Raw genomic sequence first — 56,431 nt, forward strand, 5'->3', positions numbered from 1 at the left:
ACCTGTCGCTCGGCCTGACGCTGGGCCTCGCGCTCTTCTGCATCGGCGCGGGCGCGGGCCCCAGGGCCCCCACCCCGATGTCCCACCACCCGATGGCCGACCACCGGCACCCCCACCAGGCCCCCCCCCAGGTCAAAGCCAACGTCAAGGCCCACGTAGCCGGCGGGGCGCGCCGGTCCGCGCGCGCGGGGCGAGGGGCGGGGCGGGAGCCGGTGCCGGGGCTGGGCACGTGGCCGGGGCGGGCGCCGTGGGCGGAGCTGGGCGCGTGGCCGGGCGCCGGGTCCGGGAGGGACTGCGCGCGGCCCTGCCAGGCGCCCGAGGAGAACCAGTCGGCGACGTCCTGCGCCGGGGGGCGTTCCTCGGGCTGCTTGGCCAGCATCCCCAGCAGGTAGTTCTCGAACGCGGGCGGCACGTCCACGCCCAGCCGCAGCGGCGGCACCGGCGGGGTGTCGATGTGCTGGTACAGGATCGCCGTCGCGGTGTCGGCGTGGAACGGCGGCCGTCCGGTGAGCAGTTGGTACAGCACGCACCCCAGCGAGTACACGTCCGACGCCGGGCCCGCCGGCTGCCCGAGCGCCCGCTCGGGCGCCAAGTACAGGCTCGTACCGACGATTTGGCCGGCCGTGGTGAGCGCGGCGGCAGGATCGTCGACGAACCGGGCGATCCCGAAGTCCCCGAGCTTGACCGTCCCGTCCACGTCCGACATCAGGTTGCCGGGCTTGATGTCCCGGTGGACGATGCCCTGCCGGTGCGCGGAGGCGAGCCCCGCCGCGGTCTGCGCGGCCACGGCCGCCACCCGCGCCGCCCGCAACGAGCCCTCATCGGCCAGCTCCTGCGCCAGGCTGCGGCCCTCCACCAGCTCCATGACCAGGTAGAAACGGCCCTCCCACGCCCCGAAGTCGAACACCGCCACCACATGCGGATGGCTCAGCCGGGCCGCCGTCTGCCCCTCCAGCCGGAACCGCGCCGCCGTCTGCGCGTCGGAGTCGTCCCCGAGCAGCAGCTTCAGGGCCACCGGCCGGCCCAGCACCTCGTCCGTGGCGCGCCAGACCTCGCCCATCGCGCCGCGGCCGATGGGCGACTCCAACCGGTACCGATCCGCCACCAGCACCCTGTGCACCTGCCTGATTCCGATCGATCCGTCAACCCAACCGACGCCGGCGGAACAACTGCACCGTACGGGTGAGGTGATGGGAGTCCGCGACGGCCTCAGAGTACCTACCGCGAGGCGCGCCGAGTGCGCCACCACCGGGGATGCGGCCCCCGCACGACCTGGCGACCACTCGCCCCACCGCCCCACCGCCCCACCGCCCCGGCGCCGCCTCTGCGGCCCGCCCGCCCGCGCGTTCACGGTGAGGGCGGGCGGGTGACCGTGCGGCCGAGGGCGGTGGCCGTGTCGGTGAAGGCCCTGGCGTCCAGGACGGCCGCGCCGCCCGGGTCGTTGTTGAAGTAGACGTACACATCGGCCTCGTCCGGCCAGGCGGCGGCGATGCGGTGGACCCAGGACGTCAGGGCGCGCCGGCCGTAGCGCGGCGGGGGCTGGGCGGTCCCGGCGTGGAAGCGGACGTAACCCCAGGGCGCCGTGCGCCACAGCGGGGTCACCGGGCGCGAGCCCCGGTCCGCCCAGCACAGGGCGCTGCCGTGCCGTTCCAGCACCGTCCGCAGCTCCGCCTCCGCCTCCCACCACGAGGGGTGGCGCGGCTCGACGGCCACGCGGACCGTGCGCGGGAAGCGGCGCAGGCAGGCGTCCAGCGTGGCGGTGTCCACCCGGAGGGTCGGCGGCAGTTGCAGCAGGACGGGCCCCAGCCGGTCGCCGAGGCCCGTCGTGCGCTCCATCAGCCGGTGCACCGGCTCCTCGGGGTCACGCAGCCGCTTGATGTGGGTCAGAAAGCGGCTGGCCTTGACCGCCATGACGAACCCGTCCGGCGTCCGCTGCCGCCAGGAGGCGAAGACCTCGGTGGTGGGCAGCCGGTAGAAGGCGTTGTTGTTCTCCACGGTCGGGAAGTGGCGGACGTACTCCTCCAGCCACAGCCGCTGCGGCTGCCCGGGCGGATAGAGGACACCGCGCCAGTCCGCGTACTGCCACCCCGAGGTTCCGACGAGCATGGGCACAGAGCCCATGATCCCCGGTGTTCACGGCTTCCACCACGCGGCGGAGGTGTCGCGCAGGGTGTTCGTACCGCAGTGCACCTCCCCCATGCCCAGGTGGTAGGTGTCCCAGTCGTCTATGTACGACACCCTCATCCCCGCCCGGGTGTACGCGGCGGTCACGGCGGCCGTGAAGACGTCCGTGCCGCCGATGACAGGACCCCACTGCCGTGGCGCCAGGTACCGGTCGCGGCCGAGGAGCACGCCGTTGACCGCACCGGGCACGTACGCGCTGGTCATGACCGTGCCGGGGCCGGCGGCGCGGCCGGACCGCTCCCGCAGCCGCTTCTGCTGGCCGTACTCGTCCACCGCGTCCGGCACCGCCCCCGCGCCCAGCCGCGTCAGCCGGGGCACGCGGTCCCCGCGCTCGCCCTGCTCCGTGCCGCGCGTGTAGAGGGCGGGCACCCGCACGATCTCCGCGTCGGTCACACCCGTCTCGCGCCGCAGGACGTCCAGGTTGGCCTGGATGCGCCGCGCGGCCATGGTGTTGTCGGCGACCAGCCACCGCGAGGCGAGCGCCTGGGCGATGGTCTCCTTGGGGGCCGGCGCGTCCTTCCGGTCCGGCACGGAGAACATCCGCGCCCCGCCGTGCCCGGCCCGCTGCGCGTCACGCAGGAGCTTGAGCCCCGCCTCCGGGTCGGCGATCCCGATCTTCCAGCCGCGCGGCGTGTCGGCGGGCAGGAACTGGACGAACTCGTCCACGTGCCCCACGTGCAGCCACGAGGTGTCCAGCAGCAGCGGGTCCTGCATGCCCTGGGACGCCAGCAGCGTCCGCATCGCCCGCGCGGGCTTGGAGCCGTCGTCCTTGCGCTCGCCCATGATGATGCGGCCGGCGGGGAAGGAGCGGCCGCCGTGCGCGTACGGCGGGATGGTCTCCAGGTTCCCCATCGAGTTCAGCGTCCACTCCTCCGAGTCCCGGACCCCGGAGACCTGGACGACGCCCACGCCGTTGCCGCGCAGCTTCTCGAACAGCTCCCGGCCGGCCTCGCGGTCCGGCTGCGCCGAGCGCAGCATCACCCGGATCGCCTGCCGGCGGCCGTCCGGCCCGGTCATGCTCACATAGCCGGGTTCGACGAAGTCCTGCGCCCATATGTCCTGGTACGCATCGAAGGTGATCAGCGGCTTGTCGATCCCGGCCGCCGAGACCTCCTTGGCCAGGCCGCCGACGAACGCCCGCTGCCTGCGCGCGAACTCGTCCGTGCCGGGCACCTTGGTGACCATCACCTGCTGCGCCCGCTGGAGGTGATGGTGCGTCAGCAACGGGGCCACGCGCAGCGTCACGTCGTCGGAGGCGGTCACGCCGCCGGACGTCACGGTCAGCCGGATCACGGCCCGCCCGTCCCAGACCGCCGCGCTGTCGCGTACGACGTCGGTGCTCTCCACCCCGAACTCCACGCCCGCGCGCAGCTCGGCGGCCGTCAGCCGCGTCGTGCCCGTCACGAGCGCCCAGCCGCCCGGGCGCTTGACGAAGACCCGGGTGCGCTTGCCGCCGGCGGGGACGCTCACGGAGCCCCTCGCGGTGGCGGGCAGGCCCGCCATCGGTACGGATCGGACGCGGGCCAGGTCGGCGAGGTCGCCGTTGCCGTTGATGACGGCGTCGGAGGCGTCGTTGCAGGCGGCCAGCGCGGCGTCGGACAGCGGCTTGCCGCCGGGGCCCTTGACCGCGCACCGCTTGGTGTCGTCGTCGATGTTGGGCAGGAACACCGCGCCCCTGGCGGTGCTCCAGCGGTCCTCGCCGGCGGTGTCGGTCGCGCCGGTGACGTCCACCCGCCCGTCCCGGTTCACGTCCGCCCGCAGGTCCACCCTGGGCGGATCGGCCGCCAACGCCGGTGACGCGGGCGCCAGTACGGCGCCGATCACGGTGACGGCCAGGGCCGCTCGTCCCGCACTGCTCGTAACCACCATGCGTCCCCTCGGTTCCCTCTGTGGAAGTGGGTTGCCGAGGGGGAAGACGGCGTGGAGGACAGGTGCGTTGCCTGCGCCGCCGGGTGGAACCGCCGCGGCGTGCTACCTCGGTACGAGAGTGACCTCGGTGGCCTTGACGCCCGCGAAGACGGCCGTGCCGTCGGCCAGCCCGAGTTCGGCGGCGGCGGCCGGGGTGATCTCCGCGACCAGGTCGGGAGCCTGACGGGACGTCAGCAGCACGCGCAGCCGGCTGCCGACCGCCGTGATCTCCCGTACGGTGCCGGGCCATACGTTGCGCGGGCTGCCCGTGGGCCTGTCGCGGTGGAGCGACACCGCCTCGGGGGCGATGACCGCGAGGGCGTCCGTCCCGGCGGGGAGGGGCTCCGCCGCCACGACCGCCGTACCGCCGGGCAGGCGCAGGCCCTCGTCGGTGGCGGTGCCCGGCCAGGCGTTGCGGCCCAGCATGCGGGCCACCCATGGGGAGCGCGGGTGGCGGGTCACCTCGGCGGGGGTGGCGTCCTGGATCGCGCGGCCGTCCTCCAGTACGAGAACCCGGTCGGCGAGCGACACGGCCTCCACCGGGTCGTGCGTGACGAGCAGGCAGACGCCGCCGAAGCCGTCGAGGTGGCGGCGCAGCGTGTGGCGGACGCGGGCGCGGGTGGTCTGGTCGAGCGCGGCCAGCGGTTCGTCCAGGAGCAGCAGCCGGGGGCGGGTCGCCAGCGCCCGCGCGAGGGCCACGCGCTGCGCCTGGCCGCCGGAGAGCTGGGCGGGGCGGCGGTGGGCGAGGTGGCCGACGCCGAGGCGGTCGAGCCACTCGCGGGCGGCGCGGCGCGCCTCGGCACGCGGTACGCCGTGGGCGCGCGGCCCGTACGCGGTGTTGGCGAGCGCCGACAGGTGCGGGAACAGCGCGCCGTCCTGCGGCACCCACGCGACACCGCGCCGGTGCGGCGGGAGGTCGCTGACGTCCCTCTCGCCGAGCCGCACGCGGGCGTGGGCGCGGTCGGTGAGGCCGAGCAGGGCCCGCAGCAGCGTGGTCTTCCCCGCGCCGTTGGGCCCGACGACGGCGACGGTGGTCCCGGGCGCGGCGTCGAGGACCAGCTCGGTGAACCCGCTGACCTCGGCGTGCAGGCCCCAGCGGGAGGCGGCTGCGGACGAGCCGGCCACCCCGCGTGCCCGGCCACCGGCGCCTGGGGTTTCGGGGTGGCCGGGGTGGCTGGGCGCCTGGGGGTCCTGGGGGTGGGCGGGGTGGCTGGGGTGACCGGGCGCCTGGGGGTGGGCGGGCGCCTCGGGGTGGGCGGGGTGATCGGGCGCCAGGGGGTCCTCGGGGTGGGCCGGGTGACCGGGCGCTTGGGGGTCCTCGGGGTGGGCGGGGTGGCTGGGGTGGCCGGGGTCGTCAGGAGGACCGGGGTGGCCGGGCTGACCGGGGCGATCAAGCTGATCGCGTGCCTCGGGGTGGCCGGGGTGATCGGGGTGGTCCGAGTGGTCCGGCGGGGTGGCCGGGGCATGGGGTGCCTTCCGCTTGGCGTCGCTCGGCGCGGCCGTCCAGCGGCCTCGCAGCGCCACCAGGACCGCCATCGCGATGGCGAGCAGCAGCAGTGAGACGGACGTCGCCGCCTCCGGGCGGTCCTGGAGCAGCAGGTAGACCTGGAGCGGCAGGGTCTGCGTCACGCCCGGGAGGTTGCCCGCGAAGGTGATCGTGGCGCCGAATTCGCCCAGCGCCCGCGCCCAGGTCAGCGCCGCGCCGGCGGCGAGGCCGGGGGCGACCATCGGCAGCGTCACGGTGCGGAACACCCGCACGGGCGAGGCGCCCAGGGACGCCGCCGTCTCCTCGTACCGCCTGCTCAACCCGGCGAGCGCGCCCTCCAGGCTGATGACCAGGAACGGCATCGAGACGAACGTGGCGGCGACCACCGCGCCCGAGGTGTGGAACGGCAGCGTGACGCCGAACCAGTCCTCCAGCCACGGCCCGAGCAGCCCGCGCCGCCCGAACCCCAGCAGCAGGGCCACACCGCCCACCGTCGGCGGCAGCACCATCGGCAGCAGGACCAGCGAACGGACCAGCGCCTTGCCGGGGAACTCCGCCCGCGCCAGCAGCCAGGCGAGCGGCACGCCGAGCAGGGTGGACAGCCCCAGCGCCCAGAACGACACGACCAGCGACAGCTTGAGCGCCTGGACCGACTCGGGGCTGCCGAGGTGCGCGCCGAGGTCGCCCCACGAGGTGCGGGTGAGGATGCCGACGAGGGGCAGCAGCAGGAACGCGATGGCGACCAGCGCGGGCACGGCGAGCGCCATCGGGGTGCGCGGGCGGAGGCGTCTCATCGAATTCCTGTCGGCGGGTCGGGCGGGTCGGGCGGGTCGGAAAGTCGGACGGTCGGCGGGTCGGGCGGGTCGGCGGGTCGGTGCGTTCTCGGCGCGCGGTACGGCTCCGGCGGTGCGTTACGGCTGCTGGAAGCCCGCCTCCTTGAGGATCTTCCGGGCCTCGGGACCGCTCAGCCAGGTCACGAACGCCTCGGCGGCCGCGCTGTTCTTCGAGGACGTGAGCGCGGCGGCGGGGTACTCGGCGATGGCGTTCTGGGCGTCGGGGATGTCGACGGTGTCGACCTTCCCGGGCGCGCTGCCGGCGTCCGTCTTGTAGACCAGGCCCGCGTCCGCCTCGCCGAGTTCCACCTTGCTCAGTACGGCGCGGACGCTGGGCTCCTGGGAGACGGGCTTCACCGCGATCCCCTGGGCGTCCAGGATCTTCCTGCTGTACGTGCCGGCCGGCACCTCGGGCGCGGCCAGGACCACCTTGAGCGCCGGGTCGGCCAGGTCCTTCAGCCCGCGCACCTTCTTGGGGTTGCCCTCGCCGGTGGCGATGACCAGGCGGTTCTTGGCGATGACGGTCGGCTCTCCGGTCTCGCCGCGTACGCCGGCCATGCTCCGGGCGTCGGCGGTGACCAGCACGTCCGCGGGCGCGCCCTGCCTGACCTGGGCGACCAGCTCCTGCGACCCGGCGAAGGAGAAGGTGATCTCCGTGCCCGGGTGGGCCTTCTCGTACGCGGCGCCCGCCGCCTTGAACACGTCGGTCAGGGACGCGGCGGCCAGCACGGTCAGGTCGGCCTGTGGCTCGGCGTTACCCGCGCTCCGTACGGGCTCACCGCCGTCACCGCCGCAGGCGGTGAGCGTCAGCAGCAGGGCGGCGCTCAGCGCGGCGGCGGTCGCGGTACGGCGGTGGGTGACGGGCTGCGGCATGGGGTCGGCTCCTCAGAGGCGGTCGATGTGGACGCTGGTGGACTTCACCCGGGCGGTGGCGCGCATGCCCACCTCCAGGCCGAGTTCCTCGACGGCCTCGCGGGTCAGCAGGGAGACCAGCCGGTGAGGCCCGGCCTGGATCTCCACCTGGGCGGCGACATCGCCGAGCTTGATCGCGGTGACGATGCCCGGGAAGGCGTTGCGGGCGGAGGTGTAGGACGGGTCGTCCTCCCCCTGACCGCCCGGCCCGCCCTGGCCGCTCTGCGCGACCTCGACCGAGAACGCGGCCAGGTCCCGGCCGTCGATGAGACGGCGACCGCCCTCGTCGCGATGGGTCGCGATGCGGCCGGCGTCCGCCCAGCGGCGCGCGGTGTCGGGACTTACCCCCAGCAGCCGCGCGGCCTGGCCAATTGTGTAGGACTGCATATGCGAAACGGTAGGCCCCATTGCCTCTCGTTTGCAAAGGTTCAAGCGATCCTCCATGGCAGATGCGACCTTGCCTGGAGGATGCGCCGAAGGTCTACGGTCGGTGGTGCGCGCGGATCGGCTCCGCCGCGCCCCGGCCACTCGACCCGCTCTCCCCGACACGTCAGAGAAGGAACCCCGCCGCCGTGCTCGTCGCCCGTTCCGTCGCCCTGTTCACCGTCGCCGCCCTCTTCGAGATCGGGGGCGCCTGGCTGGTCTGGCAGGGCATCCGGGAGCACAGGGGCTGGATGTGGGTGGGCGCCGGGGCGATCGCCCTGGGTCTGTACGGGGTGGTGGCCACGTTCCAGAGCGACGCCGACTTCGGGCGGGTGCTGGCCGCGTACGGCGGGATCTTCGTCGCCGGGTCCATCGCCTGGGGCATGGTCGCCGATGGCTACCGGCCCGACCGCTTCGACATCATCGGCGCCGTGGTGTGCCTGGCCGGCATGGCCGTCATCATGTACGCCCCGCGCGGCGGCTAGGGCCGCCCGGCGCCGTGTCGGGCGGTGGCCGCCTCTGGCGGAGGCTGCTGACCGGGCCCGCGGCGGCGCCCGCGAGTGCGGTGGCGCCCGAGAGGGCGGGCCCGGCCGCGCCGGCGGTGGCCGCGGCGCCCAGGGGGCGAGGGCCGTCCCGGGTCTGCGGGCAAGGTGACGTGGGGGTGCGCGGGGGCGCGTGGGGGTGCGGGAGATCTCGACATGGTCACAAGTGGCTGGTATCGGTACCGAGCTATTAGGTGTGCCTTACCTAAGTTGTATGGTGGCGCCGTCAGTCCGGCGGCAGGAGGGGTACGTGGTGTCCGAAGGCGATGTCCGTCTGGTGGCGCGAAATCTCGACGTCGGGCACGCGGGTCGCCCGGTGCTGAAGCAGGTGGACCTGTCCCTGACGGCGGGCCGGATCACCGTCCTGGTCGGGCCCAACGGCTGCGGCAAATCGACCCTGTTGCGCACGGTGGCCGGTCTGCTGCCGCCCATGGGCGGCGAGGTGCGCATCGATGACGAGCCGCTCCGCTCGCTCGGGCGCCGCACCCTGTCCCAGCGCCTGGCGTTCCTGCCGCAAACCTCGCAGGCCCCGGCCGGGGTGACGGTGCGTGAGCTGGTACGCCACGGCCGGTACGCCCACCGCGGCGCCCTCGCCCGCCACACCGCCGAGGACACGGAGGCCATCGACTGGGCGCTGGAGGTCACCGACGCGGCCCCCCTGGTGGACCGCCGGCTGGACGAGCTGTCCGGCGGCGAACGCCAGCGCGCCTGGCTGGCCATGGTGCTGGCGCAGCGCGCGGGCGTCCTGCTGCTGGACGAGCCCACCACGTACCTCGACATGCGCCACCAGTTCGAAGTGCTCGACGTCGTACGGCGGCTGGCCCGCGAACATGGCATCGCCTGCGGTGTGGTGCTGCACGACCTGATGCAGGCGGCCGCCTACGCCGACGACGTCGTGGTCGTCGCGGACGGCGGGATCGCGGCCGCCGGCGCCCCCGACGACGTACTGAACCCCGACGTCATCGACCGGGCGTTCGGCCTGCGCGTCAATGTCGTCCGCGATCCGGCGACCGGCTACCTGGCCTGCTTCCCCCAGCGTCCCGAAGCCGCGACCGCCTCCTGAGACGCGCGTACCACCCCAGTACACCCCCCGCACACCCAGCACACCCAGCACAAAGGAGACACTCCATGCAGAGAATGCTGCGCGCCCTCGCGACGGGCGGTACCGCTGTGGCACTCATGCTGACCGCCGCCGGCTGCGGGTCCGGGACGGTCGGTGACACCACGGACGGCAAGACGGGCGGGGACAAGACCGCGAGCGGCAAGATCACCGTCGACACCGCGCAGGGCAAGGTCAGCCTCGACAAGCCCGCCACGAAGGTGGTGGCGCTGGAGTGGACCTACACCGAGGAGCTGGTCGCGCTCGGCGTCACCCCCGCGGGCAACGCCGACAACAAGGGCTACAGCACCTGGATCACCGCCAAGGGCGCCGCCCTGCCGGGCAAGGTCACCGACGTGGGCGACCGCAACGAGCCCAGCCTGGAGAAGATCAGGGCCCTCCAGCCCGACCTCATCGTCATCGACAACGACCGCTCCAAGGCCAACCTCAAGCAGCTCCAGGCCATCGCGCCGGTGCTGTCCTTCACGTACACCACCAAGCCCCAGCTCGCGACGATGAAGAAGAACTTCGGCGAGCTGGCGAAGGCGGTCGGCAAGGAGGACAAGGCCGCCGAGGTGACCAAGCAGATCGACGCCAAGGCCGCCGACCTCAAGGCCCGGCTCGACAAGGCCGGCAAGGGCGGCCTGAAGTACGCGCTCGCGCAGGGCTTCACCGCCAACGGCAGCGCCTCGATCCGGATGCTCACCGACGACGCCATCGCCCCCCAGGTGCTGGGCCTCGCCGGGCTGAAGAACGGCTGGAAGGGCCAGTCCGACGCGTGGGGCATGACCACGGTCGGCGTCGAGGGCCTGACCAAGGTGGAGAAGGACGCGACGTTCCTGTACGTGGCGGCCGACAACGACAACCCGTTCACCGGCGACCTCAAGGACAACCCGGTCTGGAAGGGCCTGGACTTCGTCAAGAAGGACAAGGCGCTGCCGCTCGACCCGGGCACCTGGCTGTTCGGCGGCCCGCTGTCGGCGATGCACCTCCTCGACGAGACCGGCAAGGCTCTGAAGGTCTGATGGTCTCGGAAGGACTGACGGCCACCCCGGCCTGTCCCTCCTGCTGTGCGTGGCCGCCGTGGTCCACTTGGGCCTCGGGGCGTCCGGGGTGGGCATAGGCGACATCGCCGCGCTGCTCGCCGGCCACGGCGACCCCCGCACCGAGGACGTCCTGCTCGGCAGCCGGCTGCCGCGCACCCTGACCGGGCTGGTCGTCGGCATCGCGCTCGGCGTCTCCGGGGTGCTCGTCCAGGGAGCGACCCGTAACCCGCTCGCGGCCCCCGACACGCTGGGCGTGAACGCCGGGGCGTACTTCGCCGTGGTGCTCGTGGCGTTCACGGGCGTGAGCCTGGGTCCGCTGCCCGCCGGAGGGGCGGCGTTCCTCGGCGGGCTCGTCGCGGTCGGCGTGGTGTACCTGCTCACCAGCGGCGGGGTGCTGACCCCCGGCCGGGTGCTGCTCGCCGGGGCGACCGTCGCGCTGGCCGGCACCTCGGCGGCCGAGTTCCTCCAGATGCTCGACGTGCAGGCGACGCGCGGCCTGTTCTTCTGGGGCAACGGCACCCTGATGCAGTCCGGCCTGGAACGGCCGCTGATCCTCGGCGCGGTCGTCCTCGCCGGTGCGTTGATCGCGCCGCTCCTGGCGCGGCCGCTGGACCTGCTGGCGCTCGGCGACGAGACCGCGCAGGCGATGGGCGTACGGGTCGAACGCATCCGGCCCGCCGCGTTCCTGGTCGCCGTGCTGCTGTCCGCCGCGGCCGTCTCGCTGGCCGGACCGATCGGGTTCGTCGGGCTCATCGCGCCCGTGATGGTGCGCCAGTTGGGCCTGCGCAAGCACGCGCTGGCCATCCCCATGGCGGCGCTGCTGGCCTCGGCGCTGGTGCTCGGCGCGGACGCGGCGGCCCAGCTGATCGTGACGCCGTCCGCCACGCAGCCCGCGGAGATCCCCGTCGGTGTGGTCACCGCGCTCATCGGCGGCCCCGTCTTCATGGCCCTCGCCCGGCGGGTGAGCACCGGCGACGCCGACACCGGCGCGGCGGTCGTCGTCTCCGGCCGGCGCCGCGCGCCCACCTACGCCGTCGCGCTCGGCGGCGGACTGGTGGCGCTGGCCGTCGCGATCGTGGTGTCGCTGCGCGTGGGAGACGTCGAGGTCAGCTGGAGCCAGCTGGGCGCGGCGCTGTTCGGGTCGGCCGAGCAGATCACCGAAGCGGTGGTGTCCTACCGGCTGCCGCGCATCCTGGTCGCCGCGCTCGCCGGGGCCTGCCTGGCGGTCGCGGGCGCGGCCGTGCAGGCGGTCGTACGCAACCCCCTGGCCGAGCCGGGACTCGTGGGCGTGACCGGCGGGGCCTCGCTCGGTGCCGTCACGGTCATCCTCGTCGTGCCCTCGGCGCCGCTGGCGGCCCTGCCCGCGGCGGCGGCGATCGGCGGCGTCCTGATGCTCGGCCTGGTGATCCTGGTGGCCCGGGGCACCAGCGGCGGCGGGCGGAACGTGCTGGACCCGACCCGGGTGGTCCTGGTGGGCCTGGGCGCGGCCGCCACCTCGATGGCCCTGGTCAACATCATGGTGGTCGGCGCGCAGATGAACATCGCGGCCGCGCTGAACTGGCTCGCCGGCAGCACGTACGCCCGTGACTTCTCCGCGCTGGGCTGGCTCGCCCTGCCCGCGCTGGTCGCCGTCGTGCTGGTGGCCGCCGCGCGGCCGGTGAACCTGCTCGCCCTGGGCGAGGAGCTGCCGCGCGCGCTCGGCCTCGAACTGGGCCGCGCCCGGCTGCTGGTGCTCGGCGCCGGCGCCGTCCTGGCGGCCGGTACGGCGGCGGCGGTCGGCGCGGTCGGCTTCGTCGGGCTCGTCGCCCCGCACCTGGCCCGGCGCATCGTCGGCAGCGGCACCGCGCGGGTGGTGCCGATGGCGGCGGTCCTGGGCGCGGTGCTGGTGGTCGCCTCCGACGCGCTGGGCCGCTGGCTGCTCGCCCCGACCGAGATCCCGGTCGGCATCGTCACCGCCCTGCTCGGCGCACCGTACCTGGTGTGGCTGCTGCGCCGGACGCAGGACGTGTGACGGCCGGCTCAGGACGTCTGGGGGATACGGGACCGGGGCCGCTTCGCGGTCCCGGTGGCCGCCTCCGGCCCGTCCCTGAGCGTGCGGGCGGCAAGCACGCCGAGCAGGCAGACGAGTGCGGAGGCCAGGCAGACGGTGCTGAACGCGCCGGAGAACGCCGAGCGGGCCAGCGGCTGGAGCGCGGGGTCGACCATCTCCAGCCGCCCGGTCGCGACGGCGTCCCGCAACCCCGCCCCGCCCGGCCCCCCGCCCGCACCCGGGCCCTGCACCAGGCCCAGGCCCTCGTCGAGGCGGGCCGAGAACAGGGCACCGAAGAGCGCGACGCCCGTCGCGGTGCCGAGCGGGTAGCAGGCGTTGGTCAGCCCGGAGGCCATCCCCGCCCGGTCGGCGGGGGCCGCGCCCACCGCCACGCCCATCAGCGGCGGGAAGATGACGGCGCCTCCGACGCCCAGCAGCACCAGGCCGGCGGCCGTCGCCACCCGCCCGCCGGCCGCCCCGCCACCTCCCGGCGCGGCGGCGGCCGCCAGCACCAGCAGGCCGCCCGCCTGGGCCGCGAAGCCCCCGGCGACCAGCGAGGCGGCCGAAAAGGCGCGTTGCAGGCGGGCCATGAACAGCCCGGCCAGCAGCAGACTGCCCGTCAGGGGGACCAGCTGGAGCCCCACTTCCAGGGGCGAGTACGCGTGGGTGCTCTGCAGCCACAGCGTGACGAAGGCGAGCACGCCCAGGCTGGACATCCGCGCCAGGAACCCGAGCACCGCCGCGCCCGAGAACGCGCGGACCCGCAGCAGCGTCAGGTCGATCAGACCGTCCCCGCGCCGCTGGCTGGCCACCAACGCCACGGCGAGTACGACGCCGACAGCCGCCGAGACCGTCACATCGGCCCCCGCCCACCCCGACTCAGGCCCGGCCACCAGCGGATAGTGCAGGGCCAGCAGCGCACCGACGGCGAGCAGCGCGCCCAGGGCGTCGATCCGGCGCCGGGCCCCACGCGGCGCGGCCGACTCCGGCATCCGGGCCAGCGCACCGGCCACCACCAAGGCGCCGATGGGCACATTGACCAGGAAGATCCACCGCCAGCCGAGCGCCTCGACCAGCACCCCGCCGACCAGCGGCCCCAAAGCCCCGGCGGCCGAGGCGATGGCGGCGAACGCGGCTATCGCCCGCTGGCGGCGGGCGCCTTCGTACGCGGCGGCCATGAGGGCGAGCGTGGGGGCGAACACCATGGCGCCGCCCAGTCCTTGGGCGGCCCGCGCGGCGATGAGCGCCGTGGCGTCCGGGGCCAGTCCGCACCCAGCCGAGGCGAGCGTGAACAGCACCATGCCGAGGGTGAACACGGCGCGCCGGCCCATCCGGTCGGAGAGTGCCCCCGCGGTGAGGATCAGCGCCCCGAACGCCAGCGAATACGCCGACACGGTCCACTGCACCCGGTCCAGCCCGGCCCCCAGGTCCCGCGCGATGTCGGACAGCGCGACGTTCACGACGGTCACGTCCAGGGTCATCATCACGCCACCGGCGCTGACCAGGGCGAAGGTCCAACGGGGGGAACGGCGGCCGGAAGCCACGGGATCACCTCCACTTGACGTCGAGCCCGGGGAAAAGGGCAGCCCGACGCCGGTCGGGCGTTGACGGCACGTCACATCCCGAGTCTGGCCGGATGTTGACCTTGCCTATAAGGTAAGCCTAACCTAATCTAAGCCCGCTTGTGCGTCCAGACGTTCGAGCGGAAAGATCCGGACAGACATCGGAGCTGCCTGATGCCCCTCCCCGCCGACCATCCCGTGCCCGCGCTGTCGGACGTGGCTCCTCCAGCCTGGCGGGAAGCCAACCGACGACTTCTCGCCAAAGCGATAGGCGAGTGGTGCTTCGAAGACATGCTCAAGGCGGTCGAAACCAGTGACGGCGCCTACCGCGTCGACCTCGACAGCGGTACGACGTACGCCTTCAACGCCACCGTGGGCGCGTTCGGCTGGCTGCGCGTCGACCCGGCGTCGATCACCCGCACCGCGACCAGCATGCTCGGCAACGCCATCGCCCAACCGGCCTGGGACGCCCAGCAGTTCCTGCTCGAAGCGGCCTCGACGATCGGCAGCGACCCCTCCACGATCGCCACGTACTTCACCGAGCTCTCCGCCACCCTCGCCGTGGACGCCGCACGCATCACCCACGGCGGCGAAACCGTCGCCGAGCTGCGCGCCCTGGGCCACACGGAGCTGGAGTGCCGCATGACCGGGCACAACCTGCTCGTCGCCAACAAGGGCCGGATCGGCTTCTCCGCCACCGACGTACGCCAGTACGCCCCCGAGTCGGCGCAGTCGCTGCAACTCCAGTGGGTCGCCGTCCACCGCGGCCTCGCCGAGTTCCGCGGCACCTCGGAGCTGTCCGAAGAGAACATCCTCGCAAGGGAACTGGACGACGAGACCCGGGCACGCTTCACCGCCGTTCTCCACGAGGCGGGCGTGGACCCGGAGGGCTACGTCTGGATGCCGGTGCACCCCTGGCAGTGGGACCACGCCGTCCAGATCCTGCACGCCGCCGACGTGGCACAGCGCCGCATCATCCCGCTCGGCGAGAGCACCGACTCCTACCTGCCGGGCCAGTCCATCCGTACGATGGCCAACGTCACCGCCCCCGAGCGGTACGACGTCAAACTCCCGCTCAAAATCCTCAACACCCTCGTCTGGCGCGGCATCCCGCCGCACTGCACCATGGGCGCCCCCGTCGTCACCCAGTGGCTGCGCGGACTGGTGGAGCGCGACCCGTTCCTGACGGACGAGTGCCGCACCGTGTTCCTCGGCGAGGTCGCCTCGGTGACCGTGCGCCACCCCTACCTCTCCAAGCTGGAGAACGCCCCCTACCAGCACCTGGAGACCCTGGGCTGCATCTGGCGCGACTCGGTGTCCGCCCGCAAGGACCCCGACGAGCGCGTCCGCACCTTCGCCTCGCTGCTGCACGTCGACAACGCCGGTGACGCGTTCGTCGCCGAGCTCGTCCGCGCCTCGGGCCTCGACCCGCAGGAGTGGCTGCGCCGGCTCTTCGACACGCTGCTCGTGCCGATCATGCACGTCCTGTACCGGTACGGCGTCACGTTCAACCCGCACGGCCAGAACACGCTGATCGGGTACGACGAGAACGACGTACCCGTCCGCCTGTACCTGAAGGACTTCGTGGACGACGTGTGCGTGTCCTTCACGGACGTGCCCGAGCGCGGTCCCGAGCCGGACGGACACGACCACGTGCTCCCCCGCAAGCACCCCTCGATCATCAAGCAGCACGTCGTGGACCAGGTCTTCGTCGGCCACTTCCGCTACCTGGCGCCGCTCTGCGCCGACCAGCTGGGCGTACCGGAGAAAACGTTCTGGCGCCTGGTGCGGCAGACGATCCTCGACTTCCAGAAGCGGTTCCCCGAGCTGGTCGACAGGTTCGCCGAGTACGACCTGCTCACCCCCGAGATCCCCCGGTACGGCCTGAACCGCGACCGGATCGTGGTCACCCGGTACACCGACCGCGCCCTGCGGCACGCGCTGTACCCGAACGGCACGCACCCCAACCCGCTCGCCGAAGGCTGAGGAGACCGGGCGTGACACCGCTGACCCAGGCACGACCTCTGCTGTCCCCCTTCCCGCCGTCCCTGCTGGCCGGTTCCCGAGACGGCCTCGCCGAAGTCCTCGCCACGCTCGCCGAGGCCATCGACACCGCCTCGACCGCGCACCGCCCGGCCGGACCCCTCCCCGCGGGCACCCCCGCCGAGGTCCTCGCCGCGGCCACCGAGGCGCTGGGGGCCGCCGAGCTGCCCGCCGAGGGGCTCGGCGCCAAAGCCGCCCTCCAGCGGCTGGCCACCGTGCTCGTGGAGCACGGCATCGACCTGTCCCACCCCCGCGCCGCCGCCCACCTGCAACCGCCGCCGCTGGCGGTCGCCGTCGCCGCCGACGCCCTGGCGAGCGCCGGGAACGCCTCGCTCGACACCTATGACTCCGGCCCCTCCGCCATCGCCGTCGAACGCTGGCTCATCGGCGTACTGACCCGGCTGGCGGGACTGGGCGAGCGCGCCGACGGCGTCCTCACCCCGGGCGGGTCGCTGTCCAACCTGATGGGCCTGCTGCTCGCCCGGGACGCCGCCTCCTTCCGGCGCGGGATCAACGCGCGCGAGCAGGGCGTGGCCGCCCTGCCCGGCCCGGTGGTGTTCTGCTCCGAGCTCGCCCACTTCTCCACCCACCGGGCGTGCGCCGCCCTGGGCCTGGGGGAGGCCGCCGTGTTCCCGGTGCCGGTGGACGAGCGGCGCCGTATGCGGCCCGACGCCCTGGCCGCCGCCCTGGACGCGCTCGGGCCCGACCGGACCCCCGTCGCGGTGGTCGCGACCGCGGGGACCACCGACTTCGGCTCCATCGACCCGCTGCCCGAGATCGCCGAGATCGCTTCCGGGCACGGCATATGGATGCACGTGGACGCCGCCTACGGCTTCGGCGCGCTGTTCTCCGAGCGGCTGGCCGGCCGGCTCGCGGGCCTGGAGCTGGCCGACTCGGTCACCCTCGACCTGCACAAGCTCGGCTGGCAGCCCGCCGCCACCAGTGTGCTGCTGGTCTCCGACACCACCGCCTTCACCTCCCTGGACCGCGAGGTCGCCTACCTCAACCCGGTCGACGACGCCGAAGCCGGCTACGACGGGCTGCTCGGCCGCAGCCTCCAGACCACCCGCCGCCCCGACGCGGTGAAGGCCGCCGCCACTCTCCTGACGTACGGCCGCACCGGCCTGGGCCGCATGGTCGACACCTGCCACGAGCTCGCCCGCCACGCCGAGCGGCGCATCCTCGCCGAACCCGAGCTGGAGCTGGTCGCACCGGCGGAGCTGACCACCGTGGTGTTCCGCTACCGCGGCAACGCCCGCCCGGCGGTCCTCGGCGAGCTCAACGGCGCCCTGCGCAGGCGGCTGCTGGAGTCCGGCACCGCCCTCATCGGGCGTACGGAGGTCAAGGCCGCCGGACCGGGCTCCCGCACGCGGGTGTGCCTGAAGTTCACCCTGCTCAACCCCACCGCCACCGCCGACGACATCGACGGCCTCGTGGACACCGTCCTCGACGCCGGCCGCACCTGTGAACGACTCATCGAGGAGGGCGCCGCATGAGCATCACCACCACGGCGGCAACCACCGTCCCCGTCACCACCGCCGACCCCCTGCACGAACGGGACGCGCGCGGCGCCGCCGAACACGCCCACATCGAGGCCCTGCTGCGCTGCTGGCTGCTGGAGACGGGCACCCCCGTCGCGCCGGGACCGCTCCGCGTCGAGCTGCCCACCGCCGGGCTCGCCCTCGTCACCGAAGTCACCCACTGCTCGCCCACCGGCTGGCACCGCTTCGGCCCCGCCCGCCTGGAGGGCCCCGGAGGGCCGCTCGGCCCGGCCGCCGACCCGGTGACCGCGATCGCGCTGCTGTCCACCGAGGCGGCGGTACGCGGCGGAAGCCGGCCCGGCGGGGTGCCGGCCGGTGAGGTCGCCGACCTCGTGGAGCGCACCGCCGAATCCGTACGCCGGGTCGCCTCGTTCATCTCCGACCGCCGCGCCCACCCCCAGCCGCCGCCCGGGGTCGACGGCTTCCTGGACGCCGAACAGGCCCTGTTGCTCGGCCACTTGAACCATCCCGCGCCCAAGAGCCGCGACGGCATCTCCGACAACGACGCCGCCGCGTTCTCGCCCGAACTGCGCGGCTCCTTCCGGCTGCACTGGTTCGCCGCCGACGAGTCGGTCGTCTCGCACGACGCGGTCGCCGGAGCCCCGTCCCTGGCCGGCCGGGACACCGTGGCGCTCCTCGCCGACCTGGCCGGACGCCGCCCGGGCGCCGGCCGGGTGCTGGTGCCCGCCCACCCCTGGCAGGCCCGGGACCTGCTGCACCGCCCCCGTATCAAGGCGCTGGTCGCCTCCGGGGCGCTGGAACCGCTCGGTGAGCTGGGCCCGGAGTGGTGGCCCACGTCCAGCGTGCGCACCGTGTACCGGCCGGGCGCCGACGTGATGCTGAAGCTGTCGCTGGGCCTCCGGCTGACCAACTCCCGCCGCGAGTCCACCCGTACCGAGCTGCGCCGCGGCCTGGAGATCAACCGGCTGCTCGACGCCGGGTACGCCGACGGCACCTTCGCGGCCCACCCCGGCTTCGCCATCACCCGCGACCCGGCCTGGCTCGCCGTGGACGAACCCGGACGGCCCGGGGGCCCGGACGTGACCGGCCTCGACGTCGCCGTACGCGAAGTGCCCGACGGCATCGCCGACCTGCGCTGCCTGGTCGGCCTGGTGGCACCGCGCCCGGGCCTCGGCCGCAGCGCGCTGGGCGAACTGGTCGCCGCGCTCGGGCCCGGCGCGGCCGAGCGGTGGACGGCCGACTACACCGACAAGGTGCTGGTGCCGATGCTGCACCTGTACGCGGCGACCGGCATCGGCCTGGAGGCCCACCAGCAGAACACCCTGGTCCGCCTCGACGCCCAGGGCCGGGTCACCGGCTCCACCTTCCGCGACAACCAGGGCTACTACCTGGCCACCTCGTACCTGCCCGGGCTGCTGAAGCGGCTCGGTGCCGACTCCTCCACGCTCGCCGTCGTGGACGACGCCCTCGTGGACGACCGGCTCTCGTACTACCTGCTGCGCAACCAGGCCCTGTCGGTCGTCGGCTGCCTCGCCGTGGACGGCCTCGCCGACGAGCGGGACCTCCTCGCCGTCCTCGCCGACCGGCTGCGCGCCGCGCTGCCCGCGCTCGCCGCGGCCGGCCCGGACGGCGACCGGCTGGCCCGCCGGTGGCTGGAGGCCGACACCCTGCCCTGCAAGGGCAACCTGCTCACCCGGCTGCACGGCATCGACGAGGTCCTCGCCCCGCTCGACGCCCAGTCGGTCTACCTCGACGCCCCCAACCCCCTCCAGGAGGCCGCACGATGACGCCTGCACAGCAGGAGTCGCGCACCGCCGTCCCCGGCCCCCCGCTCCCCGTCCTGACCGGCCGCTGGTCGGCGCGCGTGGCACGGGCCGAGGGCGCCGACCTGGACCTCGTACACGGCTGGATGCAGTCCCCGCACATCGACGCCTTCTGGCACCAGGCGTGGCCGCGCGAGCGCTGGTACGAGGAGATCGCCGGGCACCTCGCCGGGGACGCGATCCTGCCCGTCCTGGTCGACCTGGACGGCCGGCCGCTGGCGTACATCGAGGTGTACCGGGTGATACGCGACCGGCTCGCCGGGCACTACGCGGAGCTCCCCCACGACCTGGGCGTCCACATCGCCATCGGCGAGGAGAGCCGCACCCGGCAGGGCCTGGGCCGGGCCCTGCTGCGCGCCCTCGCCGAGGGGCTCCTCGCCGCCGACCCCGCGTGCACCCGGGTGGTCGCCGAGCCGGACGTGACCAACGGGCCCTCACTGAAAGCCTTCACGGCGGCCGGGTTCCGCCCCGCCGGGGAGGTGGTCTTCCCCGACAAGACCGCCGCACTGCTCATCCACCCCCGCCGGGAGGAGGACATGCCCCGATGACGGAACTCATCAGCGAACACGACGTCGTGGCCATCGGCTGCGGCCCCTTCAACCTGGGCCTGGCCGCCCTCGCGTCGACCGTGGACGGTGTCGACCTGGTCGTCCTGGAGGAGCGCCCCGAGCTGACCTGGCACCGCGGGATGATGTTCGGCGACGCCTCGATGCAGGTGAACTTCCTCGCCGACCTCGTCACCCTGGTCGCCCCCAGCCACCCCCTGTCGTTCCTCGCCTACCTCCACGACATGGACCGGCTCTACACCTTCACGGTGCGCGAGAACTTCTTCCCCTCCCGCCGGGAGTACGAGGACTACCTGCGGTGGGCGGCGGCGAAACTGCCGTCGGTGCGCTTCTCGCACCGCGTCGAGGAGGTCCACTGGGACGCCGCGGCCGAGCGTTTCACCGTGCACGCCGTACGCGGTGACGGCACCCGGCTGCGGATGTTCGCCCGCGACCTCGTCCTGGGCATCGGCACCGCGCCGTACGTCCCGGAGGCGCTGGCGGCCCTGCCCGCCGGCAAACTGCTGCACACCTCCGACTACCTGTACCGGACGGCCGACGTGGCGTCCGCCGGCAAGGTCACCGTCGTCGGCTCCGGCCAGTCGGGCGCCGAGGTGGCGGTGGACCTGCTCGGGCGCAACCTGGAGGGCGGCCCCGCGGTCAGCTGGCTGACCCGTACCGCCTCGTTCGCTCCGCTGGACTACACCAAGATGAACCTGGAGCTGACGACCCCGGCGTACATGCAGTACTTCCACTCGCTGCCGCAGGACGTACGGGACCGGCTCATCGGCGAGCAGTGGCAGTTCTACAAGGGCATCTCCACCGACACCCTCGAAGAGGTCCACGAACTGCTCTACCGGCGCCAGCTGGAGCACGGCCTGGCCGAGGTGGAACTGCGCTTCGGCATCACCGTCGAGTCCGCCGCCGTGGACTCCACCGGCCGGGCGGTCCTGACCTGCCGGCACCGCGACACGGGCCAGGCCTTCGAGCACACCACGGACCTCGTCGTGGCCGCGACCGGCTACCGCAACCGCCCGCCGGCCTTCCTCGGCCCCATCGAGGACCTGCTCCTGCGGGACGGGCGCGGCCGTCACCGCGTACGCGTCGACCACTCGGTCGAGCTCGCGCAAGGCGTCACCGGACGCGTCTTCGTCGCCAACGCCGAGATCCACTCCCACGGGGTGTCCTCGCCGAACCTGGACATCGGCGCCGTACGCAACGCCACGATCCTCAACGCCATCACCGGCCGCGAGACCTACCGCCTGCCCAAGCGCAGCGCGTTCACCACCTTCGAGCCGCCACGGCAGTGAGCCCGCCGCGGCGGCCTTCCCGGCGCGGCGGTAATCCCGCCGCGGCGGTAATCCCGGCGCGGGCTGTGACGGGGCGGGACGGGGCGGTCTTCGGCGGCCGCCCCGTCCCGGCCCCCGGCCCGAGATGCGGCGCGGCCGCGCGGGGTCAGTGGTCGGAGTAGCTGAAGTCCCCGACCGTCCAGGCGCTCACGTCCTTGATGGCGATCCGGTACATCCCACCCGTCTCCGGGATGCCCACCGTGCCCTGAAGGATCCTGGCGACGTGGAAGTGCAGGTGGGAGGGGCGCTCGGCCGGGGCGTCCGTCGCGGCGTCCTGCGTGGCGCCCTGCGCGGGGGTCTGCGCGGGGGCCTCGAAAGCGCCGGCGAACGCGCCCAGTTTGGCCGAATCCCTCAGAACCTCGCCCACCCGCTGCCGCCATACCGCCTCCGGCGCCAGCCGGCCCGTGATGACGGCTCCGGGGAGCACGACGGTCAGGGACATCTGATTGGTTTGCTCCGACTCCACCGTCGCGGCGATGTCAACGAGCAGCTCATCAGGGATCGACATGAGCACGGAGTCTACAAGCCGGGCCTCACCCGGCCGGCCCCGGACGTGGCCCTCAGTCCCCGGTGACCTTTTCGCACAGCGCCGAGTAGGCCAGTTGCAGCGAGTCCGCCACGGCCAGGGCGGTGAGCGCGCCCGTGGCCGTCCGCGTGGCCCGCGGCCACAGCAGCCCGGCTCCGGTCAGCGTCGTCACGGTCCACACGCTCATGCAGAACGGGCACGTCAGCAGCTCGCCCACGGTGTGCCGGGCCCCGCCGCGCGGTTCCTCGTGCAGCTCCGCCGGGCCCTGCGGCCCCCGGTACTCGGTGAAGGGCGCCCGCAGCGGGCTGGTCACCGATCCCTTGCTGAGGAGCCGGCTCAGGCGGAACGTCGCCACCGCCGTCAGCGCCAGGTCCCACGGATGCGGCCGCTCCGGCAACGGCCGGCCCCGGAGCCGTACGGCGCTCGCCCACGCCCCCGCGTACCCGCCGTAGACGACCAGGGCGGCGGCGTGCCCGGCCAGCGGCGGCGGCTCGCCCCCGTCCGCGTAGGCACGGCTCATCCGCCTGGCCATACGTGTGAACAGCTCCACCATCCGCTTCGCCTCCGCTGAGTCCTCCGCCGTGTGCTTCCCGCTGTTCGCCTGCCCTGCCAGCCTAGGGCGCAAGCCCCGCGACGGCTCGTCCACCGACGCCTGCCCAACTACTCGTGGACATGCCATGCCGTGCGGTATGTTCCGTGCGCCTCCCCCCATGGATCGGGCAACGCCCGGTGAACCGGTGGCCCACAGGCGTGCCGCGCGCACCCGGCGGAGCTCCTTTTGACAGGAGTTCGTGTGGTCGCTTCCCCCCGACGATCCCGCAGATTGGTGCGCCTCGCCGCCGCCACCTCACTCGCACTGCTCCTCTCCGCCGCCCCGGTCGCCGTCGCCTCGGACGGCCCGGACGTCACCGTCCATACGGTCGGCGGCCGGCAGGTGGTCGACGGCACGGTCAAACAGCCGGTGACCGGCACCGTCGAGGTGGCCGGTACGGCACGCACCGGCGCCCCCGGTGCCCCCGCCCAGCCCGCCCCGCTGCACGCCGACGCGGGCGACAGCGGCTTCGTCGCCGCGGGCGAGAAGGCCGTCCTGCTCGGCAGCGCCTACGGCGGCACCGCCCCCTACACCTGGGCGTGGACCGCGGGGCACGGCACGCTCACCGACGCCGACGCCTCCAGCGCCGCCTTCGACACGACGGGCCTCGCGCCGGGCACGTACGACGTGCGGCTCACCGTCACCGACGCCGCGGGCCACAGCGCCACCGACACCGTCAAGGTCGTCGTGGCCGAGGAGACGACCACGGAGCTCCTCGACGAGACGAGGACCGACACCACGCCCGGCCTCTTCCCGGCCGGCCAGACCGTGGAGTTCCCCTTCGACGTGCCCTCCGGCGTACGCAACCTGGACGTCACCCTGTCCTGGACGACGGCGCAGCAGGACTACGACCTGCGGGTCACCGACCCGTCCGGCAAGGTCGTCGCGCAGTCGGAATCCTCCGGCCACCCGGAGAGGACGTCCGTCGCCGCCCCGGCCCCCGGCACCTGGAAGGTGGTCGCCGTCAAGTGGGCGACCGTCACCGCCGACGTCAGCGCGCTGGTCGTCGCCCGCACGCGCACCGCCGACCCGCGCCCCGCCGTCACGGCCGGCGGCCCGTACACCTTCGGGACCGGTACCGAGCAGCGGCTCAGCGGCACGGTCACCGGCGGCGCCGCACCCGTCGCCACAACCTGGGACCTGGACGCGGACGGACACTTCGACGACGGTACGGGCACGACCGTCACCGCCGCGCTCCCCGAAGGCCGCCACCTGGTCACCCTCAAGGCGACCGACGCGGCCGGCCTGGAGCGCCGCGAGACGACCTCCGTGCGCGTGGGCGCCGCCGACCGGCTCGACGCGGGCCCGCCGGTCACCGTCATCGGCGTCGCCGACACCGGCATCAATCCCTACCACCTGGAGTTCTCCGCCCGCACCTACCCCGACCCCGATGTGCTGGCGCTGACGAGGAACTTCACCCGTCACCCCGCCGAATACATTCCCGGCTACCCGGCCACCGCCCCCGCGATCCCCGTCACCCTCGACAAGGGCTACCTGCCCGCCGAGGACAAGGACCTGTGGACGAGCGGGCGGGTCCCCGGCGGCACACTGCACTGGATACCCGGCACGAAGATCATCGGCGCGTACGCGGCGAGCGTCGACGGCGCCCACCCGGTCCTCGACGACCACGGGCACGGCACCGGCTCCGCCTCCGTCTCCGCCGGCAACCGTTACGGCTACTGCCCCACCTGCCTCCTGGTCGTGGTGGAGGGCCTGGACGAGACGGTCGCCACCACCTACCCCTGGGTCGACATCACCTCGCACTCCTTCGGTTACGTCGGCGGCATCCCCGCCGGCCCGGTCGTCAGCGGCGAGGAGGTCACCAAGGAGGCCGCCGAACGCGGCCAGACCGTCCTGTTCGCCGCCGGCAACGGCGTCGGCAACGCCTTCGACGTACCCGTGAGCACCTGGCACTCCGACCAGACGGGACCGGACTGGAACATCACCGTGGGCGCGCTGCGCCGCGACGACCAGCGGGCCGTCGTCGGTGACGGCATGCCCGTCCACCTGTCGTCGTGGGGCATCGGCAGCCTGCCGTCCGCCTGCCACACCGGCGTCCACTGCCAGGACCAGTTCAGCGGCACCTCGGCGGCCACCCCGTACACCGCCGGGGTGTTCGGCACGACCCTCCAGCGGGTGCGCGACGCCATCGGCGACGAGCGGGCCGGCCAGAAGAGCGGCCAGGCCGTCGCCGAGGGGGCGGCCGTCCCCGAGAGCGCGTACCTCCACGACGGCAGGCTCACGCGCGCCGAACTGCGCGAGGCGGTCCTGAAGAACGCCTTCCCGCTCGGCGAGGACAACCTGCCCTCCGCGAGCTGGCCGCTCGCCTCGCCGTACACGGCCGGCAACGTCCTGTTCGAGGGGTACGGCGCCGCCACCCCCGAGACCGCGCGCCGCGCCGTGGACGTCCTGCTCGGCCGGGCCCTGCTGCCGCGGCGCCCCGTCGAGGACGACTTCTTCGCCGCCGACCGGGCCGTCCGGGACAGCATCTGGGGCGGCTACGACCGGGACGGCGACGGTACGCGGGACACGGCGCCGCTGCCCACCGGCGTATCGGCGGGAGCGGACGACGTGGCGACGCCAGACGCCGCCCTGGGCGTACTGCGCCGCACCCTCACCGCCGGGCCGCAGGAGCCCCAAGGCCCCTACTCCGCGCAGTCCTTCACCTACTACCTCCACCAGCCGGCGGACTGCTCGGCCGAGCGCACCATGGACCGCACCGACCGGGCCGGCGACGCGGACGGCTGCGCCGTCGCCGACACCCTGTCCACCGCCGCGCCCTACCTGCCGACCGCCGCGCACCCCGCCACCGACACCCTGGGTGGGCCGCTCGCCTCCGGCTCGAAGGTACGGGCCGAGCTGTACGTCAAGACCCGCGCCCCGGCCGCCCTGGCGGGCCCCTCGGTCGTCCTCCTCGCCACCGACCGGGAGATCGGCCGCGGCAAGGCCACGACCCAGCCGGTCACCGGCGCCTGGACGAAGCTGACCATCGAGTTCGACACCGCCCGGCACGCCTTCACGGGCGAACAGCTGACCGTCCAGCTGCTGTCCGACACCACCGCGCTGCTCGCGGTCGGATACGAGGGTGACCACGCCACGAGGCTGACGGTCGACCCGGCCCCGCTGCCCGCGTCCGGGCTCGGCTTCGGCGCCGCCATCGCCGCGCCCGCCGACGGAGCCGAGGTCGCCGAGGGCGAGACCGTCGTCGCCGGCGGCCGGTTCACCTTCCCCGACCTGGGCGCGGACGGGCGCCCGGAGACCCACCGGGTGCAGGTGTCCGTGGACGACGCCGACTTCGCCGCACCGCTCTCCGCGAAGCTCGACGACACCACGGGCACCTGGCGCGCGTCCCTCGGCCGCCTCCCGGCCGGCGATCACGTCGTGTACGCCCGCGCGGTCCGGGACGGCACCCCGTCGCAGGTGACGCGGGCGAGCTTCCGGGTCACCCCGGACGCCCGCGTCGAATGGCAGGTCGTCAGCCGCAACGCCCCACTCGACCCGGCCGCCTGGCGCCCCGCCGAGGGCCTCACCGCCTGGTCGTTCGCCCTCCCCACGGCCTCCTACGGCCCGGGCCACCGCACCATCGCGGTACGCCTCGTGGAACGCGGCACCGAAACGGCCCTGACCACGGTGCGGGCCCGCTTCCACTGACCCGTCCCCCCGACCCGGCCCGCGGGCCCGCCCCCTCCCGGGGCGGGCCCGCTCCCATGCGGCCACCAGGGGCGCACACCGGAGCGAACCTGGGTGTACCCACCGCCCGCCCATGCCCTATGTTGCGGAGGCAGAGCAAGGGGGGAGCACGTATGACGCAGGGGGAGCAGCCGATGACCCTGGCCGAGGTCGAGGCCATCGCACGCGCCGCGCACGCCGCACAGCGGGACAAGGCGGGGCGCCCCTACACCGAGCACCTGCAAGCCGTCGCCGAGGGCGTGCGCGCCCGGGGCGGAAGCGACGAGCTGATCGCCGCCGCCTGGCTGCACGACGCCATCGAGGACGGCGCGCTCAGCGAACGCTGGCTCGACGAGGCGGCGCTCACCCAGCGGACGAAGGACGTCGTACGCGCCCTGACCAAGCGCCCCGGCGAGGAACCCGAAGCCTACGCACGGCGCATCCTCGCCGTCCCCGGAGCCCGTCTCGTCAAAGCGGCGGACCTCGCCCACAACGCCGACCCCCAGCGGCTCTCCGCCCTCGACGAGCCAACCGCGCGCCGGCTGACCCGGAAGTACGCCGCCATGCGCGAACACCTCGGCCTGACGGCCGACGAGCATTGACGGATCAGAGCGAGGCGACGGACGACTGAGGCGACGGGCATCGGATGGCACAGGATGAGCCAGCTGCCACTGACCCTTCGTGGACGCAGCACGCCGGGGACGGCTGCGCCTGAGTACGCGTACGTGAGTTGACTGCGTCGCTCGGCCCTGCCGCGCCCGCCGCGCGTTCCGCACGATGGGACGGCTTCACCACCCGCGTCGAGAGAGGTGCTTATGGGCCGTGACCTGCAGCTGCGCACTGCCACTGCGGAGGATCGTGAGTGGATCCACGAACTGCGTCACCGGGTGTACGCACAGGAGCTGGGCCAGCATGCGCCGGATCCGGGCGGCCGGCTCCGTGACGGGCTGGACGGCGACAACGTCTACCTGGTCGTGGCGCGAGGCGCCACCCGGATCGGCTTCGTCAGCCTGACTCCGCCCTGGTTGGGGCGGTACGCGCTGGACAAGTACCTGACCCGTGACGAGCTGCCGCTGCTGAGCGAGGGCGATCTGTTCGAGGTGCGCATCCTCACCGTTGAGCCGCGCTGGCGGTCCTCCGCGGCGGCGCCGCTGCTGATGTACGCGGCGTTGCGCTGGATCGCCTCCCGGGGCGGGCGCCGGGTGGTGGCGATGGGGCGCACCGAGCTGCTCGCCATGTACCGGGCCGCCGGCCTGCGCCCGGTGGGCCGTACCGTCCACAGCGGTGCGTTGACGTTCGAGGTGCTGACCGGCAGCGTGACCGAGCTGACGAAGGTCACGATGGAGCGCTACCGCACCACGCTGGAGCGTCTGCGGTCGGAAGTGGACTGGCGGCTGGACGTGCCGTTCGCACCCCGGCCGGACGGCTGCGAGCACGGCGGCGCTTCGTTCACCGCCATCGGCACGGACTTCCGCAGCCTGCACCGGCGCCGTGAGGTGGTTGCGGCCGACGTGCTGGACGCCTGGTTCCCGCCGGCCCCCGGGGTGCGGGCGGCGCTCGCGGAAGATCCGGCCTGGGCCGCCCGGACCTCGCCGCCGACCGGGGCCGAGGGCCTGCTGGCGGAAATCGCCGAGACCCGGGCGCTTCCGGCGGAGGCCCTCGCGGTCGGCGCCGGCTCATCCGACTTGATCTTCAGGGCGTTCGGCCAGTGGCTGACCCCGCAGAGCAGGGTGCTTCTGATGGACCCGGGCTACGGCGAGTACGCCCACGTCACGGAGAGGGTGATCGGGTGCCGGGTGGACCGGTTCCGGTTGCGCCGCGAGGACGGCTGGCGGATCGATCCGGCGCGGCTGTCCGCTGCCGTCGGGTCCGGCCGCTACGACCTCGTGGTGGTCGTCAACCCCAACAACCCGACCGGACGCCACGCGCCGGCCGCGGAGTTGCGCTCGGTGATCGCCGCGGCGCCCGCCCGCACCCGCTGGTGGATCGACGAGGCATACCTCGGCTATGCCGACCTGACCGAGTCGCTCGCCGGCCTCGCCGCGTCGGACCCGCGGGTAGTGGTCTGCAGCTCACTGTCCAAGATGTACGCGCTGTCCGGCATGCGGGCCGCCTACCTGGTGGCCGAGCCGACCACCGCCGCCCGGCTGCGCCGGTGGACGCCGCCCTGGCCGGTCAGCCTCCCGGCGCAACTGGCCGCGGTGGCAGCCCTGCGCGACCCGGCGTACTACAGCGACTGCTGGCTGCGCACCCACGCGCTGCGCCGCCACCTGGCCGCGGACCTGGCCGGGCTGGACGAGGCCGTGGTGGTCGAGGAGGCCGTGGCGAACTTCCTCACCGTGACCCTGCCGTCCGGCGGGCCGAGTGCCGCGGACGTGGTGAACGAGTGCCGCCGCCACGATGTGTACCTGCGTGACCTGTCGCCACTGTCGTCGGCGTACCAGGGGCGCACGGTACGCATCGCGGTCAAGGACACCGCCGAGAACGCGCGCATCGTGGCCGCCTTCCGGGCCGCCCTGGACGTACTGCGGCCGCGGTCGGCCCCGCTCGTACCGGTGCCTGAGGGTGTTCCCGCCGCCGGCGCCGCCCGGTGATCACCGTGGCGTCCCTGGCGCCCTACCTCGGCGGGGCGCTGGCGGTGGGTGGCGTTGCGGTGGCGGCGTCCCGGCGCCGCGAGCTGCTGACCCGGTGGTGCGCCTGGGCGATCGGAGTGCCCCTGGTCACCGGTGCGTTCTGGTGGGGCCGCCCGGGCGCCGCGGCCATCGCCGTAGTGGTCGGGGTGATCGCCGCGATGGAGTTCGGCGGGCTGATGCGGCTGGGCCGGGCCGACCGGGTGGTGCTGGCAGCGGCGGTGGCAGGCGTCGTGCTGGCCGCCTGGCTGGCGCCCGGGCAGGAGCTTAGGGCGGTCGCGGTCGGGGCGCTCGCGGTGGCCGCGGTGCCGCTCCTGGCCGGCGACACCGACCACGGCCTGCACCGGCTCGGCGCCGGCGTGCTCGGGCTGGCCTGGCTGAGTGTGCTGGCCGCGCTGGTGCCGCTCGGGGCGAGCGCGCTCGCGCTGTTCGTGGCGGTCTCGATCGCCGACATCGTGGCGTACTTCGCCGGTCGAGGACTCGGCGGTCCGCGGCTGTCGCCACTGTCACCGGCCAAGCGGTGGAGCGGGACCCTGGCCGGGGCCGCGGCCGGCCTCGGCGTGCTCGCCCTGCTCTCCGCGCTGAGCTGGCCGATGGCGGTGGCCGTCGCGGTCGGCGGCCCGGCCGGCGACCTGCTCGAATCCATGATCAAAAGAGGGGCGCGGGCAAAGGACGCCGGCCGCTGGCTCCCCGGCTCCGGCGGCCTGCTGGACCGCATCGACTCACTGCTCATCGCACTGGCCGTCCTGCTCGTCCTGCGCTGACCGTCGTCCGCCCCGGGCGGGAATCGCTCACCCGAGGAACCCGAGGAACCGGAATGGCTGGAATGGCTGGAATGGCTGGAAATCGCGGCAACGGCGCAGACTGAAGGGAGAGCACAGCCTCTGTTCGGAAGGTGACCAGATGGCAGGGAAGGGTTCGCGTTACGTACCCGATCGGGGGCTCACCGCGCGCATGGTGACGACGATGTTCCTGATCGGGCTGTTGTACGTCGTGTTCGTCGGGGTCCTGCTGGCCACGCTGCGGGATTCGTGGCCGGTCATCGTGGCGATCGCGGGTGGGCTGTTCGTGGTGCAGTTCTGGTTCAGTGACCGGATCGCCGCGTTCAGCATGGGGGCCCGGGAGGTCACGCCCGAGCAGCAGCCGGAGCTGCACGGTGCCGTCGACCGGATCTGCGCGCTCGCCGATATGCCCAAGCCGCGCGTGGCGATCGCCGAGAGCGACGTACCGAACGCTTTCGCCACCGGGCGTAACCAGAAGAGTGCCATGGTGTGCGCCACCACCGGGCTGCTGCGGCGTCTGGAGCCGGAGGAACTGGAGGGGGTTCTCGCGCACGAGCTGTCGCACGTGGCGCATCGCGATGTCGCGGTGATGACCATCGCGTCGTTCCTGGGGGTACTCGCGGGCACGATGACGCGGATCGCGCTATGGGGCGGCTTCGGCCGGCCCGGCAACAGCCGCGACAGCAACACCGCCATCGCGATGCTGGTGATCCCGCTGGTCAGTGCCGTGGTGTACGTGATCAGCTTCCTGCTCACCCGGCTGCTCTCCCGCTACCGCGAGCTCTCCGCCGACCGCGCCGCCGCCCTGCTGACCGGCCGCCCCTCCGCGCTCGCCTCCGCGCTGACCAAGGTGACCGGCCAGATGGCGAGGATCCCGACGCGGGACCTGCGCAAGGCGGAGCCGTTCAACGCCTTCTGGTTCGCGCCCGCGTTCTCCTCCAAGGAGAGCCTGAGCAGGCTGTTCTCCTCGCACCCGACGCTGGAGCAGCGCCTCGACCAGCTGGGCCGGATCTCGGCGCAGCTCGGCCGCCCGTAAGCCGGTAAGCCGGTAAGCCGGTAAGCCGGTAAGCCGGTGATTTCGTAAGGCGGGGACGGAGGTTCGTGCCGTGGGTCTTCTCGACATCATCCTCGGCCGCAGTCGGCCGGTCCGGCCCGATCTCGACCAGCTCTTCGCCCTGCCCGCCGCCGCGATCACGCTCCAGGCGGGCGCCGGGTTCGCGCCGACCGGCCTCGGCTCGGTGTGCTTCGCCAGCGTCGAGGGCGGCGCCTTCGCGCGGCTCCAGCGGGACGTACGTGAGCTGCTCGACGCGGACACCGGCCGGGGCGGCGTACCGGTCGAGTTCAGCCAGGACGCGTACGGCTACACCTGGCTCCTCGTACGCCACCCTCCCGACGACATCGTGTCGCTGGTCAACGACCTGCACGCGGTCAACACGCTCCTCCAGGACGCCGGGTTCGGCCCGCAGCTGCTCTGCTCATTGACCGGTTTCCACGCGGTCGAGGGGCAGGAGGGGGCGGAGGGGGAGCACCGGGCGCTGGCGCTGGTCTACCTCTACAAGCGGGGCACGTTCTATCCGTTCGCGCCGCTCCCGGGACGCGCCGAGAAACGGGACAGTGCCGTGGAGCTGCAGGTCAGGGCGCTGCTCAAGGACGATCTGCGGATCGAGCCGGAGCTGGAGCGGTGGTTCCCCGTCTGGGGCGCGCCAGGGCTTCGGTGAAGCGCCTCGCGGTCGCGGTCGCGGTCAGGGCGTCCAGCGGTACTTGCCGCCGCCCACCCACCTCACCAGCGCCGGATCGTCCAGGTCCACATGCGTCAGCCCCGCCTGGTGCGCGAGCCGGACCACGTCCAGCATGTCGCGCGCGATCCCGACCGGGTTCCCGTGGATCTGGACGACGCGGAACGGCGGGTCGCCGGGCACGACGCCGGAGACGACGATCGGGGCGCCAAGGTGGTGGTCGGTCACACTTCCAGCGTCTCGCGTCCGTACGCGCGCCGCACTCCGCACACGGTCAGCAGGGTCACCGCTCCAGCGGCCGCAGCACCCGTACCGCCTCCTTCGGGTCGGGTACGGAGACGGCGAGGCGGCCGAACGGTGCCCAGTGGCGCAGCTCGACGCAGAGCACCGGCCCGTCCGCCCGTACGGCCACGAAGTCCTCCGTGCCGTCGGGGAGGCGCCAGGTGCCCACGCACAGCCGCGCCGGGCTCCAGAAACCCTTGCCGCACCGACCCCGCAGCGCCCGCCACCAGTCGGGCTCGATCCGCGCCCGGCGCAGCGCGGAGACCGGAACGCGCACGTTGCGGCGGCGTGCGGCCAGCTTCTCCCACCAAGACAGACGGACGACGATGTCTGTGCCGTCCACGACCACTCGGGCCATCGTCGCGACACCTCCGTGAGTGAGCCCCGCGGCGCTCAGCGGCGCCACCGTTCCACCCGTACCGGACCCGCTCGCAGGGGAGCCTCTGGTGCGGCCCGGTACGGACGGAGGCCGAGGACCACCACGATCCTGGGGCGATCGGCCGCGCGATCGGCCGGGCGATCGGCCGTGCGATCGGTCGCGCGCCGGTCCACCCGTACCGTGCGCCGTGGCGGCGCAGGGCTTGCCGGCTGCGCCCGCCGGCTGTCGTCGTACGCCGTCCGCCGCTGAGGATCGCGCAGCGTCTCGTACGCGGCGACCACACGGTCCAGTTGGTCACCGGCCACGGGCTCACCGGCGGTGGTGTCCGGGTGCAGGGCCCGGACCAGCCTCCGGAAGGCCGCCCTGATCTGGGCGTCCGAAGCCGTCGGTGCCACTCCGAGCACCGTGTAGGGGTTCTCCTGCCCGCGTGCCGCCACTGGTCCCACCTCCGCGTCGGCACATCGCAAACGCCGCGGCTATCTACTGTTCATACAGCTCATGTCCGATGTGTTCAAGGTTGTTCCCCGGGGTGCCCGGGATGCCCGGGGTCCCCGGGTTCCCCGGGTTCCCCGGGGACCCCGGGTTCCCCGGGTTCCCCGGGCGGAGTCGTACCGATGACAAGGTGATCGCCCTCGGCGTCGACCGTGACGACCGAGCCGTCCGCGATCTCCCCCGCCAGCAGGGCGCGCCCGATCCGCGTCTCGACCTCGCGCTGGATGAAGCGGCGCAGTGGCCGGGCGCCGTACACCGGGTCGAAGCCCTCGGCGGCGATGTGGCGGCGGGCCGCTTCGGTCAGCTTCAGGTCCAGGCGGCGGTCGGCGAGCCGGTGGCGCAGGTCCTCGGTGAGCAGGTCCACGACCCGCTCGATCTCGGGCAGCGTCAGCGGCTTGAACAGCACCACGTCATCGACGCGGTTGAGGAACTCCGGCCGGAAGTGGGCGCGCAGTTCGGCCATGACCGCGGCCCGCGCCTCCTCCTTGACCTCACCGTCCGGGGTGACGCCCTCCAGCAGGTACTGCGAGCCGATGTTGCTGGTCATCACCACGACGGTGTTGCGGAAGTCGACGGTGTGGCCCTGGGCGTCGGTGAGGCGGCCGTCGTCCAGCAGCTGGAGCAGGGTGTTGAAGACATCGGCGTGGGCCTTCTCGACCTCGTCCAGCAGCACCACGGAGTACGGCTTGCGGCGCACCGCCTCGGTGAGCTGGCCGCCCTCCTCGTAGCCGACGTAGCCGGGCGGGGCGCCGACCAGGCGGCTGACGGTGTGCCGTTCCTGGTACTCGCTCATGTCGAGGCGGACCATGTTGTCCTCGGTGTCGAACAGCGCGGCCGCCAGCGTGCGGGCCAGCTCCGTCTTGCCGACGCCGGTGGGGCCGAGGAACAGGAACGACCCGATGGGCCGGCGCGGGTCCTTGACCCCGGAGCGGGCGCGGATGACGGCGTCCGCCACCAATTGCACGGCCTCGTCCTGGCCGATGACCCGCTCGTGGAGGATCTCGTCCAGCCGCAGCAGCTTCTGCCGCTCGCCCTCCAGCAGCCGGCTGACGGGAATGCCGGTCCAGCGGGCCACGATGGAGGCGATCTCGTCCTCCGTGACGACCTCGCGCAGCAGCCGGCGTGCGCCCTGCTTGGTCGCGAGCTGCTCCTCCTCCGCCGTCAGGCGCCGCTCCAGCTCCGGCAGCCGCCCGTGGCGCAGCTCGGCGGCGCGGTTGAGGTCATAGGACCGCTCGGCCTCCTCGGCCTCGTACCGTACGTGTTCGAGCTCCTCGCGCAGCGTCTGTACCTTGCGCAGTGCCTGGCGCTCGGCCTCCCACTGGGCGCGCAGCGCGTCGGCCTCGGCTCGGGCGTCGGCCAGCTCCTTGCGCAGCTCGCCCAGGCGGGCATGGCTGGCGGGGTCGTCCTCCTTGGCGAGGGCCGCCTCCTCGATCTCCAGGCGGCGTACGCGCCGGGTGAGTTCGTCCAGCTCGGCGGGCATCGAGTCGATCTCGGTGCGCAGCATGGCGCACGCCTCGTCGACGAGGTCGATGGCCTTGTCGGGCAGGAACCGGTCGGAGATGTAGCGGTGGGAGAGCGTGACCGCCGCGACGAGCGCGCTGTCCTGGATCTTCACACCGTGGAAGATCTCCAGGCGTTCGCGCAGGCCGCGCAGGATGGAGACGGCGTCCTCCTCGCTCGGCTCGTCGATCAGGACGGGCTGGAAGCGGCGTTCGAGCGCGGCGTCCTTCTCGACGTGCTTGCGGTACTCGTCCAGGGTGGTGGCGCCGATCATGTGCAACTCGCCGCGGGCGAGCAGCGGCTTGAGCATGTTCCCGGCGTCCATGGCCCCTTCCGCCGCCCCGGCGCCGACCACGGTGTGCATCTCGTCCACGAACAGCAGGATGCGGCCCTGCGCCGCCGTGACCTCGTGCAGGACGGCCTTGAGCCGTTCCTCGAACTCGCCCCGGTACTTGGCGCCCGCGACCAGCGAGCCCATGTCGAGCGCGAAGACCGTCTTGTCGCGCAGGCCCTCGGGCACGTCGCCGTGCGCGATGCGCTGCGCGAGCCCTTCGGCGATGGCCGTCTTGCCCACACCCGGGTCACCGATCAGGACCGGGTTGTTCTTCGTCTTGCGCGACAGGATCTGCACCACGCGGCGGATCTCGGTGTCCCGCCCGATGACCGGATCGAGCTTGCCGGCGCGGGCCTCGGCGACGAGGTCGCGGCCGTACTTCTCCAGCGCCTCGTAGGTGACCTCGGGCATGGCGGAGGTCACCCGCTGGTTGCCGCGTATGGCGGTGAGCGCGGCGAGGAACTTCTCCCGGTTCAGGCCCTGTTCGTGCAGGATGCGCCCGGCCTGGCTGCCGGAGCCCTCCTCGATGAGGGCCAGCAGCAGGTGCTCCACGGAGACGTACTCGTCCTTGAGCCGCTTGGCCTCCTGCTCGGCGGCGTCCAGCAGCCGGGACAACCGCTGCGTGACGTACACCTGCCCGGGCCCCGCTCCCGGACCGGACACGCGCGGGCGGCGGCCCAGCGCGGCCTCCACGGCGGCGCGGGTCTGGTCCGGGTCGGCGCCGGCGGAGGCGAGCAGCCGGGGGATCAGCCCGTCGCTCTGGTCGAGCAGGGCCAGCAGGAGGTGCTCCCCGTCGACCTCGACGTGGCCGAAGCGCAACGCCTTGGTCTGGGCGTCCTGAAGCGCCTCCTGGGACTTCTGGGTCAGCCGGTTCATGTCCACGGGGGTTCACCTCCTACCGGTGCTGCTGCCTCGCCGGGCGAGGGCGGCTTCGAGTTCCTCGATACGGTCCAGCAGGTCGAGTACGACGCCGAGGGCGGCGTAGTTCAGCCCCAGGCCCGTACGCAGCCGGTGGATGCGCGCCACCCGCGCCAGCTGCGCGGTGCCGAACCACAGCCGGCCGGCCGGGTCGGTGTCGGGCTCCAGGAGGCCCAGCGTGACGTAGCGGCGCACCAGCTCGGGGTGCAGGCCGGTGGCGGCGGCGAACTCGTCCAGCGGGACGCCGGCCCGGTACATGCCGTACGTGCCGTGCGTGCCGTGCGTGCCATGCGCGCTGTACGTGCCGTACGCGCCGTACGTGGCGGTCACGCGGGCGAGTGGGTAGCGGCTCGGGTTCTGCGCCACGTGTGCTCATCCCCTTCCGCTGGGGTTCCGGGGGTCGAATCGGGATTCCTTGGCCAGGCGCTCGAACAGGTCCCGCTCGGTGGGCGTCAGGCCGGCGGGCACCATGATCTTCACCTCGGCGTAGAGGTCACCGGCCCCTCCGCGCGGGTTGGGCATGCCGCGCCCGCGCAGCCGCAGCTTGCGGCCGCTGGAGGAGCCGGGCGGCAGATCCACCCTGGCGGTTCCGCCGGGGGTCTCGACGGGGACCGAGGCGCCGAGGGCGGCCTCCCACGGGGTGACCGGGAGGTCGACGGTGATGTCCCGCCCGTCGACCCGGTAGCGCGGGTGGGGAGCCAGCCGCACGTTCAGGTACAGATCGCCGGCCGGGCCGCCACCGCTGCCCGAACCGCCCTGCCCGGCCAGCCGGATGCGCTGCCCGTCGGTGACGCCGGCCGGGATGTTCACCTCATAACTCCGGGGCCCCGCCGCCGTGTTGAGCGTGATGCGGCGCCGGCCGCCGGCGTACGCGTCCTCCACGCCGAGCGTGATCTCGGCCTCCTGGTCGGCCCCCGGCATCCGCCCGAAGCCCCCCGGCCCCGCCCGGCCGCCCGCCCGGCCGCCCACGCGGCCGCCCGCGCCGCCGAAGAGGCCGCTGAGCAGGTCCTCGACGTCCATGCCGCCGAAGCCGCCGCCGAGATCACCGCCGCGGTCACCGCCGAGGTCGCCCCCGCCGAACCCGGTGCCGAACCCGGACCCGAAGCCCGGGCCGCCGCCGGTGTTGACGTACACCCGTTGGCCGCCACCCGCCCCGAAGGGGCCCCCGGGCCCTGCGGACGCGTCCTCGCGGACCTGCTGCCACGCATGGCCGTACCGGTCGTAGCGCTTGCGGTTCTCGGGGTCGGAGAGCACCTCGTACGCCTCGCTGATCTCCTTGAACCGCTCCTCGGCCCCCGGGTCCTTGTTCAGGTCGGGGTGCCAGCGGCGGGCCAGGCCGCGGTACGCGCGCTGGATCTCCTCCGTACTGGCGTTCCGGGACACGCCGAGTACGTCGTAGTAGTCACGGTTCGTCGTCGCCATCGACTACTCCACCGATCCCTGTCGTGGTCCTTCCCAACTCGCCCCTCACTCGTCCGGCTTGGCCGCCACCGACACGACCGCCGGGCGCAGCAGCCCGCTGTCGCTGCCGTACCCCGGGCGCAGCACCTGGACGACGCTGCCCGGCGCCGCCGCCGGCTCCTCGCGCACCTGCGCGGCCTCGTGCCGGGCCGGGTCGAAGGGCTCCCCGAGGTCGGCGATCCGCCGGTAGCCGAGGTGCGCCAGTACGGCGTACGCCTGCTGGCACACCGCCTCCACGCCCGCGACGATCGCCTTCGGATCGGCCGCGGCGTGCTGGAGCGCGAGCTCCAGGTGGTCCACCACCGGCAGCCACGCGGCGGTGACGCGGTCGCGCTCGGTGCGGCGTACCTCCTCCAACTGCCGCTCGTAGCGCTTGCGGAGGTTCTCCATCTCCGCCACCGCACGCTGCCAGCGGTCCCGCAGCTCCTCGACGTCCAGCTCCGGCAGCGCGGGCGCGCCACCGGGAGAGGCCCCGGCCCGGGCGCCCTCGCCGGGCCGCTGATGCACGTCGCCGTACGTGGCGGCTCCCTGGCCCGGTCGCGGGCTGTGCTCCCCGGCCCGGTCAGCCGCCGTGTCCCGTACGGCCGCGCCGTCAGCCGCCGTGTCCTGTACCGCGGCGTCCCGAGCGGCCGTGTCCTGCACCGCCGTGTCCTCCACCGCCGTGTCCTGTACGGCCGTGCCGTCAGCCGCCGTGTCCTGTACCGCTCGCTCGGGCTCTCGCGCCTGGTCCTTCATGGTCCATCACCCCGCAGTCCACTCGTCCCACTCGTCGTAAGGCCGGGTCGTCCTCACGGGGCGGTCACTCGGGCCTGAAGTCGGCGTCGATCACGTCGTCCCCGCCGCCGGCCCCCGCCGGTCCGCCGCCCGGTCCGCCCTGAGGCCCCGGCCCGGCCGCACCGCCACCGACGCCACCGGCACCACCGGCACCACCGGCACCACCGGCGCCCGCGGCCGCCAGCCCGTGGAGGACCTGCTGGAGGTCTCCCGTCAGGGACCGCACACGGTCCAGCGGGGCCTCTTCCTTGACGGCCTGGCGCGCGTCGGCGACGAGCTGCTCGGCCCGTGCCTTCTCGTGTACGGGGACGGCGTCGCCGAGCTCGCCCAGCCGCCGCTCCACCTGGTAGGCGGCGCTGTCGAGCTCGTTGCGCGCCTCGACCTGCTCGCGGATACGGGCGTCCTCGGCGCGGTTGCGCTCGGCCTCCTCGACCATCTTCTGGACCTCGGACTCGTCCAGGGTGCCGCTGCCGGAGACGGTGATGCTCTGCTCGGCACCGGTGTCCTTGTCCTTCGCGGACACGTTCAGGATGCCGTTGGCGTCGATGTCGAACGTCACCTCGATCTGCGGCACGCCACGGGGCGCCGGACGGATGTTCTCCAGCCGGACGCGGCCCAGGACCCGGTTGTCCGCGGCGCGTTCGCGCTCGCCCTGGAGGACGACCACGTCCACGGCGGGCTGGTTGTCCTCCGCTGTGGTGAACACCTCGCTGCGCCGGGTGGGGATGGTGGTGTTGCGCTCGATCAGCTTGGTCATCAGACCGCCGAGCGTCTCCACACCCAGCGACAGCGGGGTGACATCCAGCAGCAGGACGTCCTTGACCTCGCCCTGGAGCACCGCCGCCTGGACCGCCGCGCCCAGCGCCACGACCTCGTCCGGGTTGACCGACATGTTCGGGTCCTTGCCGCCGGTCAGCCGCCGCACCAGCGCCTGCACCGCAGGGATACGGGTCGAACCGCCGACGAGGATCACCTCGTCCAGGTCGTCCGCCGTCACCTTGCCGTCCGCCATCGCCTGCCGCACCGGACCCATGCACCGCTCGACCAGGTCGGCCGTGAGCTGCTCGAACGTCGCCCGCGTCACGGTGGTCGTGAGGTGCTTCGGCCCGGAGGCGTCGGCGGTGACGAAGGGCAGGTTGATCTGCGTCTGCGCCGTCGCGGACAGCTCGACCTTCGCCTTCTCCGCCGCTTCGTACAGCCGCTGGAGCGCCTGCGGGTCGCGGCGCAGATCGATCCCGTTCTCGCGCTCGAACTGTTCCGCCAGGTGGTCGACCAGGCGCCGGTCGAAGTCGTCACCGCCCAGGTGGGTGTCACCGGCGGTCGAACGCACCTCGACCACGCCGTCGCCCACGTCCAGGATGCTGACGTCGAAGGTGCCACCGCCCAGGTCGAAGACCAGCACCGTCTCGTGCTTCTGCTTGTCCAGCCCATACGCCAGGGCCGCCGCGGTCGGCTCGTTGATGATCCGCAGGACCTCAAGGCCCGCGATACGCCCCGCGTCCTTGGTCGCCTGCCGCTGCGCGTCATTGAAGTACGCCGGAACCGTGATCACCGCTTGGGTGATCTTCTCGCCGAGCTGCTTGGCGGCATCGTCCACCAGCTTGCGCAGCACCGCGGCGGAGATCTCCTCCGGGGCGTACGACTTGCCCCGCACCGAGAAGCGTGCCGCGTCCTCGGGGCCGGGCACGACTTCGTACGAGACCTGCTCGGCCTCCGTACGGACCTCGTTGAAGCGCCGGCCGACGAACCGCTTGGCCGAGTACACCGTGCCCTTGGGGTTCAGCACCGCCTGCCGGCGCGCCATCTGCCCGACCAGCCGCTCGCCGGTATCGGTGAACGCCACCACCGAGGGTGTGGTGCGACCGCCCTCGGCGTTGGTGATCACGCGGGGCTGGCCGCCCTCGTACACGGCGATCACCGAGTTCGTCGTCCCCAGATCGATACCCACAGCCTTCGCCATCGCCATGCCTCCACGCTGACCTGCTGACCTGCTGACCGCCACGGCCGCCCGCCCGGCGTCAGGCCCTGCTCGCCGCCCGGCGAACAGGCGCTCGGCGCTCGGCGAGGGGCATACGGCACATCACCCGATGGAGCCTCATGAGGCCTGCCGCCTCCATGGTGCGTCGTAGGGCGTTATGCCGACAATGCCCTGTTCGGAGGCCGTGGAGCCCACTGACTTGAGTCTCGTCTTGTCAACTAGTCTGCCGTGCTCTATATAAGAGATGTCAAGTCCGTCCGGACCACTACACCAACCGGTACGAGGAGGCGATGTGCAGATGCTGATGCGGACCGATCCCTTCCGTGAGTTGGACCGTGTCACGCAGGAACTGTTCAGCGGCGTACGACGCCCGTCGGCCTTCCCGATGGACGCGTGGCGCAAGGACAACACGGTGTGGGTCGCGTTCGACCTGCCCGGCGTCGACCCCGATTCGGTCGACCTGAAGGTCGAGCGGGACGTGCTGACCGTCCAGGCCGAGCGCAAGCCGCTGACCAAGGAGGGCGCCGACGTCCTGATCTCGGAACGGCCGAGCGGTACGTTCACCCGGCAGCTGTTCCTCGGGGAGTCCCTCGACACGGACAACATCGAGGCGACGTACGACGCGGGCGTGCTCAGCCTGCGCATCCCGGTGGCCGAGCAGGCCAAGCCGCGCAAGATCGAGATCAGCGGCGGCGGCCACAAGGAGCTGCGGGCCTGACCCGCTGACGCGCCTTCCCGGTACGGGCCCTGCGGTCGCGCGGCCGCAGGGCTCGCCGCCGCCCACCGGGGGTCGCCACCGGAAGCCTGCCGCAAAGTCCCCGCCGAAGCCCCTTGTCCCCACCGCGAACGGGAGGAGAAACCGCTGTGGCTGCGATGATCTGGCTGCTCATACCGCTGATGGCCGGCCTGGGCGCGAGCTTCTGGGCCTGGTACGTCTCACGCCCGCACCCCACCGACGTCTGGACCGACGTCGAGCGCCACCACCGGGTGCGGGCGACCTACGGACGCATGCTGGCGGGCCAGCGGTAACCGCCCCGCCTCACCGCCCCGTCTCACCGCCCCTGCCTCACTGGCCCGCACCACTGGCCCGTCCCGCTAGTCGCTCAGGTCGGGCTTCCCGAACAGGACGGCGTAGCCGGAGGGGAGCTGGCTGATGATCTGGTTGAGCTCTCCGGGGGAGATGGCGTCGGCGAGCGTGCTGAGCACGGCACTCGCGTCCCACTGCGCGGTGCGGGTGTGTGCCCCGGTGCGCTCGGCGACCCGCCGGCAGAACTCCCCGACGCCGTAGGACTCGGTCGGCCGGTCGCCGTCCGTCACCAGGGCCTCCTTCAGCCGCGCGGGCAGCTGGGCCGCCAGGTCCTTGGCCTCACCGGGCGTGATCCGGTGGGCGAGGACCTCCAGTACGGCCGTGGTGACCTGCGCTGCCTCGTCCTGGCTGGCGTACTCGCCCCGCTCACGTACGCGGGCCAGGAATTCGTCATGCCTCATGAGTTCCTCCCGGGTTCCTCCTGGTTCCGTGATCTGCGCCGGCCGACGGTGCGCGATCCGTGCTCGATCCGCATGGGAGCCCGGCGGGTAACCGGCCGCTGGGGGAGCTAAACAGGCTCGTGGGGGAGGAACCCCGGGGAGAGGAAAACGAACCGGGGCCCGCACCTCACGGTGCGGGCCCCGATCATGTTGTACGCGTCAGCGTCAGGCGGGAACGATGTTCTCGGCCTGCGGGCCCTTCTGGCCCTGCGTGACGTCGAAGTTCACCTTCTGGCCTTCCTGAAGCTCACGGAAGCCGGAGGTGGCGATGTTCGAGTAGTGGGCGAACACGTCAGCGCCGCCACCGTCCTGCTCGATGAAGCCAAAACCCTTTTCCGCGTTGAACCACTTCACGGTGCCAGATGCCATATTCATACTCCCTTTGGGGCAGTGCCGGGCGCCGCACTTTACGGACCCGAGTCGCCGTGATGATTGCCCTCCGGAAGGCACCGGAAATGAAAATAGTGCTCTCGCCGGCGGTCGGACGGCCGGCAGAGCACATGAAGTCTCTGGGAACCACAACTGCAACTGCCGTCACCGTAGCACGGGCCGAGCCGCCGAGCGCGGCAACTTCTGGCAGATTTTTTCGTTCGGCATTTCGGACTCGGGAGCTCGGGCTCAGGAACCGTCGTCCGGGGTGGGGACGTTCTTCTGGCGGCGCATTTCCTCGTTCAGCCGCAGGGCCTCTTCGAGCTGGTCCTCCAGGATGATGATGCGGCAGGCCGCCTCGACCGGGGTGCCCTGGTCGACCAGCTCGCGGGCGCGGGCGGCGATGCGCAGCTGGTAGCGGGAGTAGCGGCGGTGGCCGCCCTCCGAGCGCAGGGGCGTGATCAGCCGGGCTTCACCGAGGGCCCGGAGGAAGGCCGGGGTGGTGCCCAGCATGGCGGCGGCCCGCCCCATGGTGTAGGCGGGGTAGTCGTCATCGTCGAGGGCGTCGGCGATGGGCGTCTTCTCAGGGGGCATAGCACCTTCGTTTCGGGGACGCATCGAGGGGCCCGGGTGCGCTTGGCACCCGGGCCCCGAGGGGTTCAACACCATCTACCGGCATGTTCTTGCTGCCGGCCTTCTGTTTCCGCAGCGACGCCCCGGAGGGCGTGGGTGCGGGATCGCGAATACGTAACCGGGGACCACCTGCCGTTCTGGGGTCTGCGGTACCCGGGCGGTTCGGGGCCCGGGCGATCTGATGGCGTCTACTCCTTACCTCTTCCGGAACCATCTTTTGTTCGAATCAACTGCTTGCGGCCCCTGGGGCCGCTCGGCCCGGCAGTCAGTGGTGGGGCCCTTCGCTTTCCGGTCCCACCGCTCCACTGCCGTTCCGCGCCTTCTGGACCTGCATGCGCGGCAGTTCGTCATCTGCCGCGCTCGTCTGATGTCTTCAACGCGAGAGAAACGCTACCCCGGTCGGCGCTCAATATCTACCGTTGCCGCGATAGTTTTTCTGAGCCGTGGACTGATAGTGGACGGATGGTGGACGGGGAACGGTGGCTCGGTGCGGAGTTCCCGCAGGCGGCGGGCCATACGGGGCTTGGTAGGGTCCCGCGCGGAAGCCGGGCGTGAACGCGAGCGGAGACTCACGCGCGGGCGGTGTGCGGGCGGTGTCCCCTCATCTCCCGACGGTCGTGGCACTCGCTGCCGCCGTGTTCGTCCGTACGCACGTCACATCGCCCTGACCGACAGCACGAGGTGCAACCCCATGGCCAGCGTGAACACCGCCACGAAGACGGACCCGTCCCGCCGACCGCACCGCCGCCGTCCTGCCGCCGTGGGCACGGCCGCCGCGGGCGCCCTGCTGCTCGCCGCGTGCGGTGGAGGCGCCACCACCACCGGCGGCGACGCGCCGGCCGGGGGCCACGGTCCCGAGCACGCGCCCGCCGTGCACAGCCACATCCACGGCCTGGGCATCGACCCGGACGGTGGTGGTCTCTACGTCGCCACCCACGAAGGGATCTTCACCGCGGACGCGTCCGGAAGGCCCCAGCCGGTCGGGGAGAGCAAGGACGACTTCATGGGCTTCACGGTGGCCGGGAAGGGAACCTTCCTGGCCAGCGGCCACCCGGCCCCCGGCGGCGATCAGCCCGGGAGCCACGGGCTGATCAAGAGCACCGACGCGGGGAAGTCCTGGAAGACCACATCGCTCAAGGGCGAGGCCGACTTCCACGCCCTGGACTACGCGAAGAACACGATCTATGGCTACGACAGCAGCGGCGGCCTGCTGCGCGTCAGCGAGGACGGCGTCACCTGGCAGGACCGGGCCCGCCTGCAAGCCCTGGACATCGCCGTCAACCCGGCCGACCCGGACCTGATCGTCGCGACCACGTCGGAGGGCGTCGCCCGTAGCGCCGATGGAGGCCGGACTTTCGCGCCCGGCCGGCTGCCCGCGATGGAGTTCGTGTCGTGGGCGTCCCCGGACGCCCTGTTCGGCGTCGACTTCACGGGCGCCCTGAGCGTCAGCGCGGACGGCGGGGCCACCTGGAAGAAGACGGCCACCGTGCCCGGGGGACAGCCCCAGGCCCTGACGGCCGTGAATGCCCGGCACATCCTGGCGGCCACGCAGAACGGCGTGTACGAGTCCAAGGACGCCGGAAAGACGTTCACCAAGCGCCTCGCGGTGGCGGACGGCGGCCACTGACGCACCGCCGTCAGCGTCACTGACGCACGGGACGCGGGGACGCACGGCACGCCCGGCAGGCGCGGGACGCCCGGCACGTATGGCACGCCCGGCACGCATGGGACCCATGGCACGCACGGCACGGCACACGCGGGACGCCGGCATGCCCGGCAGGCGCGGGACGCCCGGCAGGCACGGGACCCACGGCACGTGTGGCACGCCCGGCACGCGCGGCACGCCCGGCACGCGCGGCACCGCGGCGGGTGCCCGGTCACCGGACCGGTCGGCCGCGCACCCGGCGTACCCCGCCGCCCACCGGCCGTAGAAGCGGCGCGAGGCACCGGCCCGGCACCGGAACGGTGGCCAGGCCGCTGGGCGCTGTACCGCCGACCCGGCCATGCGTCGCGGCCCGGCCGGCCGCAGCGCCCCCCCAAGGCCGCTCGCGTCAGCCGTCGCGGGGCGAGATCGGGCACGTACGAATTCGGCCGACTCGTCCCGCGCTGCTCGCCCCTTCCCGGCGAGCGTCATCACCGCCGCCCCGGCCGTCCCGGCGAGCACACCCCGCCACAGTGGGCGGCTCATCACGCGGGGCCGGATACCTGCTCTGGCCTCGGCAATCCCGCCGCAGCTCGCCGACCGGTCGGGTGGCCCGGCCCGCCCGACCCGGCCGCCCGGCCGCGCGGCCGGGCGGGTGACAGCCGGGGTCGTCCGGGCGCGGATGCGATGGCTGTCGGCCACGGGGCCGGAGCATGGCCGACGCCCCGTCAGGTCAGCGCGTTCGCTCGGCGCGCTGAGGGGTAACCGGAACACTCCCCACGGCCTTCGAGGAGGCACAGGTGACCTTCAACCCCCTGGAACAACGCGGCATCCCTCTGGACCGTCAGCTCAGGAACTGGCGGGAGCTCAACGTGGAGCCGATCGACCCCGACCACTGCGACCCGTACACCCGCTGCCGGATCATCACGATGAACGGCATCGAGGTCGAGGCGATCCTCTTCAGCCACACCCTCGCCCGCAACACCGTCGACCCCGAGGTGAAGCGGCAGCTCGCACAGACCCGGTACATCGAGGCGCAGCAGCAGAAGGCGGTCAACTGGCTGCTGCCCGGCGTGTCGTCGGTGCTGGAGACGACGATCGCGTACGAGCAGGTCGCCGTGGACCTGACCGCCTGGGTGGCCCGTATGGAGCCCGATCCGTACCTGAAGCAGGCTTACCAGTTCGGCGTGCTGGAGGACTTCGACCACCTGTACCGGTACGCGAACCTGTACGAGATGATCGAGCACCGCAAGGCCGAGTCGATCGTCGACAACCTGACGGAGGTCATGCCGGGCCGGCCCACCAAGTTCCACCACCGCCACCCGGCCGACAACGTGCGCGACCCGTACGACCGCGCCACCACCGACCCGCTGTCCAAGCTGCACGCGCTGACGATCCTGTCGGCGGAGCAGCAGACGATGAACTTCTACATGAACACCGGCCCCACCTACATGGAGCCGATCGCCCGCCAGCTCTACCAGGAGATCGGGCTCATCGAGGAGGAGCACGTCACCCACTACGAGTCGCTGGTCGACCCGGGGGAGACGTGGTGGGAGCAGCTCGTCAACCACGAGTACAACGAGTGCTACCTGTACTACTCCTTCATGGAGCAGGAGACCGACCCGAAGGTGAAGGCGGTCTGGGAGCTGCACCTGAACATGGAGCTGGAGCACCTGCGTATCGCCTGCGACCTGATGCGGCGCCTGGACGGCCGCGAGCCGGAGGAGGTGCTCGCGCCGCAGCTGCCCAATGTGCTGACGTTCGAGCCGAACAAGGCGTACCTGCGTGAACTGCTGGACACGCAGATGGACCTGACGACTCTCGGCGCCGGCTATGTGCGCGAGGCGCATGAGCGCTTCGAACGGATGCAGGAGCAGCTGAACGGCGGCGAGGAGCCGCCCAGCGAGCGGGTCGTCGCGGACCACGACGAGATGTTCGGCCGCGAGTACCGGCTGGAGACCGAGGGCGAGCACCCCGACCCCGCCATGCGCGCCAAGTGAGGAGAGCCGGTATGTCCCAGAGCACGCCCGACAGCCCCGAGAGTTCCGACGGCCTCGGCAGCCGCGACAGCGACGTCGTATCGCTGCTGATGCGCCAGCACGGAGAGATCCGCAACCTCTTCGACGAGGTCGAGCAGAGCAAGGGCGACGACCGGAGGGACGCGTTCCGCCGCTTGGTGCGCTTCCTCGCCGTGCATGAGACGGCGGAGGAGGAAGTGGTGCATCCCTTCGCCCGCCGGAGGCTCCCCGGCGGCGACCAGGTCGTGCGCGACCGCCTCGCCGAGGAGCGCGACGCGAAGGAGACGCTCGCCGCCCTCGATGACATGGACCCCGACGACCCGGAGTTCCTGCCCAGGCTGCTGGCCCTGCGCGCGGACGTCCAGGCGCACGCGCGGGCCGAGGAGCGGTACGAGTTCGCCCACCTCCGGCGCACCGCCGATGCCGCGACGCTGGCCTCCATGGCGACGGGCGTCAGGGCCGCGGAGGCGATGGCACCGACCCGCCCGCACCCGGGCGTGGAGTCCGCCGCGGCGAACCTCGCGCTGGGGCCCGTCGCCGCTCTCATGGACCGCACCAAGGACGCCGTGCGCAAGGCCATGGGCCGCGACTGACGGTGCGGCCGGGGCAGCGGGGCCAACCGTCACCGCTGCCCCGGCCGCGGCTTCCGGCTCCGGTTCCGGTTCCCGGCTCCGGTTCCGGCTTCCGGCTTCCGGCTTCCGGCTCCGGTTCCGGTTCCGGTTCCCGGCTCCGGTTCCGGCTTCCGGCTCCGGTTCCGGCTTCCGCTCCGGCGCTCGCTTCCGCTTCCGCTCAGCTTCGGCTCAGCTTCCGCTCAGGGGATCACGCCGCGCCGGGCGCCTCGGGTGAGCAGGAAGCCCAGGGCGACCATCCCGAGGCCGAGGCCGAGGTGCAGCCAGTTGTCGGCGGTGTTCACCGGGATGAAGTTGGCCGTGCTGTCGTGGTCGATGATCAGGCCGTACACCCACAGGGCCAGGTAGATGACGCCGCCGACGATGAGGAACGTGCGGGCCGTCGACGCGGCACGGGCCATGGTCACACCCGCGATGCCGAACAGCAGGTGCACGAGGTTGTGCAGGATCGACACCTGGAAGACGCCGAGCAGCTTGGCCTCGGAGTGGTGCTCGGCGAACTTCATCGTGTCGTAGTCGGTGGTGATCCCCGGGATGAACCCCAGGACGCCCACCAACAGGAAAACCGCCCCCACCAGGAGCGCCGCCTGCTGCACAGGAGTCCGGGCGCTCGGCGCCGTACGGTGTGCGCTGCTCATGAGCAGAGCCTTTCTCACGGAGGCGGCCCGCTCGGGTCCGCCCATTCCGGATGTTTCCCAGGCGCCGGGTACCCCCCTCGTGCCCCATTCAACGGCTCTCGACCAGGAAGGATCACCCCGAGACCATGACCCCGCACACCGGCCAGGACGACCGCCCCCGAAGCCGCCGTTCCCTCCTGGTCTGCGCCCTGATCGGCGCCGCGCTGATGGCCGCCGTCGATGAGATCGTCTTCCACCAGATCCTGGCCTGGCACCACTTCTACGACCGCTCCACCTCCACCGTGGGACTGCTCTCGGACGGTCTGTTGCACACCGCCGAGCTGCTGGCCCTGGTCGCCGGCTTCGTCCTCTACGCCGATCTGCGCCGCGGGGGTACGCTCGCGCCGCGCCACGCCCGCGCCGGACTGGTCCTCGGCCTCGGCGCCTTCCAGCTCTTCGACGGCGTCGTGGACCACAAGCTGCTGCGCGTGCACCAGATCCGCTACGGCGTCGACATCACCGGCTACGACCTCGCCTGGAACGCCGCCGGACTGGTGCTGCTGATCGCCGGCGTCGTCCTCGCGCTGCGGGCCCGCCGCGCGTGATGCCGCCGCACCTCGCCGGGGCGCCGCCGGGCCCGGCCGCCCAGTTCACCGTCCCGTTCGCCGCCCTCGCCGCCCTCGTGGCGGTGGCGGCCGTCGCGCTCTACCTGGCCGCCGCCGCGCGCCTGCGGCGCCGGGGCGACGCCTGGCCCCGGGCGCGGGACGCGTCGTTCGCGGCGGGCGGGACGCTGGTCGCCGCGGCGGCCATGGTGCCCGTGCCGGGTCCGGCGCCGTTCACCGCGCACATGGTCCAGCACCTGCTGGCCGCCATGGCCGCGCCCGTAGCGCTGGTCGTCGCCCGCCCGCTCACGCTGACCCTGCGGCTGCTGCGTCCCGGTGGCGCCCGCCGCGCCCTGCTGGCCGTGGCTCATGGCCGGCCCGCCCGGTGGCTGTGCTGCCCGCCGGTGGCGGCCCTGCTGCACACCGGCGGGCTGTGGCTGCTGTACCGCACGCCGCTGATGGCGGCCGGCCACCACCACCCGGTACTCCGGGCGGCCCTTGACGCGCACGTCCTGGCGGCCGGGCTGCTGTTCGCCTTCTGCGTGTGCGGGCTCGATCCCGTACGCCGCCCGTGGAGCCTCGCGTGGCGCGGCGGTACCCTCCTCGCCGCCGGCGCGGCCCACGCCGTACTGGCCAAGTGGCTCTACGCCGCACCGCCCCCTGGCCTGTCCTTCACGGCCGCCGACCTCCATACCGGCGCACAGGTCATGTACTACGGCGGCGATCTCGCCGATCTCGGCCTGGCCGCCGTACTGGCCGTCCAGTGGTACGCCACCACCGGGCGCGCCCGCGCACGCCTCCGGCGGCCGGGCCGGGCCAGACACGCCGCATGAGCGATACGGGCGGCCCCGGGTCAGCCGTCGTCCTCGTCCTCGTCCCAGGTCGCTTCCTGGAGCCGTTCGGCGATGTCGTCGGCCCACGCCTGTGCCCACCGGCGCAGTTCGCCGATCGCGTGGTCATCGAGGCCGTAGGCGGCGAACTCGGAGTCGTCCATCCACTCGGCGCCCGCGAGCCGATCGCGCAGGTCGGACAGGTCGAAGGTGTCGGGGGCGTGACGGCGGCCGAGCTCTTCCAGCTCCGCGTGGCTCCAGCGCTCGGCCGCTGCCCGGACGTCCACGAGGTCGCGGGCCAGGCCCCGGTCGGCCAGCGCGCGGACCTTGGTGCCGACCACGTCGTCCAGGGAGAGCACCAAGCCGTACTCGGTCACCACGGGCGGACGCCACAGGGCCTCCTTGAGCACGTCGATCTCGCACCCGTCACCCGTGACGGGGTCGGTGACGATCAACGACGCCGCCAGCGGACCGGCCTCAAGGGCCCGCACACGCCAGCCGCGTTCCTCCAGCCCGGCACGGACGGCGTCGGCGATGCGCTCCAGCGGCTCCGGGTTCTCGGTGGCGAACTGAAGGTCCCGGCTGAGCCGGTCGACGAGCCCGTGCGCCTGGACCGCGTACCCGCCCGTGAGCGCCAGCGGATACGCCCCGCCCACGGCGAGGACGTCCGGCAACAGGCGCCGGTGCAGCTCGGAGAGGCTGGGCGTGGCTGCCATGCCGCGATTATCCCGCAGAGCCCGCCGCACCCCGGCGACCCCGACGCGCGCCCCGTGGCAGTCGGCGTAACGGGTCAGGGAACCGTCAAGAGGGGCGGGGCGGCCGTAAGGGAGCCGTCAATGGCAGGAGCACCTGGCAGGAAACCGCGCTTTCCTCAAGAGGTCCGATGCTCAACCGAACAACCTCCTCAGGAGACACCGATGGCCGACGTGACCTTCGTCGCCACCACGATCGCGGTCTTCGCGCCGGTGGCGTTCATCGCCAAGGGGGTGGCGAAGCTGTGACCGCAGAGAACGTCGTCGGCCTCCTCGTGGCCGCCGCCCTGCTGGGTTACCTCGTCCTCGCCCTGGTCAAGCCGGAAAGGTTCTGAGCGCGGCCGCACGGTCGAGCCGCACGGGGCCTGACCCGGTACGCGCGGCGCGAGCAGGAGGGCGGGTCGGTCAGTGGTAGGCGTGGACGACGGCGTGGCCCTTGCCGCGGCCGATCATCCACTTGTTGACCGGAGTGGTGATCACGAAGGCGACGGCGAAGCCGCCCAGGAGCGCCGACCAGAACAGGCCGTCCGAGAGATGGGCGTCCATGGCTCCGGGGGTCAGCGCGATGATGAGGTTGTCCACCAGTTCCATGATGGCGATGGATACGGTGTCGGCGGCCAGGGCGACGCGGATGGCCGCCTTCAGGCTCAGCCCCGCCCTCCGTACCGCGAACAGGGTGAACGAGTAGCCGAAGAGGAACGCCAGGGTGATGGCCAGCACCATGGTGGGGACGTTGCCCCACAGCAGGGCCGTGCCGATGACCATGCCCAGGATCTCGCCGATCGCGCAGCCGGTCAGGCAGTGCGCGGTCGCCTTCGCCGCCGTACCCCAGGAGGCGCCTTCCGCCTCGGTGTGAGCGCCGTGGCCATGCTCGGCGTGACCATGCTCGGTGTGCACATGCTCGGTGTGACCGTGCGCGGAACCGGGGTGGTGAGCGGTGTGGTCGCTGCGATCCATGTGGTCCATGTGGTCGTCCCCTCTCTCACCCTTCCAGTGTGGGCCAGAGGCGGCGGGGGCGGTCGGGGAAGACCGCCCCCGCTGTGCGGAGACCGGACGGGTCAGCTCTTGCCGAACAGCTTGTTCATGCGCTCGATCTCGGCGCTCTGCGAGGTGATGATGGCGCGGGCCATGTCCCTGGCGGGCCGGTAGGCGCCGTTGGACTGCTCGGTCTTGGCCATCTCGATGGCGCCCTCATGGTGCTTGACCATCATCTGGAGGAACGCGGTGTCGAACGCCTTGCCGGATGACTTCTGCAGCTTGTCCATCTCCTCGGGCGTCATCATTCCGGACATGGAGTGCCCGGCGTGCTCTCCGCTCTCCTCCTCCGTGGGGACTGCCTCGCCCCAGGAGGTGAGCCACCCGGAGAGGGTCTTGATCTCCGGGCCCTGAGCCTTCTTGATCTCCGCGGCCAGCTTCTTGACCTCCGCGGACCCGGCGCGGGTCTCCGCCAGCTCGGCCATCTCCACCGCCTGCCGGTGGTGCGGGATCATCCCCTTCGCGAAGGAGACGTCGGCGGCGTTGTGCTCGCCCTGCTTGGCGGAGGCAGAGGCGGACGCGGGCGCGGACGCGCTCGGCGAGGGGGACTTGCCGTGACCCTCGTGGCCGGCGGAGCTGTCATTCCCGCCGCCGCAGGCGGCGAGTACGACAGCGGCGGTGGCCGCGGCCGCCACAGCGGCGGCGCGGCGGATCATGGAACGGCGTGCGGTCATGGTGTGCGACTCCTGTGTGTGCGCTGAATCGAGGCATGGCTCTCAACGGCGGCACCGACCAGGGGGTACGGGCCGCCGGGGCCCGCCTATATGCGCAGGAGTTGCAGTTCGCTCAGCGACGGTGGGGCACGTCCACCCGGCGTCGCGGCGGGCACGAGCGCGGTCAGGTCCGCGGTCGCGCAGGTGACCGCTCCGGCCGGGGCCAGGGCGGGAAGCGCGGGCGCCGTGCTGGTGCCGCCGGCCGCGCAGGTGGCGTCGGCGTGCTCGGCGTGCCCGCCGCCACCCGCGTCACCGTGGGCGACGCGCTGGGCGTGCCCGGCGTGCTCGGCGTGGGCGCAGCCCTCGCAGCCCATCGCGGCAGCCACGCCATGGTGCGCGTCCGCCGCCGCCACGGCATGCGACGGCGCGGGGGAGGAGCCGGCGGGTGCCAAGCCGTGCATGGCCACCAAACCAGCCAGCACAGCCAGCACAAGCAGCGCATACGCCCGCACCCGCACCCCACCGGGCCGGGCCGCACGCCACGCCTGCTGACTCATGCCCGCATCGTAACCGGGCACCCCGCACGCCCTCGGCGCGTACCCCGTCCGACAGCCGTTGCCGTTCCCGGGGAGCGGACGGAGCGGACGGAGCGCCACGCGGTGCCGTCGTGGACTGCGCACTGCGGACTGCGCACTGCGGACTGCGGGGTACGGGGAGCGGGGAGCGGGGTGCGCGCGAGGTCAGACGCGGGCGGGGGCTCCCAGCAGGGCCGCCGCCGTCTGCAGGGGGGTGAGAACGGGCGCGGTTGTGGCCGCGGGGGCGTGACAGGTGAAGCCGAGTTGGGTCAGCGCCCTGCTCACCTCGCCGGCGGTGAAGTCGCGGCGGTCCTGCCTGGTGATCACTTCACCGACCTGCTTGAGGGGATAGGTGCGGCGACCGATGGTCACGGACGCTCCCGAGACGGGTTCGGGCTTGATGCCCTTCATCGCCTGCTGCACGTCGGTCTTGATCAGGTCGAAGGGGAAGTGGGCGATGACGCAGCGCATAGTGCCTCAGCAGGGTTGAAGGGGGAAGCTCCGGGTGGAACTGACGGCCTGGGGGCGGTCAGGGGGTGAGAGCGAGGACGCCCAGGGTGTAGCCGTGCTCGTCCACCACGGGGGACACGTCCAGCGTCCGGTCCCGCATGGCGGCTTCCGCGTCGCTCAGGTGTGCCGCGTCAAAGGTGAACGGCCCCCGGTCGAGGGGGATGTCCCTCAACCGGGTGCGGTCGCTGTACCAGGAGCCGCCCCGGTGGGCGGCGAGCTGGGCCCGGGTGACCAGTCCGGAACAGCGGCCCGCCTCGTCCCGCAGGAGCAGGTGCTCGACGCGGGCGCTGATGAGTACGGAGAGGGCCACGTCGACCATCATGTGGTCGTCCACCTGGGGCCCGGGTGCGTCCATGGCGTCGCGGGCGGTGAGGCCCGTGCCGCTTGCTGCGCGGGGCCGTGTCTGAACCGGTGTCACGGGCTTCTCCTCTTCGGTCGGGCATGCACGACAAGCGGGGCTGTGGCTATGCGGCGGTGTAGGAGGAGGGGCGACGACGCCCTCGCGCGGGCCGGCTGCGGCGTCCGCGCGTGGAGGAGCCGCCGCGCTCGGACCGCTCGACGACCGGGGCGCTGATGGTGACGGGTACGCCGGAGGGAACCTGGGCGCCGGTGATACGGCTCAGCTCGGCCTCGCCCGAACGGACCCTGGTCACCTGCGCGGTGATGCCGGCGTCGTTCATCAGGCGGTCCATGCCGCGGCGCTGGCCGGGCAGGACCAGGGTGACGACGGTGCCGGACTCGCCGGCGCGGGCGGTGCGACCGCCGCGGTGCAGGTAGTCCTTGTGGTCGCTGGGCGGGTCGACGTTGACGACGAGGTCCAGGTTGTCGACGTGGATGCCGCGGGCCGCCACGTTGGTGGCCACCAGGACCGTGACGTGGCCGGTCTTGAACTGGGCGAGCGTGCGGGTGCGCTGGGGCTGGGACTTGCCGCCGTGCAGGGCCGAGGCCCGCACGCCGACGGCCAGGAGGTCCTTCGTCAGCCGGTCCACCGCGTGCTTGGTGTCCAGGAACATGATCACCCGTCCGTCCCGGGCGGCGATCTCCGTGGTGGTCGCGTGCTTGTCGGCACCCTGCACGTGCAGCACGTGGTGCTCCATCGTGGTGACCGCTCCCGCGGAGGGATCGACGGAGTGGACGACCGGGTCGGTCAGGTAGCGGCGTACCAGAAGGTCGACGTTCCGGTCCAGGGTCGCGGAGAACAGCAGGCGCTGCCCCTCGGGCCGTACCTGGTCGAGCAAGTGGGTGACCTGGGGCATGAAGCCCATGTCGGTCATCTGGTCCGCTTCGTCCAGGACGGTGATGGCGACCTGGTTCAGTCGGCAGTCGCCCCGGTCGACGAGGTCCTTGAGCCGGCCGGGTGTCGCGACGACGACCTCGGCCCCGGAGCGCAACGCCCCTGCTTGGCGGCCGATCGACATACCGCCGACCACCGTGGTGAGCCGCAGGTGCAGCGACCGGGCGTAGGGGGTGAGCGCGTCGGTGACCTGCTGGGCCAGTTCCCGGGTGGGTACGAGGACCAGTGCCAGCGGCTGGCGGGGCTCGGCGCGCTGCCCGGCGGTACGGGCCAGCAGGGCGAGGCCGAAGGCGAGGGTCTTGCCCGAGCCGGTGCGCCCGCGGCCCAGGACGTCACGGCCGGCCAGCGAATTCGGCAGGGTCGCCCCCTGGATCGGGAACGGCACGGTCATGCCTTCGGCGTGGAGCGCGGCCAGCAGACGGTCGGGCAGGCCGAGATCGGCGAACGCCTCGACGGCCGGCAGCGCCGCGGTGACGGTCTTCGGCAGCGCGAACTCCCCGTGGAGCGCGGCGGGCCGACGCCCGTGGCCGCCCGGCCGGCCGGATGCGGCCGAACGGGACGGAGCGCCTTGGCGGCCCATGCCCTGGGGGCGCCCGCGGCCGGCGCGGCCGGAGCCGGCGCCTGTGCGGGAGGAGTAACTGTCGTTCGTGCGAGCGGTGCGGTTCATGCAGAACCTTCCTCGATGCGGCACGTATCGAGGAACGCCTTCCAGCAGCAATGAGCTGGATGAGGATTCGCAAGAACGAGCCGAAGAAAAAGACGAAACAAGCCGGGCCGACAGGGGCAACGGGTTCGTCTTTGAAAAGGGCGCCGGAGTACGAGCCGCAGAGAAGGGCGTCGTTATTCGGGCGCGAGAGCCGGGACAGGATCCGTCCGGCTGAAGCCCTGGGCGATGCGGCAGGAGACGCTGCCGTCCAAGAGGCCGTCGAAGCCGACGGGGCCCGGAGCAAGGAACGAGCTGGGGCCCACACCCATGGTGCGGGCCCCAGCTACGTAGTACGCGTCAGCGTCAGGCGGGAACGATGTTCTCGGCCTGCGGGCCCTTCTGGCCCTGCGTGACGTCGAAGTTCACCTTCTGGCCTTCCTGAAGCTCACGGAAGCCGGAGCTGGCGATGTTCGAGTAGTGGGCGAACACGTCAGCGCCGCCACCGTCCTGCTCGATGAAGCCAAAACCCTTTTCCGCGTTGAACCACTTCACGGTGCCAGATGCCATATTGAATCTCCCTTGGGGGCAGTGCCCGGAGTCCACACCTTGTGAACCCGGAGTCGCTGCGATGATGTCCCCTCCGGGAATACCGGAATGAATACGGTGCTCGTCGGCGATGCCGGAAGAGCGCCTGAAGTCTTTGGGAACCAAAACTGCAACTGGCATCACCGTAGCACGGCTGAAGCCCAGGAGTGCGATAAGTTTCCCGGTTCGATCTTCGGAGCCAGAAATCCTCACCGCCCATTTCGCGAATTTCTGCAACGGCGACAAGAGATATCCGCCACCACCGCGGCCGCGCACCCGCGAGCCGTGGTCCAGGGAGTGACGGTGCCGGACTCGCTGGAGCCGGGGCTGTCGCCCGGAGTCCTGGACTGCGCACAGGACCCCCCATGTCAGCGGCGGACGCGGGCGATGAGCAGAGCGACGTCGTCGTGGTCGTCCGGGTGGCGCAGTGCGTCCAGGAGGTGGTCGCAGGTGTCTTCCAGGTTGCGGTGCGGGCCGTCGAGGAGGGTGAGCAGGGCGCCGAGGCGGGTGTCGATGTCCTGGTCGCGGGTCTCGACCAGCCCGTCGGTGTAGAAGACCAGCTGGTCGCCGGGGTCGAGGTCGACGGCGGTGGTGCGGAAGGGGACGCCACCGACGCCCAGGGGTGCCCCGGTGGGCAGGTCGAGTAGCGCGGGGGCGCGTCCGGGTCGCATACGGACGGGTGGCAGGTGTCCGGCGGTGGAGATGTGGCATTGCGCGGTGTGGGGGTCGTAGAGCGCGTACGTGCAGGTGGCGATGTAGGGGTCGAGTCCGGCGGTGATCCTGTCCAGGTTGCGAAGCACCTGCTTGGGTGCGAGGCCGAGTCCGGCGAGGGTCTGTGTGGCGGTGCGGAGCCGCCCCATGGCGGTTGCGGCGTTGATGCCGCTGCCCATGACGTCGCCGACCACTAGCGCGGTCCTGTCGCCCGGCAGGGGGAGGACGTCGTACCAGTCGCCGCCGACCTCGCTGGTGGCGCCGGCCGGCTGGTACCGGGAGGCGACTTCCAGGCCGTACAGGGGCGGCGGTGGCTCGGGCAGGAGGCTGCGCTGGAGAGTGAGGGCCGTGTCGCGCTGCCGCTGGTACCAGCGGGCGTTGTCGATGCAGACGGCGGCGCGGGCGGCCAGCTCGGAGGCCAGGGTGGCGTCGTCCTCGGTGAAGGGATGGGGGTTGCGCGCGCGTACGAGGTCGAGGGCGCCGAGGACTTCGCCGCGCGCCACGAGTGGCACGGCCAGATAGGAGTGGACGCCTGCCCGGGCCAGCATGGCCGCGGCCCTGGGGTCGCGGGCGATGAGAGACAGGTCGGCCTCGTTCACGTGGGGCACCATGACGGGCCGGCTGGTGTTGACGGCTCGGGTGACCAGGCGGTCGGCTTCGTAGCGGGCCACTTCGCTGGGAGGGTCGGCGGCACTGGTGACGTCGGTGGGGTAGGCGGCGGCGACGGCCAGGGCACGGAAAAGCGCAGGTCCGTGCGCGGGGGCGGTGGTGCGGTGGCCGGTCAGGGCGGAGTCGAGGACGTCCACGGCGGCCATGTCGGCGAGCTCGGGGACGGCGACATCGGCCAGCTCACGGGCGGTCTGTTCCAGGTCCAGCGTGGTGCCGATGCGCACGGAGGCGTCCGCGACCACAGCCAGCCGGTGCCGGGCACGGTCGGCCTCCAGGGCCGCGCGGTGCCGGTCGGTGACGTCCACCACCGAGGTGCCCACGCCGAGCACCTTCCCACCGGGGTCTTCCAGCCGGTAGTAGGACACCGACCACGCGTGCTCGGTACCGGGGTCGGCTCTGGTGCGGCCGACGGCGTACTGGTCCACCAGCGGCGTACCGGTGGCCAGGACCTGCCGCATCGCGGACTCGATGCTGTCGGCGTCCAGGAACGGCAACGCTTCTCGCACGGTCCGGCCCAGATGCTCCTCTGCGGGCAGGCCGTTGATCCGCTCCAGAGCGGGGTTGACCATCGCGTACCGCAGGCCGGTGTCCAGCACGGCCAGCCCGATCGGGGACTGGTCGACCAGCCGGACCGACAGCGCCAGGTCTTGCTCCACCTGGCGCAGGATCCCCTGGTCGGTGGCCAGCCCCAGGGCGTACGGATCACCGCGGTCGTCCTGCAGCCGCATGTTGCGGAACTCCAGTAGCCGCGTGCTGCCGTCCTTGTGCCGTACGGGGAAGACGCCCGCCCAGCTC

Annotated in this window: 54 protein-coding genes (1 of these 54 cut by a window edge); 24 read left to right on the forward strand and 30 right to left on the reverse strand. The window is 72.9% G+C overall.

Annotated features, from left to right (window positions below):
* The 6 genes from QWM81_RS09620 to QWM81_RS09645 form a co-directional block, all read right to left on the reverse strand.
* Positions 1 to 1,111, reverse strand: a 1,111-nt coding sequence (locus QWM81_RS09620; protein WP_493660866.1) for a serine/threonine-protein kinase, incomplete at its 3' end; no start/stop codon positions are given.
* A 236-nt stretch (positions 1,112 to 1,347) separates the two neighbouring features.
* Complete coding sequence (locus QWM81_RS09625) at positions 1,348 to 2,112, reverse strand: DUF72 domain-containing protein (protein WP_290111478.1); 765 nt, start codon at positions 2,110 to 2,112, stop codon at positions 1,348 to 1,350.
* Between the two features lie 21 nt (positions 2,113 to 2,133).
* The gene (locus QWM81_RS09630) at positions 2,134 to 4,053 is read right to left on the reverse strand and encodes a protein-arginine deiminase domain-containing protein (RefSeq protein WP_290111348.1); all 1,920 of its coding nucleotides are present in this window, start codon (positions 4,051 to 4,053) and stop codon (positions 2,134 to 2,136) included.
* A 102-nt stretch (positions 4,054 to 4,155) separates the two neighbouring features.
* On the reverse strand, positions 4,156 to 6,372 hold the full coding sequence (locus QWM81_RS09635) for an ABC transporter permease (protein ID WP_290111349.1): 2,217 nt from the start codon (positions 6,370 to 6,372) through the stop codon (positions 4,156 to 4,158).
* Between the two features lie 117 nt (positions 6,373 to 6,489).
* Complete coding sequence (gene modA / locus QWM81_RS09640) at positions 6,490 to 7,284, reverse strand: molybdate ABC transporter substrate-binding protein (protein ID WP_290111350.1); 795 nt, start codon at positions 7,282 to 7,284, stop codon at positions 6,490 to 6,492.
* 12 nt (positions 7,285 to 7,296) lie between these two features.
* Positions 7,297 to 7,710, reverse strand: coding sequence for a TOBE domain-containing protein (locus tag QWM81_RS09645; RefSeq protein WP_290111352.1), 414 nt, complete (start codon positions 7,708 to 7,710; stop codon positions 7,297 to 7,299).
* A gap of 185 nt (positions 7,711 to 7,895) precedes the next feature.
* On the opposite strand from QWM81_RS09645, the gene QWM81_RS09650 reads away from it, so the two are divergent.
* From QWM81_RS09650 to QWM81_RS09665, 4 genes are all read left to right on the forward strand, one after another.
* Entirely contained in the window at positions 7,896 to 8,231 is a 336-nt protein-coding gene (locus QWM81_RS09650) for a YnfA family protein (RefSeq protein ID WP_290111353.1), read from the forward strand.
* A 310-nt stretch (positions 8,232 to 8,541) separates the two neighbouring features.
* On the forward strand, positions 8,542 to 9,351 hold the full coding sequence (locus QWM81_RS09655; protein ID WP_290111354.1) for an ABC transporter ATP-binding protein: 810 nt from the start codon (positions 8,542 to 8,544) through the stop codon (positions 9,349 to 9,351).
* 65 nt (positions 9,352 to 9,416) lie between these two features.
* Positions 9,417 to 10,412 (forward strand): ABC transporter substrate-binding protein, encoded by a 996-nt coding sequence (locus QWM81_RS09660; RefSeq protein WP_290111355.1) that lies wholly within the window; start codon positions 9,417 to 9,419, stop codon positions 10,410 to 10,412.
* Between the two features lie 49 nt (positions 10,413 to 10,461).
* Positions 10,462 to 12,444: an iron ABC transporter permease gene (locus tag QWM81_RS09665; protein ID WP_290111356.1), complete on the forward strand. Its 1,983-nt coding sequence runs from the start codon at positions 10,462 to 10,464 to the stop codon at positions 12,442 to 12,444.
* Positions 12,445 to 12,452: 8 nt separating this feature from the next.
* Here QWM81_RS09665 and QWM81_RS09670 read toward each other — a convergent pair whose 3' ends face one another.
* Positions 12,453 to 14,006, reverse strand: coding sequence for an MFS transporter (locus tag QWM81_RS09670; protein ID WP_290111357.1), 1,554 nt, complete (start codon positions 14,004 to 14,006; stop codon positions 12,453 to 12,455).
* 309 nt (positions 14,007 to 14,315) lie between these two features.
* Between QWM81_RS09670 and QWM81_RS09675 the strand changes: the two genes are divergently transcribed.
* The 5 genes from QWM81_RS09675 to QWM81_RS09695 are packed head-to-tail and all read left to right on the forward strand — an operon-like array spanning position 14,316 to position 21,247.
* Positions 14,316 to 16,010 carry an IucA/IucC family protein gene (locus tag QWM81_RS09675; RefSeq protein ID WP_290111359.1) on the forward strand — a complete coding sequence of 565 codons (1,695 nt, stop codon included), beginning with the start codon at positions 14,316 to 14,318 and terminating at the stop codon, positions 16,008 to 16,010.
* A gap of 11 nt (positions 16,011 to 16,021) precedes the next feature.
* Positions 16,022 to 17,563 (forward strand): pyridoxal phosphate-dependent decarboxylase family protein, encoded by a 1,542-nt coding sequence (locus QWM81_RS09680; RefSeq protein ID WP_290111360.1) that lies wholly within the window; start codon positions 16,022 to 16,024, stop codon positions 17,561 to 17,563.
* Positions 17,560 to 19,356, forward strand: a complete 1,797-nt coding sequence (locus QWM81_RS09685) for an IucA/IucC family protein (RefSeq protein WP_290111361.1) — start codon at positions 17,560 to 17,562, stop codon at positions 19,354 to 19,356. The genes QWM81_RS09680 and QWM81_RS09685 overlap by 4 nt, the downstream gene beginning before the upstream one ends.
* Positions 19,353 to 19,940, forward strand: coding sequence for a GNAT family N-acetyltransferase (locus QWM81_RS09690; RefSeq protein ID WP_290111362.1), 588 nt, complete (start codon positions 19,353 to 19,355; stop codon positions 19,938 to 19,940). The genes QWM81_RS09685 and QWM81_RS09690 overlap by 4 nt, the downstream gene beginning before the upstream one ends.
* Entirely contained in the window at positions 19,937 to 21,247 is a 1,311-nt protein-coding gene (locus QWM81_RS09695) for a lysine N(6)-hydroxylase/L-ornithine N(5)-oxygenase family protein (protein ID WP_290111363.1), read from the forward strand. Before QWM81_RS09690 ends, QWM81_RS09695 begins: the two co-directional genes overlap by 4 nt.
* A gap of 145 nt (positions 21,248 to 21,392) precedes the next feature.
* Here the strand turns inward: QWM81_RS09695 and QWM81_RS09700 are convergent, their stop codons facing one another.
* Complete coding sequence (locus tag QWM81_RS09700; RefSeq protein ID WP_290111364.1) at positions 21,393 to 21,794, reverse strand: GvpU-like protein; 402 nt, start codon at positions 21,792 to 21,794, stop codon at positions 21,393 to 21,395.
* A gap of 52 nt (positions 21,795 to 21,846) precedes the next feature.
* Positions 21,847 to 22,332 carry a DUF1360 domain-containing protein gene (locus QWM81_RS09705; protein ID WP_290111365.1) on the reverse strand — a complete coding sequence of 162 codons (486 nt, stop codon included), beginning with the start codon at positions 22,330 to 22,332 and terminating at the stop codon, positions 21,847 to 21,849.
* A 306-nt stretch (positions 22,333 to 22,638) separates the two neighbouring features.
* On the opposite strand from QWM81_RS09705, the gene QWM81_RS09710 reads away from it, so the two are divergent.
* The 6 genes from QWM81_RS09710 to pspAB all read left to right on the forward strand — a co-directional run bounded on the left by QWM81_RS09710 (position 22,639) and on the right by pspAB (position 31,203).
* Positions 22,639 to 26,055, forward strand: a complete 3,417-nt coding sequence (locus QWM81_RS09710) for a S8 family serine peptidase (protein WP_290111479.1) — start codon at positions 22,639 to 22,641, stop codon at positions 26,053 to 26,055.
* 152 nt (positions 26,056 to 26,207) lie between these two features.
* Positions 26,208 to 26,675, forward strand: a complete 468-nt coding sequence (locus QWM81_RS09715) for an HD domain-containing protein (protein WP_290111366.1) — start codon at positions 26,208 to 26,210, stop codon at positions 26,673 to 26,675.
* Between the two features lie 213 nt (positions 26,676 to 26,888).
* The gene (locus tag QWM81_RS09720; protein WP_290111367.1) at positions 26,889 to 28,667 is read left to right on the forward strand and encodes a histidinol-phosphate aminotransferase family protein; all 1,779 of its coding nucleotides are present in this window, start codon (positions 26,889 to 26,891) and stop codon (positions 28,665 to 28,667) included.
* Complete coding sequence (locus QWM81_RS09725; protein WP_290111368.1) at positions 28,664 to 29,467, forward strand: phosphatidate cytidylyltransferase; 804 nt, start codon at positions 28,664 to 28,666, stop codon at positions 29,465 to 29,467. The genes QWM81_RS09720 and QWM81_RS09725 overlap by 4 nt, the downstream gene beginning before the upstream one ends.
* A gap of 139 nt (positions 29,468 to 29,606) precedes the next feature.
* Complete coding sequence (gene htpX / locus QWM81_RS09730; RefSeq protein WP_290111369.1) at positions 29,607 to 30,521, forward strand: zinc metalloprotease HtpX; 915 nt, start codon at positions 29,607 to 29,609, stop codon at positions 30,519 to 30,521.
* 70 nt (positions 30,522 to 30,591) lie between these two features.
* A complete protein-coding gene (gene pspAB, locus QWM81_RS09735; protein ID WP_290111370.1) occupies positions 30,592 to 31,203 on the forward strand; it encodes a PspA-associated protein PspAB in 612 nt (203 codons plus the stop codon).
* Between the two features lie 24 nt (positions 31,204 to 31,227).
* On the opposite strand, the gene QWM81_RS09740 is transcribed toward pspAB, so the two are convergent.
* From QWM81_RS09740 to dnaK, 8 genes are all read right to left on the reverse strand, one after another.
* Positions 31,228 to 31,449, reverse strand: coding sequence for a hypothetical protein (locus tag QWM81_RS09740; protein ID WP_290111371.1), 222 nt, complete (start codon positions 31,447 to 31,449; stop codon positions 31,228 to 31,230).
* Positions 31,450 to 31,504: 55 nt separating this feature from the next.
* On the reverse strand, positions 31,505 to 31,861 hold the full coding sequence (locus QWM81_RS09745; RefSeq protein WP_290111372.1) for a hypothetical protein: 357 nt from the start codon (positions 31,859 to 31,861) through the stop codon (positions 31,505 to 31,507).
* 35 nt (positions 31,862 to 31,896) lie between these two features.
* On the reverse strand, positions 31,897 to 32,319 hold the full coding sequence (locus QWM81_RS09750; protein ID WP_290111373.1) for a J domain-containing protein: 423 nt from the start codon (positions 32,317 to 32,319) through the stop codon (positions 31,897 to 31,899).
* Between the two features lie 74 nt (positions 32,320 to 32,393).
* The gene (gene clpB, locus QWM81_RS09755) at positions 32,394 to 35,090 is read right to left on the reverse strand and encodes an ATP-dependent chaperone ClpB (protein ID WP_290111374.1); all 2,697 of its coding nucleotides are present in this window, start codon (positions 35,088 to 35,090) and stop codon (positions 32,394 to 32,396) included.
* 6 nt (positions 35,091 to 35,096) lie between these two features.
* Positions 35,097 to 35,492 (reverse strand): chaperone modulator CbpM, encoded by a 396-nt coding sequence (locus tag QWM81_RS09760; protein WP_290111376.1) that lies wholly within the window; start codon positions 35,490 to 35,492, stop codon positions 35,097 to 35,099.
* Between the two features lie 6 nt (positions 35,493 to 35,498).
* Positions 35,499 to 36,548: a DnaJ C-terminal domain-containing protein gene (locus QWM81_RS09765; protein WP_290111377.1), complete on the reverse strand. Its 1,050-nt coding sequence runs from the start codon at positions 36,546 to 36,548 to the stop codon at positions 35,499 to 35,501.
* Between the two features lie 45 nt (positions 36,549 to 36,593).
* Entirely contained in the window at positions 36,594 to 37,322 is a 729-nt protein-coding gene (locus QWM81_RS09770) for a nucleotide exchange factor GrpE (RefSeq protein ID WP_290111379.1), read from the reverse strand.
* Positions 37,323 to 37,386: 64 nt separating this feature from the next.
* The gene (gene dnaK / locus QWM81_RS09775) at positions 37,387 to 39,321 is read right to left on the reverse strand and encodes a molecular chaperone DnaK (protein WP_290111380.1); all 1,935 of its coding nucleotides are present in this window, start codon (positions 39,319 to 39,321) and stop codon (positions 37,387 to 37,389) included.
* A 316-nt stretch (positions 39,322 to 39,637) separates the two neighbouring features.
* On the opposite strand from dnaK, the gene QWM81_RS09780 reads away from it, so the two are divergent.
* On the forward strand, positions 39,638 to 40,057 hold the full coding sequence (locus tag QWM81_RS09780) for an Hsp20/alpha crystallin family protein (protein ID WP_290111480.1): 420 nt from the start codon (positions 39,638 to 39,640) through the stop codon (positions 40,055 to 40,057).
* Positions 40,058 to 40,203: 146 nt separating this feature from the next.
* On the forward strand, positions 40,204 to 40,368 hold the full coding sequence (locus tag QWM81_RS09785; protein WP_290111381.1) for a hypothetical protein: 165 nt from the start codon (positions 40,204 to 40,206) through the stop codon (positions 40,366 to 40,368).
* Positions 40,369 to 40,434: 66 nt separating this feature from the next.
* Here QWM81_RS09785 and QWM81_RS09790 read toward each other — a convergent pair whose 3' ends face one another.
* The 3 genes from QWM81_RS09790 to QWM81_RS09800 form a co-directional block, all read right to left on the reverse strand.
* Positions 40,435 to 40,827: a DUF2267 domain-containing protein gene (locus QWM81_RS09790; protein WP_290111382.1), complete on the reverse strand. Its 393-nt coding sequence runs from the start codon at positions 40,825 to 40,827 to the stop codon at positions 40,435 to 40,437.
* A gap of 204 nt (positions 40,828 to 41,031) precedes the next feature.
* Positions 41,032 to 41,235 (reverse strand): cold-shock protein, encoded by a 204-nt coding sequence (locus QWM81_RS09795; RefSeq protein WP_010985872.1) that lies wholly within the window; start codon positions 41,233 to 41,235, stop codon positions 41,032 to 41,034.
* 249 nt (positions 41,236 to 41,484) lie between these two features.
* The gene (locus QWM81_RS09800; RefSeq protein WP_290111383.1) at positions 41,485 to 41,829 is read right to left on the reverse strand and encodes a MerR family transcriptional regulator; all 345 of its coding nucleotides are present in this window, start codon (positions 41,827 to 41,829) and stop codon (positions 41,485 to 41,487) included.
* A 730-nt stretch (positions 41,830 to 42,559) separates the two neighbouring features.
* On the opposite strand from QWM81_RS09800, the gene QWM81_RS09805 reads away from it, so the two are divergent.
* The 3 genes from QWM81_RS09805 to QWM81_RS09815 all read left to right on the forward strand — a co-directional run bounded on the left by QWM81_RS09805 (position 42,560) and on the right by QWM81_RS09815 (position 46,121).
* Positions 42,560 to 43,495 carry a F510_1955 family glycosylhydrolase gene (locus QWM81_RS09805; RefSeq protein WP_290111384.1) on the forward strand — a complete coding sequence of 312 codons (936 nt, stop codon included), beginning with the start codon at positions 42,560 to 42,562 and terminating at the stop codon, positions 43,493 to 43,495.
* Positions 43,496 to 44,310: 815 nt separating this feature from the next.
* Positions 44,311 to 45,510 carry a hypothetical protein gene (locus tag QWM81_RS09810; protein ID WP_290111386.1) on the forward strand — a complete coding sequence of 400 codons (1,200 nt, stop codon included), beginning with the start codon at positions 44,311 to 44,313 and terminating at the stop codon, positions 45,508 to 45,510.
* A gap of 11 nt (positions 45,511 to 45,521) precedes the next feature.
* Positions 45,522 to 46,121 (forward strand): hemerythrin domain-containing protein, encoded by a 600-nt coding sequence (locus QWM81_RS09815; RefSeq protein ID WP_290111387.1) that lies wholly within the window; start codon positions 45,522 to 45,524, stop codon positions 46,119 to 46,121.
* A gap of 218 nt (positions 46,122 to 46,339) precedes the next feature.
* Here the strand turns inward: QWM81_RS09815 and QWM81_RS09820 are convergent, their stop codons facing one another.
* Positions 46,340 to 46,795 carry a DUF4383 domain-containing protein gene (locus QWM81_RS09820; protein ID WP_290111389.1) on the reverse strand — a complete coding sequence of 152 codons (456 nt, stop codon included), beginning with the start codon at positions 46,793 to 46,795 and terminating at the stop codon, positions 46,340 to 46,342.
* Between the two features lie 125 nt (positions 46,796 to 46,920).
* On the opposite strand from QWM81_RS09820, the gene QWM81_RS09825 reads away from it, so the two are divergent.
* A complete protein-coding gene (locus QWM81_RS09825) occupies positions 46,921 to 47,379 on the forward strand; it encodes a DUF2243 domain-containing protein (RefSeq protein ID WP_290111391.1) in 459 nt (152 codons plus the stop codon).
* On the forward strand, positions 47,379 to 48,209 hold the full coding sequence (locus QWM81_RS09830) for a cytochrome c oxidase assembly protein (RefSeq protein WP_290111393.1): 831 nt from the start codon (positions 47,379 to 47,381) through the stop codon (positions 48,207 to 48,209). Before QWM81_RS09825 ends, QWM81_RS09830 begins: the two co-directional genes overlap by 1 nt.
* 20 nt (positions 48,210 to 48,229) lie before the next feature.
* Here the strand turns inward: QWM81_RS09830 and QWM81_RS09835 are convergent, their stop codons facing one another.
* Entirely contained in the window at positions 48,230 to 48,922 is a 693-nt protein-coding gene (locus QWM81_RS09835) for a nucleotidyl transferase AbiEii/AbiGii toxin family protein (RefSeq protein WP_290111394.1), read from the reverse strand.
* Between the two features lie 120 nt (positions 48,923 to 49,042).
* Between QWM81_RS09835 and QWM81_RS09840 the strand changes: the two genes are divergently transcribed.
* Positions 49,043 to 49,207, forward strand: a complete 165-nt coding sequence (locus QWM81_RS09840) for a hypothetical protein (protein WP_290111395.1) — start codon at positions 49,043 to 49,045, stop codon at positions 49,205 to 49,207.
* Positions 49,204 to 49,293 (forward strand): K(+)-transporting ATPase subunit F, encoded by a 90-nt coding sequence (gene kdpF / locus QWM81_RS09845; RefSeq protein WP_290111396.1) that lies wholly within the window; start codon positions 49,204 to 49,206, stop codon positions 49,291 to 49,293. The genes QWM81_RS09840 and kdpF overlap by 4 nt, the downstream gene beginning before the upstream one ends.
* A gap of 70 nt (positions 49,294 to 49,363) precedes the next feature.
* Here kdpF and QWM81_RS09850 read toward each other — a convergent pair whose 3' ends face one another.
* From QWM81_RS09850 to QWM81_RS09885, 8 genes are all read right to left on the reverse strand, one after another.
* Positions 49,364 to 49,915 (reverse strand): DUF4396 domain-containing protein, encoded by a 552-nt coding sequence (locus tag QWM81_RS09850; RefSeq protein WP_290111481.1) that lies wholly within the window; start codon positions 49,913 to 49,915, stop codon positions 49,364 to 49,366.
* A gap of 101 nt (positions 49,916 to 50,016) precedes the next feature.
* Positions 50,017 to 50,667, reverse strand: coding sequence for a DUF305 domain-containing protein (locus QWM81_RS09855; protein ID WP_290111397.1), 651 nt, complete (start codon positions 50,665 to 50,667; stop codon positions 50,017 to 50,019).
* Between the two features lie 86 nt (positions 50,668 to 50,753).
* Complete coding sequence (locus QWM81_RS09860) at positions 50,754 to 51,203, reverse strand: DUF6153 family protein (protein WP_290111398.1); 450 nt, start codon at positions 51,201 to 51,203, stop codon at positions 50,754 to 50,756.
* 183 nt (positions 51,204 to 51,386) lie between these two features.
* Entirely contained in the window at positions 51,387 to 51,692 is a 306-nt protein-coding gene (locus QWM81_RS09865; RefSeq protein ID WP_290111399.1) for an SCO5918 family protein, read from the reverse strand.
* Between the two features lie 58 nt (positions 51,693 to 51,750).
* Positions 51,751 to 52,149 (reverse strand): CBS domain-containing protein, encoded by a 399-nt coding sequence (locus tag QWM81_RS09870; RefSeq protein WP_435372347.1) that lies wholly within the window; start codon positions 52,147 to 52,149, stop codon positions 51,751 to 51,753.
* A gap of 46 nt (positions 52,150 to 52,195) precedes the next feature.
* On the reverse strand, positions 52,196 to 53,692 hold the full coding sequence (locus QWM81_RS09875) for a DEAD/DEAH box helicase (protein WP_290111400.1): 1,497 nt from the start codon (positions 53,690 to 53,692) through the stop codon (positions 52,196 to 52,198).
* A gap of 342 nt (positions 53,693 to 54,034) precedes the next feature.
* The gene (locus QWM81_RS09880) at positions 54,035 to 54,238 is read right to left on the reverse strand and encodes a cold-shock protein (RefSeq protein ID WP_064071132.1); all 204 of its coding nucleotides are present in this window, start codon (positions 54,236 to 54,238) and stop codon (positions 54,035 to 54,037) included.
* A 386-nt stretch (positions 54,239 to 54,624) separates the two neighbouring features.
* On the reverse strand, positions 54,625 to 56,431 hold the 3' portion of the coding sequence (locus tag QWM81_RS09885) for a SpoIIE family protein phosphatase (RefSeq protein WP_290111401.1). 272 nt of this gene lie beyond the right edge of the window; 1,807 of the gene's 2,079 nt are visible here — the last part of the coding sequence; its start codon lies off the right edge, out of view; the stop codon is at positions 54,625 to 54,627.

Source organism: Streptomyces ficellus (assembly GCF_030406405.1).
GTDB classification, from domain to species: Bacteria; Actinomycetota; Actinomycetes; order Streptomycetales; family Streptomycetaceae; genus Streptomyces; species Streptomyces ficellus_B.

Coding starts and splice junctions, on each gene's coding strand:
- QWM81_RS09795 (WP_010985872.1), bottom strand. CDS start 41,235: ATGGCATCTGGCACCGTGAAGTGGTTCAACGCGGAAAAGGGTTTTGGC.
- QWM81_RS09790 (WP_290111382.1), bottom strand. CDS start 40,827: ATGAGGCATGACGAATTCCTGGCCCGCGTACGTGAGCGGGGCGAGTAC.
- QWM81_RS09645 (WP_290111352.1), bottom strand. CDS start 7,710: ATGCAGTCCTACACAATTGGCCAGGCCGCGCGGCTGCTGGGGGTAAGT.
- QWM81_RS09715 (WP_290111366.1), top strand. CDS start 26,208: ATGACGCAGGGGGAGCAGCCGATGACCCTGGCCGAGGTCGAGGCCATC.
- QWM81_RS09660 (WP_290111355.1), top strand. CDS start 9,417: ATGCAGAGAATGCTGCGCGCCCTCGCGACGGGCGGTACCGCTGTGGCA.
- QWM81_RS09690 (WP_290111362.1), top strand. CDS start 19,353: ATGACGCCTGCACAGCAGGAGTCGCGCACCGCCGTCCCCGGCCCCCCG.
- dnaK (WP_290111380.1), bottom strand. CDS start 39,321: ATGGCGAAGGCTGTGGGTATCGATCTGGGGACGACGAACTCGGTGATC.
- QWM81_RS09675 (WP_290111359.1), top strand. CDS start 14,316: ATGCTCAAGGCGGTCGAAACCAGTGACGGCGCCTACCGCGTCGACCTC.
- htpX (WP_290111369.1), top strand. CDS start 29,607: ATGGCAGGGAAGGGTTCGCGTTACGTACCCGATCGGGGGCTCACCGCG.
- QWM81_RS09850 (WP_290111481.1), bottom strand. CDS start 49,915: ATGGATCGCAGCGACCACACCGCTCACCACCCCGGTTCCGCGCACGGT.
- QWM81_RS09815 (WP_290111387.1), top strand. CDS start 45,522: ATGTCCCAGAGCACGCCCGACAGCCCCGAGAGTTCCGACGGCCTCGGC.
- QWM81_RS09770 (WP_290111379.1), bottom strand. CDS start 37,322: ATGAAGGACCAGGCGCGAGAGCCCGAGCGAGCGGTACAGGACACGGCG.
- QWM81_RS09820 (WP_290111389.1), bottom strand. CDS start 46,795: ATGAGCAGCGCACACCGTACGGCGCCGAGCGCCCGGACTCCTGTGCAG.
- QWM81_RS09765 (WP_290111377.1), bottom strand. CDS start 36,548: ATGGCGACGACGAACCGTGACTACTACGACGTACTCGGCGTGTCCCGG.
- modA (WP_290111350.1), bottom strand. CDS start 7,284: ATGCCGCAGCCCGTCACCCACCGCCGTACCGCGACCGCCGCCGCGCTG.
- QWM81_RS09840 (WP_290111395.1), top strand. CDS start 49,043: ATGGCAGGAGCACCTGGCAGGAAACCGCGCTTTCCTCAAGAGGTCCGA.
- QWM81_RS09630 (WP_290111348.1), bottom strand. CDS start 4,053: ATGGTGGTTACGAGCAGTGCGGGACGAGCGGCCCTGGCCGTCACCGTG.
- QWM81_RS09720 (WP_290111367.1), top strand. CDS start 26,889: ATGGGCCGTGACCTGCAGCTGCGCACTGCCACTGCGGAGGATCGTGAG.
- QWM81_RS09705 (WP_290111365.1), bottom strand. CDS start 22,332: ATGAGCCGTGCCTACGCGGACGGGGGCGAGCCGCCGCCGCTGGCCGGG.
- QWM81_RS09805 (WP_290111384.1), top strand. CDS start 42,560: ATGGCCAGCGTGAACACCGCCACGAAGACGGACCCGTCCCGCCGACCG.
- QWM81_RS09635 (WP_290111349.1), bottom strand. CDS start 6,372: ATGAGACGCCTCCGCCCGCGCACCCCGATGGCGCTCGCCGTGCCCGCG.
- QWM81_RS09745 (WP_290111372.1), bottom strand. CDS start 31,861: ATGGCCCGAGTGGTCGTGGACGGCACAGACATCGTCGTCCGTCTGTCT.
- QWM81_RS09695 (WP_290111363.1), top strand. CDS start 19,937: ATGACGGAACTCATCAGCGAACACGACGTCGTGGCCATCGGCTGCGGC.
- QWM81_RS09835 (WP_290111394.1), bottom strand. CDS start 48,922: ATGGCAGCCACGCCCAGCCTCTCCGAGCTGCACCGGCGCCTGTTGCCG.
- QWM81_RS09855 (WP_290111397.1), bottom strand. CDS start 50,667: ATGACCGCACGCCGTTCCATGATCCGCCGCGCCGCCGCTGTGGCGGCC.
- QWM81_RS09875 (WP_290111400.1), bottom strand. CDS start 53,692: ATGAACCGCACCGCTCGCACGAACGACAGTTACTCCTCCCGCACAGGC.
- QWM81_RS09800 (WP_290111383.1), bottom strand. CDS start 41,829: ATGCCCCCTGAGAAGACGCCCATCGCCGACGCCCTCGACGATGACGAC.
- QWM81_RS09880 (WP_064071132.1), bottom strand. CDS start 54,238: ATGGCATCTGGCACCGTGAAGTGGTTCAACGCGGAAAAGGGTTTTGGC.
- QWM81_RS09685 (WP_290111361.1), top strand. CDS start 17,560: ATGAGCATCACCACCACGGCGGCAACCACCGTCCCCGTCACCACCGCC.
- QWM81_RS09860 (WP_290111398.1), bottom strand. CDS start 51,203: ATGAGTCAGCAGGCGTGGCGTGCGGCCCGGCCCGGTGGGGTGCGGGTG.
- QWM81_RS09780 (WP_290111480.1), top strand. CDS start 39,638: ATGCTGATGCGGACCGATCCCTTCCGTGAGTTGGACCGTGTCACGCAG.
- QWM81_RS09825 (WP_290111391.1), top strand. CDS start 46,921: ATGACCCCGCACACCGGCCAGGACGACCGCCCCCGAAGCCGCCGTTCC.
- QWM81_RS09830 (WP_290111393.1), top strand. CDS start 47,379: ATGCCGCCGCACCTCGCCGGGGCGCCGCCGGGCCCGGCCGCCCAGTTC.
- QWM81_RS09700 (WP_290111364.1), bottom strand. CDS start 21,794: ATGTCGATCCCTGATGAGCTGCTCGTTGACATCGCCGCGACGGTGGAG.
- QWM81_RS09865 (WP_290111399.1), bottom strand. CDS start 51,692: ATGCGCTGCGTCATCGCCCACTTCCCCTTCGACCTGATCAAGACCGAC.